The following is a 57671-nucleotide window of genomic DNA, read 5'->3' on the forward strand; positions in this document are numbered from 1 at the left end:
TTTTCTTTAAATGATTTTAATAATAATTGAAATATTATTACTCAATTGCTCTTCATAGAGTATTGTGTACAACGGTCTCGGCTATGAGTAGTTGCGTGGTTTAGCACTTAACTTTGCAAGTACACACCAAACTGAAAATCCCCAAGGATTTTCAGAAGTAGGCGAGAACAAGCAATTACTTATAGCCATTGTTGGCAACTGGCTTTTTTTTATTATGATTTTTTTTCTTTTAGTAAAGCATAAATTGCCATTGCGTGACCGTGTCCGAGTTCAAATTCTTGTTTTAACCAATCTGTTATTTGAGTTGCTTTTACTCCGTCTTTAATCTTACCGTTTTCAGTAAATCCTTTTTTTTCGGCTAGCTCTTTAAAATCAGAGGGTGATTTTCCTGTTTTTGCTTGAATATTATCAAGATATGCTTGAAATGACATTTTGTAATGATTTAAGTTTATATTGTAATCACGTATGATGTTATAAATTTTATTTTCACACCTTTTGCTCCTTTAAATTTGTAGAAGTCCGAGAACGCATATTTTTTTCCATTCTGCATTTTCATAATTCCATTTGTTGCTCCTTCTTTTCCGTGGGATAAGATTTGGTCAATTGTCAATTCGGTCGCCTTTTCGGATTTCATTTTTTCCAATTCCTTTCTAAATTTTTCTTTTCCCTCAATTTTTTTGTCGCCAATTATTTCCCAACAATTTCATCAGTCACACTTTCGATAATAAATTCAACGTTTCCTTTTGCAAATGCAATGTTGAATTCTTTTAGAAATTCCATTTTCGGTGAGTTTCCACAATTTGGACTTGAAATAATTTTTGTCATTTTACAGTATTAGTTTCAGCACGTTTTTTTTTTAGCTTGTTGCCAACGTTGTTGTATATGGTTTGTTGCGTGGTTTAGCACTAAATTTAGCAAATAAAAACCGAATAGAAAATCCGCGAGGATTTTCGTAAGTAGGCTAGAACTAGCAATAAATTATATACGGTGTTGGCAACAGTATTTTATTTCATTAATCTTTAATCTGTATATGCAATTATATTAAAATCAAGACTATGTTTTTTGCATTTCGGACAATAATTGTTTTTTGTGTTTAATTTTAAATCAAAATTATCCAAAGTGTAATTGTTCTCATTGTTTCCTTTCAATTCTTTATTTGAATAGAATTTATATTTAGAATTATTTTTCTCAATTTTATAGTTGATGATTTCAAATTGTCCTGTATTTATATTAATTGCGGGAACTGGACAATTAATTTGAAAATCTAATTTATTGCCACCGTAATTAAATTTTGTTTTAAAATCACAAAATTTACATTTTGCAGATATAATATTTCCCATTTTAAAAGAAATTATTTATTCCATTCAGGCGGAAATTGCTTGTAAAAAAAATTAAAATACATTTGAAATGTTTCTTTCTTTTTCTTTTCAAATGATTCCCCTAAAACCTGCTCATAATAAGCATCAAGAATAACGATTGATTCAGTTACATAAGTTCCCAAGTCTGATTGCAACATTCTTTTGTAATGTTTAATATGATTTTCAATTACTTTTTTAAGTTGCTCCATCATAGTCATAACGACGTGTTCGTTACCACCAAAAGGATTTTCTCCAAACTTATGAGGATTTAAATTTTCCAAATCCGCAGATAGTTCATCACTTAATATAGTTTGCCTAAAACCAGCTTGTAAAAAAGCCATATCCAATATTGGTTTTCCAGTTCCAATTTCAGTTTCTAAATTTATTTTGACCTTTCGGTCGTCAATTAATAATTCTTTTTGATACATATTCTATTGTTCCATTGTCATTATTGCCATTAATCTTTGAGGTGCTAATCTTTCTAACCATTGATGAGAGTTATTCGTTGGAAAAACTCCAGAAGGTTGTGAACGCAATTTAAAAGCAGAAATAGGATTTCCATCTAATTCCGTTTGTTGTAGTCTTGATATTGGCGAGAAAAAGTCCAAACCTTCTTTCTCTTTTGTAAATGTTTGCATTGTTCCGTCAAATGCTTTTACCATTTCAAAATCAATTCCGTTGGATTTGTACAAATCCACATCTTCGTTTCCAACTGCTTGTAAAAGACTATCCATTGAAAAAGCTCCAATCATTATATCAATTTCTCTTTTAAAGTTGAAAGTTTTGAAGTTTCCAAAATCAACTTGAGATTTTAAACTGCTAAATTCGTTAGGAATTATTATTTGGTCATTTTCGACAAGTCCAAGAGTTTTGTACATTAAACCAAATGGAGATTGAAGCATAATCTCAATATTTCGAGTGCTAACATCATTTAGTTTGTTACGAATAGGTAAGTCGGTTTCAATTGGTAGAATGTCGGTCTTTGATGTTCTATTTTCCCAAATATCATCAATGTTTGTTTTTGAAAACGCTTCTAAAAAGCATTCTTTCATAAAATCATCCATAAGCTTTTAAAATGGTAATGTATCGAGATATATATTTTCTTTCGTTTCTCTGACTTCGATTGATAAACGGGAATATTTATGAATTTTGTCGTAAAAATTTAAGTAATAATTTCTCTGGTTATCTATTATTTTTTCGTGTTCTATTTTGAAAGTTAGTTGTCCTTCTGAACATTGTTTTGTACAACTAACCATATATTTTAAAAATCTGTAAAATCTTGTTTTATTTGGCATTCCAGTCAGAACGTTTTTTGACATTAGAAAAGGAATGAATGATTTAGTGTTATAATTCAAACACGAATTAATCAATTCAGCTTTAATTTTTTCTATGTTGTTAGTTTCGTTCATATTGTTGCCAACGGTCTTGGCTATTGTTTCGTTGCGGAAAAATCCGCTGGGATTTTTCCGATGAACAACGAATATACTAAAAAGCGGTGAATTCCGACTTTGGAATTCAGCCGCAATGAACCATAGCCGTTGTTGCCTTATGTAGCACGCCCCGAACATTGGGCCGAGACAAGCGATGGTTTTCAGTTACATTCCATTCGGATAAGCCTCTCAGATGGTAAATTCCGATAAGTTCATAAGGAATTCTTTTCGTTCGTTGTTTAGCGACGGTGACCCAAACGGTTCAGGAAAAAATCAGCCGTAGGCGAATCCGTGCTATTGATGGCAACGGGTTTGGCTATGGTTTCGTTGCGGAAAAATCCGCCGGGATTTTTCCGATGAATAACGAATATACTAAAAAGCGGTGAATTCCGTACTCGGAATTCAGCCGCAATGAACTATAGCCGTTGTTACCTTTTGTAGCGCGACCAGAACATTGGGCCAGAACCGACGATGGTTTTCAGATTCGTTCCATTCGGATAAGCCTTTAAAATCAGTCAGATTCGGAAATTTTCAAAAGGAGAATTCCTTTCCTCGTTAACGAGCGACTGTGATCAAAATTCTGTCAGAAAAAAAATCAGCCGAAGGCGATTCCGCGCTATTAATGGTAACTTGTTATATCCCCACCAAATATACTGTTATTAAATTAATATCCTCCCGATAACAGAAGGTTTGGGGTGGGGCTATCAACTTCAGCAATCTGGAGTAACGCCGTATCTAACGGACTTCGTATTCCTTGTAGATCTCGAGTGGCCACATGCGTGTACACCATAGTAGTTTCCGGTTTGCTGTGCCCTAATAACACTTGTATATAACGTAAATCCACCCCGTCTTCTAATAAATGAGTAGCAAAACTATGTCGCAACGTATGCGGCGTCACCCGTTTTACAATGCCCGCCGCGCGACAACTTCGGCGCAACAGCTGCCGAACACTCGTATCAGCATAAGGGCCGGCCTGCTGGCCTTCAAAAAAATAATCCTTGGGACAATAACTCATCAAATAATTACGAAGCAAAGGCAACACGCTTTCCGCCAACGGAACGACCCGGTCTTTACCGCCCTTACTGTTCTCGATAAATAACTGGCGACGCTCCAGGTCAAAATGACGTAACCGCAACGCGATCAATTCCCCAATCCGAAGGCCCGAAGAATACAATAATGCCAGGGCAGCTCGATGCTTGAGATTTCGAGTCACCTGCAATAATCGCAGCATTTCTTGCCGACTCAATACCACGGGAAGTTTTCGCTGTGCTTTCGGGCGCTCTAACGTCTCTGCGTCAATGGCGCATTCCGGATAAAAGAACGCGAAATGTTTCAACGCGCTAATTACTTGTCGGTGTGTGCTTATCGAATAGCGCCGTTTTTTCACTCCAAATTCAATAAAGAGCCGCACATCCTCACCCGTTAATGAGTCTGCAGCTTTTTGGGCATGCTGAAGGAATTCTTTGACGAATTCCCCATACACCCTAATGGTGTTCTCACTATAGCGTTTGCCTTCCAAATAATTCAAATAACGTGTCCAAAGTTCTTTTTCTTCAGAAGATAAGGCGGGAAGCCTCGCTTTTTCGTGTTTCGGAGAAATGGTTACCGCATGGAGTGATGTGTCATTTCTCACCTCGCGATCATCTACGGTAACGCCTAAGTTGTTTAAAGCGGTATTCAGGTTCCGAAGCGAAAGCTGTTCTAAGGGGGCGTAAAACACCTTTTTGGTGGCACTGTAAGACACTTCAGGAATTCTTTTGATCATTTCCTTCAACGAGTAATCATAAGGAAAATAAAGGCCAATGCATCGCCGGTTGCGATGTAAGATCGGTCGTAAGGTAACCATCATAGCGTTGTAGGTATTTCCGAAAGAAATTCGGTACCGGGGAATTGGAGTTTCTAAGATAGCAATTTCCGAAGCAAAAAAGAAGCGTCAGTGGCAATTCATGAAAAGGAAACAATTGATTCTAGGGAATTTCCGAAGCAATACGTACCTTTGCACCTCATTTAAAAAACGACACATGCAAGACGGAATATACGCGAAGATCACGACCGAAAAAGGGACGATCCTCGCCAAATTAGCGCATCAGGAAACCCCCGGAACAGTAGGTAATTTTGTGGCACTGGCCGAAGGAAATTTAGAGAACGATGCCAAGCCGCAAGGCGAACCCTATTACGATGGGATTAAATTTCATAGAGTTATACCCGACTTTATGATTCAAGGGGGCGACCCGAATGGTACGGGAGCAGGCGGACCTGGATATCAGTTTGATGATGAGTTTCATCCAGAACTAACCCACGACGGACCGGGCGTATTGTCAATGGCCAATGCTGGACCGGGCACCAATGGGAGTCAGTTTTTCATCACGCACGTAGAAACGCCCTGGTTAGATAATAAACACACCGTCTTCGGAAAAGTGGTAGAAGGTCAGGATGTAGTAGATGCGGTGGCGCAGGGCGATACCATGCAAAAGGTGGAGATCCTTCGCGAAGGAGAAGAAGCCAAGCAATGGAATGCCGTGGAGGCGTTTCGTCAATTTAATGGCGCCAAGGCCGAACGTGAGGCAGCTGCAAAAAAAGAGCAGGAGCAGGTATTGGAAGAGTTAGCCGCCGGTTTTGAAAAGACCGATAGCGGATTGCGCTATAAGATCATTCAAAAAGGAGACGGTGCGAAAGCCGAAAAAGGACAAACCGTAGCCGTTCATTATAAAGGAATGTTCCCCGATGGAAAAGAGTTCGATAATTCCTTCAAACGAGGCAACCCAATTGAATTTCCAGTAGGAATGGGCAATGTCATCCCAGGTTGGGATGAGGGAATTCAACTCTTACAGGTGGGCGATAAAGCGCGCTTTGTGATTCCGTCTCAGCTAGCCTACGGAAGCCGTGGCGCAGGCGGAGTGATTCCACCTAATGCTACCTTGGTATTCGACGTAGAGTTGGTGAACGTCAAATAAGTGCTCCAAAACAAGCATCAGACCCTCTTACCGTTGGTAGGAGGGTTTTTTTATGCGGAATAGCTACTTCGGAAGGGGTGGACGGAAGGTTTTTATTATGCTGACTTCGGAAGGATTCGAGGAAAATTGAATATCTTCGAAATATGGATCTAGCACAGCAAAAATACCCGATCGGTAAGTTACAATTACCGGAAAAAGTGAGTGAAGCACAGCTTCAGGAAGCGCTACAAACCTTAGAAACCTTTCCGAAGCAATTACGAGAATTAACGCATCAGTTAACGGAAGCTCAATTACAGAAGCCGTACCGTGATGGGGAAGGGGTGTGGACCCTCCGGCAATTGATCCATCATATTTCAGACAGTCATCATCACGCCTACAACCGTATTCGTTGGACGCTTTCCGAAGAACAACCCACGGCCAAGGTATACGATCAGGATGCTTTTGCCAAAGCCTACGATTATTCGCATGCCCCAATTGAATGGTCGCTGCGTCATATCGAAGTGTTGCATCAAAAAATGGTCTATATTTTCAGAAATCTTTCCGAAGCCCAATGGCAACGTACCTACATTCACCCTGAAAATAATAAGATTTGGACCTTAGAAGAGGTGGCCTTGCAGTATGCCTGGCATAGCAAGCATCATTTTGCGCATCTTCAAAACGGAATAGCGCGCGCCTAATCTTTCCATTTAATATTACACCCCATACTGGGCTTTTGATCTTCGCGCTGCGGATTGTTATTAAGAACATTGTCTAGGGCTTCACGCAAATCCCGACCGTTTACGGGAATGCCGTTTCCGGGGCGAGAGTTGTCTAATTGGCCGCGGTAGATCAATTTTAGGTCACTGTCAAACAAAAAGATATCGGGAGTACAAGCTGCTTGATAGGCTTTGGCAACTTCTTGGGTTTCGTCGTACAGGTAGGGGAAGGGGTAATTCTCTTTGCGAGCCGTTTCCCACATTTTCTGCGGATTGTCTTGTGGGTAGGCTTCTGCATCATTACTGCTAATGGCAACAAAGCCAAATCCCGTCACCCTATAATCGTTACAAACCCTTACCAATTCAGCATTCACATGTTTTACATACGGACAGTGGTTGCATAGAAAAAACACAACCGTCCCCTTTTCTCCTTGAATTTGTTGTAAGCTCACCGGTTTGGAAGTAACCGTATCAAGCAGGGTAAAATCGGGTGCTTTGGTGCCAAGAGGCAGCATGGTAGAGGGAGTAAGTGCCATCGCCTTAATTTTTAATAAAATTAGTGTGTTTGGGTCGAGAAACGTTACAATTACTAAAGAATTTATAAATTCTTGGAAGACTGTCTAAGAACGGGTATCTTTAAGGAAAGCCAACAAAAAACATGGAAAATTCATATAGTTCGCTTTCAGTAGCGATTGAAGCCCTACAAAAGGAAGGATATACAATTGATTTTAACTTAGTAGAAGAGGGGGTCGAATCAAAATCTCTGAAGGCCACCTGGAAGGCCGGACAGCTTGAGGTGGTTCGTTTCTATCGTTTTGAAGGAATGACCAATCCCGGAGACAATACCATCTTGTATGTGATAAAAACCGACGATGGAAAAAAAGGTCTTTTGGTAGATGCGTATGGCGCAGATACCGGGCCTGTAAGTCAGGAGATGATCGATAAACTCAATATTCATAATGAGTAGCCCGTTGCAGTGGTCCGATTTTGAAAAAGTGCACATGCACGTGGGGACCATTCTGGAAGCTTCCGATTTTCCTGAAGCGAACAAACCTGCCTACCAATTGGTAATCGACTTTGGGCCCGATATTGGCATTCTTAAATCGTCTGCCCAGATTACGGTGTGTTACCAGAAAAGTGAATTGGTGGGCCGACAGATCATCGCCGTTATTAACTTTCCGAAGAAACAAATTGGTCCTTTTATGAGCGAATGCCTGGTGTTGGGTGCCGTAGATCAGGAAAAAGTGATCTTACTGGAGCCGGGGTTGCAGGTGCAAAACGGACTCAGAGTTTCGTAATCACTTACACTTCACTATCCATCATATCGGTAACCACATAATAACGTGGATCGTCGATCGCATCTTTAATGATGGTGGCAAACTCTGGATTCCATTTTAGGAGTAGGGCTTTGCAATCCGGACTCAAATGTGTTAGCGTTACCTCCTTACCACTGTCGATGTATTTATTCGCAAGATTCCGAAGCGCTTCTACACCACTATGATCTGAAACCTTTGATTCAATAAAATCAATTTCAACCCGCTCTGGGTCGGTGCTCACCTCAAATTTGCTATTAAAGGCAGAAACGGAACCGAAGAATAGCGGTCCCCAGATCTCGTACACTTTCGTACCATCATCTTTCAAACGTTTGCGCGCGCGGATCATGGTAGCGTTTTTCCAGGCAAACACCAACGCGCTCATAATAACTCCCGCAATAACAGCAATGGCAAGGTCTTGCCAGACTGTTATCGCCGAAACGGCAATTAAAACGATCGCATCGGCCAGGGGTATTTTATGTAGAATTCTGAAACTACTCCATGCAAAGGTGCCAATCACTACCATAAACATGACACCAACCAGTGCGGCAATGGGAATTTGTTCGATCAGCGGAGCCCCAAACAACACGAAACACAACAACGCAATGGCAGCGATCGTGCCCGATAGTCGTCCGCGACCACCCGAATTGATATTGATAATACTCTGCCCGATCATGGCACAACCGCCCATCCCGCCAAAAAAGCCATTGAGAATGTTAGCGCTTCCTTGCGCCACACATTCTCGGTTACCGCTTCCGCGGGTTTCGGTCATTTCATCGATGAGGTTGAGGGTCATTAAGGATTCAATTAATCCAACGGCAGCTAGAATAAAGGCGGTAGATAGGATCAAATCCCAATGGCCTTGCAAGGTGTTGAACAGACCAAAAATTTGGGCTTGAAATGCGGGTAAGGAACCTTGTAATCCTTCGCCACCTCCGTCACGAATAAAAGATCCAACCGTACTTACCTCTACCTTTCCAAAGATCACGATGGCCGCCACAACAATGATGGCTGTAAGGGCCGCCGGAATTTTTTTGGTGAGTCGTGGCAATAGGAACATGATGGCCATGGTTAATCCTACCAGCCCCAGCATAACGTACAACTCGGTACCGCTCAGCCAAACCCGTTCTCCGTTAACGGTTTCCTTAAACAAGCCCAATTGCGATAAGAAGATAACAATGGCAAGTCCGTTTACAAAGCCCATCATCACGGGGTGGGGAATGAGTCGAACAAATTTCCCTAATTTCAGGACACCGGCTAGAATTTGAATAAGACCTACGAACAATAAGGTAATAAAAAGCCATTGGAGTCCGAGATTCTCTATAGGCGTAGCTAATGCCATTCCTACCTCGTTCCCTTTTTGTATGAGATGTACCATCACCACGGCCATGGCTCCCGTGGCGCCGCTAATCATTCCGGGGCGTCCACCAAAAAGGGCGGTAACGATTCCCATCATGAAGGCTCCGTACAACCCCACCAGGGGATCGACGCCCGCCACAAAGGCAAAAGCTACGGCTTCAGGTACCAATGCCAGGGCAACGGTGAGTCCCGATAGGATATCATTCTTAGGGTTTTGAGTAAAGTTTTTCTGCGTACGTTGTAGTAGGTTCATAGCGGCCTTAAAAAAGCGGCAAAAGTAACGAATTGCTTCTAATTTTACGGTTATTGACAACGAGAAGCATCACTTTTCAGCGGTGTTAGTTCACAAAATGAGAAAAATAAGCTATATTTAACATTCATAAAGGAACCCCGAATTAATTTATGTGAATGTCTATGAAAAACACTACTACTCAAAAAGAGGATATCTTTCAATTGATATCCTATGAAGATGCCACTCCCGAAGTTCAAGAAATTTATGATGACACCAAGCGTACGTTTCAGTTACCGTTTGTGCTCAATTGGTTTCAATGTCAGGGGGCTAATGCCGATTTGCTACGCGGAAATTGGACGAAACTGAAATCAACCCTGGTACTCGGGCAGGTGCCCAATGTACTCAAGCAGTTGATTATCTATAATGTTTCAAAACTTCGGAATTGCGATTATTGTTCAATTGCCCATGGAATTTTTGCCAATAGCATGCGAGACCAACTAAGTGATGATCCGTCATTCGTGCCTACCGAGCACATTGATTCACCAAAGCTTCCGAAGAGTTACCGCACGGCGATCAAGATGGTAACCCATGCCGCCTTGCACCCTCAGGATTTCACGGCCGATCATTTAGAGCAGCTTTCCGAAGCCGGTTTTCATGCAAGTGAAATAAGAGAATTACTTTCCGTAGCCGATCTTGTCAATATGTTGAATACCATAGCTGATGTTGCCGGAATTAAAATCGATGAATCCTTGGTAGGGATAAAAACATAAAGGCGCTTGGGGTATGGGGCAAACAGCTACACTATTCCGTTATGAAGCCTTGAGCAAAGTAACGAGTAAGGTTTTCAACAGTACTTCGCTGGAAGAATTGAATGCGGTGCTACATCAGCATTTGAAATATATATTCGACTTTTCCTTTTTTAGAATAGCGGTAGACTTTAAGGAGCCGTTAAGTTTGAGTTATACTGGGGCGAACTCGTTTGTAGAGCGCGAGACCTTTCAATGGTTGGCACACGAGAACTCCCTTATTGCTACGCAAATTCCAATTTCGGAACCCTTTACTTCGGAAGGCTTTGAAGCCTATAAACTGACACCCACTAATGACGCGCACACCCTCTACGCATGGCATCATTTTTTTAAGGAGTGCCATATGTGCATCACGTTGGTACAACCCAAGGAAGCGACACTTTTTTGGTCTGAAACCGATGTGTTGCTGATGTTGTCTGAAATCGTGGTGGCGAAAGTTTCGAAATTGGCGTATCTTGATCTCATTGATCGAAAGAACAAAGAACTAGCGTTAGCTTTGACAGAGATTGAGCGACAGAATGAGGATATTCAAGCCATCGTGTCCAATCAGGAAAGTATTATAGAACAACGCACTAACGAACTGCGAGAAAAAAATAAAACATTGTTGGAAATAGCTACGATCAACGCGCACTCCCTACGCGAACCCCTGGCGCGAATCTTAGGTCTTATTCAAGTCGCCAAAGGATTAACCAATAAAGAAGAACGAGACCTCACCATTGAATATTTAAGTGCTTCCGCCGAAGAACTCGATCAACGGCTTCAGGACATCATTGCCAGAAGTACTCAACATTTTAAAGAGTCGCTTCAATGAAGAAGAAACAACCGCTATTATATCTGGTCGATGATCAGAAGATTGTCAATTTTGTAAATCAAAAAGTAATTGAAAACGCTGGAGTGGCTTGCGAAATGCTTGCGTTTGAAGACCCCAGAGAAGCATTAGTAAAATTGACCGATCTCGTACCCGATTACATTCTGCTCGACATTCAAATGCCCGAGGTAAACGGATGGCAGTTTCTTGAATCCTTACAACGTCAACAATGTCGATCGAAGGTGGTGATGGTCACATCCAGCACCAGTCCCTTAGATCGGAAGCGTGCCGCTAGCTTTGACGCTGTAGTCGATTACATTGTCAAGCCCCTATCGGTTGAAGAGGTACAAAAACTAAGTCAGCAACATTGTTCGCACTAAGGTACCTATTGCGTGTCGATCCAGCGATTGATTTTATCTTCTAGTAGCGCTAACGGAATGCATCCCGTTTCAAGCACTTGATTGTGAAACTGACCAATATCAAAAGCATCCCCTAATTGGGTTTCCGCTTTTTGTCGAAGCTCTCTAATCTTTAATTGTCCAATCTTATAGCTTAGTGCCTGTCCGGGATTGGCCATGTACCGTTCAATTTCAGAAGTAATGGCCGCTTCCGATTCGGCTTCATTTTCCAGAGAGTACTGAATGGCTTCTTCTCGCGTCCAACCCTTGCTATGCAATCCGGTATCCACCACCAATCGGATGGCACGGTGCATTTCGGCGCCCAGCATTCCGAAGTACTGATACGGGTCGGTATACAAGCCCAATTCTTTTCCTAAAGATTCAGAATACAGCGCCCAACCTTCACCGTACCCGCTGTACCACAACGTCTTTCGGAAGGTGGGTAAGTCCTCGTTTTCCTGGGTAAGCGAAATTTGGTAGTGGTGTCCGGGAATAGCCTCGTGAAGGAAAAGCGATTCATCGCTATACACATTGTAGGCCGTCGCCTCGGGAATGGGTACATAAAAGATTCCCGGACGTGTGCCGTCTAAGGATCCGGGATTGTATTCGGCACTGGCTGATTTTTCCCGGAAGGCTTCCGTGCGGCGCACCTCGAAAGGCGTTTTTGGCGTATTGTCGAAGAGTTTTTGCAATTGTGGCTTCATGCGTTCATGGATCGCGTTGAAGTTATCGATCACCTCTTCCGCAGAAGTATAGGGCATTAGGTCCTTGTTATTTCGCACATAATCAAAGAACGAGGTGAGGTCTCCTTCGTAGCCTACCTCTTTTTTTATCGCCTCCATTTCTGAACGGATGCGTGCCACTTCGCTGAGACCTAATTCGTGAATTTCTTCCGCAGACATGGTCGTGGTGGTGTACAGTTTAATTTGATAGTCGTAGTATGCTTTTCCATTCGGAATGTCGGTAATACCGCTCGTTTCTCTTGCGTTGTTCATATAGTCGTTTTCCATGAAGTCCGCCAGACTTTGATAGGTAGGAACGATCTTTTCTTCGATGAGCTGTTGGTAGGCTGCGGTTATTTCTTCCTTATCCGCTTCGGAAAGGGTTTCTGGAAAATTGTTCAACGGACTATAAAACAGGTGTTCTGCCGTGTTGGCATTGGTCAAGGATTTCAGCTGTGGAAGTACCTTAACCACCAAGGCTTTAGGAAGAACGTACCCTTGGGTCATGCCTTCTCGCATGTTCGCTTCAGCTGTCTCCAACCATTGAACAAAGCCGTCTACACGCTTCACCCATTGCATATAATCTTCTTTGGTTTCGAAGGGTTGGGCACTGGCACCGCTAGCGAGCTGTCCCATAACCAGATTTACAGACCACATTTGGTCGATGGGCATGTATTCACTTTTCTTAAATTTCATGCCTTCCAAGTTCATGTCGCATTCCCAGGCGAGAATCTCTTTTGTCAATTGTTCGGTTTCTGAAAGATCATCATCACTAAAAGATTCCAATTGGTTTTTATATTTTTCGTAATGCGCTTTCACTTGTTGCACGTAGCTGCTATCCAGGAAATTCGGAAACTGGTCGTCATAGCGATCGTCTCCCGCAAAGGTAGCTTGCACCGGATTCAGTTTTAGACCGTCTTCGTAATACGAATCCAGCATCGCGTTAAAGTCTGAAGAAATCATTTCAGGGGTTTGTTCATTTTCATTGGACTCCTCTTTGCAGGCGGTAAACGCGAGCAGCATGAGCAGCATCGATAACAGTGAATATTTCATGGTGTAAGAGTTGGCTACATTTCGTTTCCGAAGAAAATAGCATTCATTAAAAGTTTATTGGTTCCGTACCAAAAAGCCCGGAAGTTCGTATTGTCGGTAAAATAGACCACTTGCCCACGTCCAAGCCCTGAGGTTTTGAAAGCAGCTGTTCCTGCCAATTCTGTGAGGTTGGGTTTCGAGATATACCCACTCAGCAACGGCGATTCAGTATACTGAATGGGATTGTTGTAGCTGTTTTCATCAGCTTCCAGAAAGATAGTGCTGTTTCGAAAAACAGGTAGGGTTTCATTTTTGTAGCCGAAGGCGATCGGGTGGGTACGGTCTAAGGTAGTTTCAAAGATCGCGCCTCCAATCACCTGGGCACCAAAGTAATTGCCTCGATCTTCATACGAAATATTGGTCGCGGTATCTTGCGTACGCTTAAACTTCATTTTCATGATATCGTTACTGTCAAACCAACGTCCGGCGTTCTTGTATCCGATTAATGTTCCGCCGTTTCGCACCCAGGTTTTTAATTTTTCGGCATCGTCTTTATCCAAAGCATTGCCCCATGAGTTCGGCAGAATGATATCGGTATAACGGCTAAGGTCTGTTCTACTGAAATTTCTCGTATCGAGCTTGGTGAGTTTTATGTTATAGCGCGTATCGAACAAATGCCAGATTTCTCCGGCGTCGTAGGGATTGATCCCATCTCCAATCACCATTGCTACCTGTTGTGGTTCGATGGTTCGGAAGGCGCGACTTCCAAGATCGATTCCTTTTACAAGTCCTGTGCTCACAGAACGGATGGTTACATGAGATTCTTGAGCGATCTCTTTCATAAAGGCGCCTAGCTCTTGCGTATTGAGCGATTGACCCTGTACCGGAATCATGATCGTTCCATAGTCATAGTCGGTGTTTCCAACAGAAAAAGGTTTCATTCCCACTTTTACGAGTAGGTCTTTGTCGTGCATCATCTGCAGCGCTTTGGGCGTATAGTAATCGTGCCATTCCATTACATAGGCATAGTTGGAGGTAGCAGGAGCGGTCGGGTTTGGCATGCTGAGGTTCGTAACTTCAGGGCCGGCATTGTTTAGGGATACTTTTTCGTCGTAGTCAAGGTTGAACGCAAGCGGGAAGGTCCATGCGCTGATGTCGTAGAAAAGGGAGTCTTGAAAGCTAGTTCGCTTTTCGAACATCGCGTTTATAAGTCGGTGTTGCTTTTGGTTCTTCGGAACGATATACGCGTTCCCTTTTTTATAGGTCTTACCGTTTTGAGTGACGTCGTTCTTCAGTTCGTGGAATTTTATTTTGTGCCGCTGAAGGATTTCCGCCAGGTGATATGTTTTAGAGGCATCCTTGGCATCCCCAAAGATCAGAGCACCCCCCGAATTCGCCTCGTTACGAGCATTGGCGTAGAAGTCGCGCTGATACGCTAAGATGTCGGTACGCATGCCTACGGCCGCTTCTAAGGTAGAAAGGGCAGCGGTAAATTGGTTCCTAATTGTAAAGGGAAAGGTTAAGATTCCGTTGTCACTCTCTTGCGCGTGTCCGCGGGACGATCCTTGTTCAAAAAGGATCCCGATACCTCCGTTGATATCCGGAAAGGTAGAACCCTTTCCGTAGTAAAAATCATCATAATCCTCTTCGGTATAATAAAAGCTACCAATTTTATCCAGGGCTTTGGCGTGATAGGTTCCTATCTGTGCTGTGAGCTCCTGATTTTTTGTCGGAGTTAAGGGATGGGTTCTCGACTGGATCCCCGGTTGGAAGAAAAAGGTGCTATTGGTGCCCATTTCGTGGTGGTCTGTGAGAATGTTTGGGTACCATTTGTGGAAGGTTTCAATGCGGGCCCGACTTTCAGGAAGTTGTACCGGGAGCCAGTCGCGGTTCATATCGAACCAATAATGATTGGTTCTACCTCCGGGCCATACTTCGCTGTATTCACGATCGTTTGGATCGGGATTAATATTTTGTGCTTTGTGAATATTTGCCCAATAGGCAAAACGCTGAAGTCCGTCAGGATTGAAGGACGGGTCAAAAAGGATCACCGTATTGTTTAAAAGGTTATCGATTTTAGCCCCTTGGGCGGCTGCCAAATAATAAGCAACGGCAAGGCCGGCATTGGCGCCACTGGGTTCGTTTCCGTGAATGGAAAATCCTTGATAGACTACGATGGGCATCGACTCAATATTTTGGGAAGCTGCACCCGATTCTGTCAACGCAACATGGTTAGTGCGAATGCTTTCTATACGGTTGTGGTTTGCTGGCGAGGTAATCGTAAGAAGCCACAACGGGCGGCCTTCGAAGGTCGTACCGCGATTTTCTATCGTAATTCGATCGCTCACTTCCGCAAGGCGTTGCATATAGTACGAGAGCTTGTCGTGGGTCACGTGCCAGTCGCCCACCTGGTGGCCAATTACCTCTTCCGGGGTAGGAATGGCGTCGTTATAGTTTACATCATTGGGGAGGTAGTAGTCGAGATCAACTTGGTAATCTTGTGCTAATAAGGATAAAGAACATACAGTACATACTGCAAAGAGTAGTTTTTTCATGTGGTATCATCAATTTGGCTTAAAGATAAAAAAACCGCCCCAAAAAGTTGGGGCGGTCGAATCACTTTTTAAAAGGAAAGCGGTTTATATATCGTCAAAATCGATGTCGGTGAATTGCGTTGGCGGCGTTCGGTCGCTAGCGGCTCCAATTTCTTCCGCTTCGCCTTGCGCATCGTTTTCTTTATTGTAATCCTTTTGATGACGTTCGCTAATCACTTCTTCTCCTTTTTCGTCAAAGATGTAATCGATCATTTCGCTTAAATTATCTTTAAACTCAGAAAAATCCTCCTTGTACAGATAAATTTTATGCTTTTTGTAATGATACGAACCATCGTCGTTAGTAAATTTTTTACTCTCGGTAATGGTTAGATAGTAGTCTCCGGCTTTGGTAGACCGAACATCAAAAAAATAAGTGCGTCTTCCGGCACGCATAACCTTTGAATAAATTTCTTCTCGCTCCATCGTATGCTGATCGCTCATAGTATGATTTGTTAACACTTTGCCAAAAATCTAAAAAAAATGGAAATAACACAACTTCTGATTTACAAATCTTTTTCGGAAAGTTGTTTTTCGTACAGTTGTTGATAGTAGCCCTCGGTACTTACCAGTTGATTGTGAGTGCCTTGTTGAATGATTTTGCCTTCGTCCAGCACAATAATTTGGTCGGCATTTTTAGCAGAAGAGATTCTATGGCTTACAATGATAGTAGTTTTCTGCTGTGAAATTTCGTGGAGGTTTTGTAGGATTTCTTCTTCCGTTTCGGTGTCCACGGCTGAAAGGCAATCATCGAACAGAAGAATACGTGGATCTTTGATAATAGCTCGGGCGATGGAAACACGCTGTTTTTGGCCTCCGCTGAGCGTAATGCCACGTTCGCCTAAGATAGTATCGTATCCTTTAGAGAATCCCACGATATTTTTGTGTACCGCGGCATCTTTGGTGGCTTGAATAATTTCTGCTTCGGAAGCATCCTCCTTTCCAAATTTAATATTGTTTCGAATGGTATCGCTAAAGAGGAAGGCATCCTGAGGGACGTACCCAATATCCCCGCGAAGGTCGTCCAGGTTCAATGCTTTGATAGGGGTATCATCAATTAGCAGTTGGCCGTTGGGGACATCGTACAACCGACCGATCAATTCTAAGATGGTCGATTTCCCGCTTCCGGTATTTCCGATAATCGCCAGCGTTTCTCCCGGCTTCACGGTAAAACTCACCTCCTTGAGCGCCGTTATGTTGGTATCGGGATAGGTGAAGGAAAGCTTGTTGAAGGAAATCTTACCTCTGATAGGCGTGTGTTCTGTCACCTCATTGGTAATTTCCGGAGTAACGTCTAAAAATTCGTTGATGCGTTGTTGAGAGGCTTCCGCCTGTTGTACCATCGAGCTTACCCAACCCACGATAGCGACGGGCCAGGTGAGCATGTTCACGTAGATGAGGAATTCAACAATGGTTCCGAAGTCTATGGTGCCGGCAATAAATTGTTGTCCGCCTACATATACCACCAGTAAGTTGCTGGCTCCAATCAAGAGGACCATAAGGGGGAAGAATAAGGCCTGAACTTTCGCCAGATCGATGTTCTTCTCTTTGCTGCCTTCCGATAGTTCTACGAACTGTTCGTGGGTACGCGGCTCAATCCCGTAGGCTTTAATCACCGAGATTCCGCTAAAGCTTTCCTGAGTAAAGGTGGTAAGTTTTGATAGGTATTGTTGCACGATGGTACTTCGCTTGTGAATGGCGATACTCAATTGGTAGATACATATAGAGAGCACAGGTAGTGGCGCAATGGCGTAAAGGGTAAGGGTAGGAGCCACGTAGAACATGTAGGTGATCACTACAATAAACAACGTAATGGTGGTCGTACTGTACATGAGGGCTGGTCCGGCATACATGCGAACCTTTGACACGTCTTCGCTGATACGGTTCATCAGATCGCCAGTTCGGTTTTGTTTGTAGAAGCCTAGAGAAAGTTGTTCGTAATGTTGAAAGACCACATTTTTGAGATCGAATTCGATGCGTCGAGACACTACAATTATGGTTTGTCGCATGACGAAGGTGAAGATAGCCGACAATAAGGTGGCTCCCAGAAGCAGCAGGATGCTCGTCCATAATTCAGACTCCATGGTGGCCACGTCAATTTCCCCCAGCACTCGGCGTCGCACAGAGTCAACGATACTACCCACCTGTCTAGGAACAACGAGTTTAAACACGGCTGCGATGATGGTTACGAGAAGGCCAACCAGCAGTCGACCGCGGTATTTATGGAAGAAAGGATTTAGGGAGCGAAGCGCTTTCATGCTCAATATAATTGTTAATAATAAATTCTTGAATTAACGATGTAATTTTTGTGACATTATCAGTTTTAGCGTAATTTTGCACGTCCTTTTTAAGGGATTGTTAAAAATAGGAATTTGATGGAAACTGATGTAGTTCAATTGAGTGATTTAAAAAAGGTGGCGCCTGTCTTTGGGCAAACGTCTTTTGACGATCACGAGCAGGTCGTTTTTTGCAACGACAAAGATACAGGATTAAAGGCAATAATAGGAATCCACAATACGGTTTTAGGTCCGGCTCTAGGCGGTACACGTATGTGGCAATATACATCCGAGTGGGATGCGTTGAATGATGTACTCCGACTTTCACGGGGGATGACGTTCAAAAGCGCTATTACCGGTCTCAATCTGGGCGGGGGTAAAGCCGTTATCATAGGAGATGCCAAAACCCAGAAGACCCCCGAGTTGATGATTCGTTTTGGGGAATTCGTTCATTCTTTAGGCGGAAAATATATCACGGCGGAGGATGTTGGGATGAAGACCGAGGACATGGACTTGGTACGCACGGTGACACCCTACGTTACCGGTATTTCTGAAGAAAAAGGAGGCGCCGGAAATCCTTCACCCATCACTGCCTTTGGAGTGTTCATGGGTATGAAAGCTGCGGCGAAACACGCCTTTGGTACAGACGTTCTGGAAGATCGAGTAATTTATGTTCAGGGCATTGGAAATGTGGGAGAGGCGCTAGTAGAACATTTGAGCAACGAAGGAGCTCAGGTGTATGTAAGCGATATCAACCAAGACCGTTTGGAAGAAGTGCGCGATAAATATGGCGTCAATATCTACGGGGGAAACAATTTGTACGCCGAAGAAATGGATATCTACGCTCCTTGCGCGTTAGGCGCCACGGTAAATGATCTCACCATCGATCAATTGAAGGCGAAAGTAATTGCCGGAGCCGCTAACAACCAATTGGAAGAGGAGACCAGACATGGTGCCATTTTAAGAGAAAAAGGCATTGTGTATGCCCCCGACTTTCTAATTAACGCCGGAGGGATCATTAATGTGTACGCTGAGCTAGAAAATTACGGGCGTCAGGAAATTATTCGCAAGACTGAAAACATTTACAACACTACCTTGGAAATTTTAAGCAAAGCCGAGCGTAATGATATTACGACACATCAAGCGGCCCTTGCTATTGCCACTTCTCGTATTGAGGCGAGAAAAAAGGAAAAGTAGGAAATCCGAGAGATAAAATAGTATCTTTGTAGCGCACAGAAATATCTGTGCGCTTTTATTTGCAATCTGCCAAAAGTTCTTAGAAACGATGCTCACAAGACGACACATACGGGTAAAAGTACTACAGTCTATTTACGCCTTACGCCAAAACGAACACCCGGATCTTGAAAAGCAAGAGAAATTTTTGTTTTACAGCATCGATCAAATGCAGGATTTGTATGTGCTGATGCTTCAGTTGGTGGTTTCACTTCAGGCCTATGGCGAGCGCTACATGGAGCGCGTTCAGCAGAAACATTTAGCCACCAAGGAAGAGAAAAATCCAAGTCGGAATTTCATCAACAATCAGGTGATCACTTTGCTTTCCGAAAGTGAGTCCCTTCAGCAATATTTAAAGAATAAGAAATTAGATTATTGGAAGGAAGATGACGAATACTTGAGCATTCTCTTTTCAGAAATGAAGGAAACCGACTGGTATGCGGCCTATCTTTTGAAGACGGAGCCAACCTACGAAGACGACAAAGAATTTGTGGTGCAACTGTATAAAAAGGTCATCGCGCCCAACGACAAGTTGTACGATTATTTGGAAGACAAGCGCCTTACCTGGTTAGACGATTTTCCGTGGGTCAATACAGCCATAGTAAAAATGCTTTCCAAGATCACCCCTAAAAAGGCACGGCAACAGTTGCTGCCCGATTTGTACAAAAATGAAGACGACCGGGAGTTCGCGCGGCAATTGTTTCGAAAGACCGTGTTGAATGACGGTGTTCTTTCCGAAGCGATAGAAGGTAAAACGCCCAATTGGGATACCGACCGAATCGCAGATATTGATTTGATCATTCTGAAGCTGGGTATTGCTGAATTCCTGTACTTTCCGTCCATTCCGGTTCGCGCAAGTTTGAATGAATACCTGGAGATCTCAAAAGAGTATTCTACACCTAAAAGTAGCTTGTTTATCAATGGAATACTGGATAAGCTGGTGAAAGAATTTACCAAGAATGGCAAATTGAAGAAAATAGGAAGAGGGCTTCGATAATAATAAAAAAATTAAGTATTTTAGCCACTCTTAAAAATCTAATAATATTATTACTATGAAAAAATCCGTATTGATAATGGCATTGGCTTCAGTAGTAGCGTTTACTGCTTGTAAAGAAAATGCTTCAGACAAAGTAAGTGAAGAGAACGTTGCTGCCGCAGCCGATCGTGATGCGAATGCAGGGAAATTCCCAGAAATGACATTCGATGAGACAGAATTCGATTTCGGAACGATTGATCAAGGAACGAATGTAGAGCACACCTTTACGTTTACAAACACCGGAGAAGCTCCGTTGGTAATTGTAGACGCAAAAAGTAGCTGTGGTTGTACGGTTCCAGAATATACGAAAGAACCGGTTGCTCCTGGAGCTACAGGTGAAATGCTTGTAAAGTTTAACGGAAGCGGTAAAAATCAGGTAAGCAAAACGGTGACCATTACTGCCAACACACAACAAGGGAAAGAAACGATTAAGATCAAGGCGTTTGTAAACCCTAAGGAAGGTACTGGCGGAGCTCCTGTACAAACCAAATAAGACTAGCAGGATCCCCAATTTATGGAACAACTTCAAAGTTTTGCCCCGTTAATATTGATGTTTTTGGTGGTGTATCTGTTTATGATACGGCCTCAAATGAAAAAGTCGAAACAGGAAAAACAATTCGCAGCCGATCTAAAGCGTGGTGATCGTGTGATCACTAAAAGCGGACTCCACGGAAAAATACTTGATTTGAATGATGATGGTACTTGCGTGATCGAGACCGGCGCCGGAAAAATGAAATTTGAACGTTCTGCACTTTCGATGGATTTGAGCAAAAAGCTCAACGAACCCGAGAAAAAATAACGGATCCATAGCATATAGAAAACCCTCAGTGACTACTGAGGGTTTTTTTATGGGGTACTATTTTTTTTAAGAATTACGCGTTACCACTTCTTTAGCGATATTTACGATCACCTCGATCGCTTTCTGCATGCTTTCTACGGGAACATACTCATAACGGCCATGGAAATTATGTCCTCCCGCAAATATGTTGGGGCAGGGGAGTCCTTTAAAACTCAGTTGTGACCCATCGGTGCCACCTCGTATCGGCTTTATCAAAGGGGTGATTCCGGCGGCTTTCATAGCAGCTTCTGCAATGTCTACGATGTGCATTACCGGTTCGATCTTCTCACGCATATTGTAATACTGGTCGGAAATAGTTACCGTAATGGCTTCCCGTTCATATTGCGCGTTCAACTCTTCTGCCAGCTGTACCATCATCGCTTTTCGCGCTTCAAAATGATCTTTATCATGATCGCGGATAATATATTGAAGTTCGGTATGATCTACTTCGCCTTCCACACTGTACAAATGAAAAAATCCTTCTCTGTCTGAAGTATGTTCGGGGGTTTCCATACGCGGAAGCGAATTGATGTAATCAGTAGCAATGTACATGCTGTTGATCATCTTTCCTTTGGCATAGCCGGGATGAACGATCTTTCCCTTTATCGAAACAACCGCTCCGGCGGCATTGAAATTTTCGTATTCCAATTCGCCAATCTGACTCCCATCCATGGTATAGGCCCAATCCGCCCCAAATTTTTCCACATCAAATTTATGGGCTCCACGACCAATTTCTTCGTCTGGGGTAAAACCGACCCGAATTTTTCCATGCGGTATTTCCGGATGTTGGATTAGGTATTCCATAGCGGAGATGATCTCGGCAATTCCCGCTTTATCGTCGGCTCCTAAGAGCGTGGTGCCATCGGTGGTAATGAGGGTTTGCCCTTTGTATTGAAGCAAGTCGTCGAAATCGTTTGGAGAGAGGATTATATTCTCTTCGGAATTGAGCACGATATCGCCCCCGTCATAATCTTCAATCAGTTGTGGTTTGACGTTCGCTCCGGTAAAATCGGGTGTCGTATCAAAATGTGAGATAAACCCGATCACGGGCACCTCGGTATCGCTTGTCGCGGGCAGGGTGGCCATAATGTACGCGTTCTCATCGATAGTCACGTCCTGCATGCCTATGTCCTTAAGCTCCTGAACTAAGGCATTGGCTAAATCCCATTGCTTGGCCGTACTAGGTGTGGTGTTGCTTTTTGGGTCACTTTCGGTATCGACGGTAACATAACGTATAAATCGGTTGATGAGGTGTTGTTGGTCTATCATGTGCTTCATTTTACCTTACAAATTAACGGAATAAGCCGTAAACATTTTGGGCTTTTAGTAGTATTTTTGCGAGACATTTCCAGCCTATGTACAAACAGCTCATCCGCCCGATCCTCTTCTGTTTCAATCCTGAAAAAGTGCATCATATTACTTTTAAGGCCTTACGAGGGTTACACCGGTTGGGGTTGGGCAGCCTTTTTGCTGCCCGCCAAACCCGTCATGAGTCGTTGCAGCGAAAGGCATTCGGACTCACATTTCCGAATCCGGTGGGTTTGGCAGCGGGGTTCGATAAGGATGCAAAATTATACAAAGAACTCTCTGGGCTAGGATTTGGGTTTATTGAAATAGGAACGCTCACCCCGCGACCCCAACCGGGAAACCCGAAGAAGCGGTTATTCCGACTCAAACAAGACGGAGCGATCATCAATAGAATGGGGTTTAATAATGAAGGTGTTGATGCGGCTGTGGCACGACTCAAGAAGAATGGAAAGGTGGCAGAAGTACCACTGAATAAGCGGGTGCTTATTGGTGGGAATATTGGTAAGAATAAGACCACGCCCAACGATCAGGCTGTTTCCGATTACGAATATTGCTTTACTGCCTTGTTTGAATATGTAGATTACTTTGTGGTTAATGTGAGCTCTCCCAATACTCCGAACCTTCGTGAACTTCAGGATAAGGAACCATTAACGCAGTTGCTGAATACCTTACAGGTGCTCAATAAAAAGCATTCCGAAGCATTGAAACAGACGACCAAACCGATACTTTTAAAAATAGCTCCAGATCTATCCGAATCACAATTACGGGACATCATTGATATTGTTGCGGAAACTAAAATCAACGGACTCATTGCTACGAATACGTCGATTGGTCGCGACGGACTCACTTCAGAGAATAGAAATGAGGTAGGCGGACTCAGTGGTAAGCCGCTTACAAAACGAGCGACGGACGTCATTCGTTTCTTGACGAAAGAAAGTGACGGTACGATTCCAATTATTGGAGTAGGCGGAATTCATTCCGCGGCAGACGCCGAAGAAAAATTGGCGGCAGGCGCCTGTTTGGTGCAGTTGTACACGGGGTTTATTTATGAAGGTCCGAAATTGATAGAGGCTATTTGCAACACTCAGAGAACCGCAACCACATGATCGATAACGTACTATCTTTCTCCTTGGCAACCCTCTTATTAGCATTGTCTCCCGGGCCAGATAATATCTATGTGTTGAGTCAGTCGCTTGCCCACGGTATGAAAAGTGGTATAGCAACTACCGCCGGTCTTATCAGTGGCTGCATCGTGCACACCACCTTGCTTGCCTTTGGCGTGTCTGCCTTAATTACAGAATCCCCTCGCTTGTTTTACGGACTCAAAGTATTTGGTGCGCTATACCTATTGTTTCTGGCATTTAAAACATTTCAGAACAACGGGGCCGTCTCGATTGGAGCTGCTGTTCCTAAAAAGACCTCGATGCAACTGTTCTGGCAAGGGGTGGTCATGAATCTTCTCAACCCAAAAGTCATGATCTTCTTTTTGGCCTTTTTTCCGGCATTTCTATGGGAACCCAAAGCCGAAACGGTATTGCAGTTTTACATTCTTGGTGTAACTTTTATGATCGTTTCCTTCGCGGTGTTTAGTATTATCGCTATCCTATCCGGAAGTATTTCGCGCCTATTAAAACGGCAGCCGAAGATTCCTATCGTACTTAACTGGCTTCAAATAGTCGTATTTGTTGCTATTGCCATACTTATTTTACTCGCTTAAAAAAGCACGGTTGAATGTATTTTTGACCGCTTCGGAATTCATATCTTTATGCACATGCAAGCGGTGAAGATCATAGAATGTCCCAGAGACGCCATGCAAGGTATCAAAGATTGGATTCCTACGGAAAAGAAGGTGCAATACATTCAATCGCTGCTACGCTGTGGGTTCGATACGATAGACTTTGGAAGCTTTGTTTCCCCTAAGGCCATTCCGCAAATGGTAGATACCGCCGAGGTGTTATCGCAATTAGACTTATCTGAAACGAAGAGCAAATTGTTGGCTATCGTAGCCAATGTACGAGGGGCCGAAGCGGCCGTTCAGCATTCGGAAATTGCCTATTTAGGCTATCCGTTCTCTATTTCTGAAAACTTTCAGATGCGAAACACCCACAAGACCATTGATCAGTCCATCGGTATTTTGCAAGAGATTTTAGACCTGGCAGACGCCAACGATAAAGAAGTGGTAACCTACCTTTCCATGGGCTTCGGAAACCCCTATGGCGATCCTTGGAATGTAGAAATTGTAGGCGACTGGGCAGCGCGCCTTTCGGGCATGGGCGTGAAAATATTATCACTAAGCGATACTGTGGGTACGTCTGATCCGGAAACTATTGATTATTTGTTTTCGAATCTAATTCCGAAGTATCCACATATCGAATTTGGGGCACACCTTCATACGACGCCCACCTCATGGCACGAGAAGGTGGATAGTGCGTACCAGGCGGGTTGTCGGCGTTTTGATGGCGCAATACAAGGTTTTGGCGGCTGCCCCATGGCGAAGGATGAACTCACGGGCAATATGCCTACCGAAAAGTTAATTAGTTTCTTTACCTCAGAAAAAGTCGATCATCAAGTCGCGCCTATGTCATTTGAAAGTGCCCACAATGAAGCCACGAAAATATTTACTAAATATCATTAATATGCATCGAATGTTACGATCTCTTGCCATTCTTACAGCAACGCTTTGGCTGAGCGGATGTAAAAGCACCCAAGTCACAACGCCCGTGGTGACCGATGATGGAATCTTAGAGTGTACCCTCATACAACTTAATGACGTTTATGAAATCGCTCCCTTGAGCGGCGGAAAATATGGAGGCATGGCGCGTGTTTCGTATGTAGTCGATTCCATTCGTGTCCAACAACCTAATACACTCCTGTTCATGGCCGGTGATTTTTTAAATCCATCGCTGTTGGGAACGGTAAAATACGAGGGCGAGCGCATTGCTGGAAAGCAGATGATTGAGGTGATGAATGCAATGGACTTTGATCTTGTAACCTTCGGAAATCATGAATTCGATCTTTCGGCGGCGGATCTACAAAAACGACTGGACCTTTCTGAGTTTCAATGGATGTCTTCCAACACCTTTCTGAAGCAAGACGGAGAAGCCATACCGTTTCCTACGGGAAAAAGCACTGCAGCATTTACATACACTTTCGATCTGGAAGATGACGATGGTACCCGGTTGCCCTTAGGTTTTTTTGGAGTGACGTTGAACTCGAATCCGCAGCCCTACGTTTTTTACGGCGAACCGATGTCGTATGCGCAACAAGCCGTCAATCAATTGAAGGAACAGGGAGCTGTGCCTATCGGACTAACACATCTTGCGCTAGAACAGGATAAAGAGTTAGCCCGACTACTGGGCGATGTTCCACTAATCATGGGAGGGCATGAACATAACAATATGCTGGTAGAAGTTGGAAACACCAAGATCGCTAAAGCGGATGCCAACGCCAAAACGATTTACATTCATCACTTACAGTACAATGCCAAGCAAAAGCGTCTGGTAATCGATTCAGAATTGTTTCCAATTGATGAAACTACGCCCTCTGACCCGGAAGTGGAAGCCATAGTTGCGCGTTGGAATGAAGTGTTGAACGAAGAAATAAAAACCGTCATTGACAATCCCAACCAGGTTATTTACGAGGCCAATCCCCCCTTGGATGGCACCGACAGCGCTAGCCGAGGAGTTCAGACTAATTTAGGTAATATCATTACCGAAGCGATGGTACTCTCGTTTACACACAACGTCGACGGTGCCCTTGTGAATGGTGGTTCTATTCGTATTGATGATATGTTGGTCGGCCCTATAACAAGTATGGATGTGTTTCGAGTACTTCCCTTTGGTGGAGGAGTTTTAAAGGTCGAGATGAAAGGGAGTCTGTTGATCGAGACCTTAGACTATGGAGTGTCCAAACGCGGTACCGGAGCCTATTTGCAACGCGCTTATATCGATAAGAATGCGCAAGGAGAATGGACCCTGCGTGATGAAGTGATAGCAGCGCATAAGGTTTATACCATTGCCGTGAGTGATTTTTTGATGAAAGGGTACGACATTCCTTTCTTAACACCTGACCATCCCGGTGTTATTTCGGTATACGAGCCCGAACCTTCCGAAGTGGCATACGACATTCGAAAGGCCATCATTCAGTATCTTCAGAAATAAAAAAAATAGATACTAGAATAGGAGGAAATCTATTAAGGATAACATTCAAGAATTATAGTATGAAACGAATTGTAAAAAGTATTGCCATTATAGCCCTTATCGCACTTGTGGTGCTTCAGTTTTTTCGCCCTGAAAAAAACGATTCCGGCTATGCCTCTGTAGCCGATTTTGAAGCCGAAACTAAGGTCTCTTCGGAAGTTGCCACCCTCCTAAAAAACAATTGCTACGATTGTCATAGTAATCAGACACAATATCCGTGGTATGCTGAAATTGCTCCCATATCCCTATGGTTGGACGATCACGTTAAACATGGTAAAGGAGATTTCAATGTTTCCGAATGGGCTACCTATTCCCTCAAGAAAAAAGAACACAAACTCGAGGAACTAATCGAAGAGGTAAAGGAAGGGGAGATGCCATTGCCCTCCTATACCTGGATCCATGGCGACCTCACTTCGGAAGAAAAAAAATTATTGCTGCAATGGGCTACGCTAACGCACAATGACTTCCGTGCGGCGTTACAGGCGACACAATAGTAACCTTAATTTTATTTAAAATTAATCTAAATAGACTTGTGTAGGTATAAGTCATCTTATATTTTTGCACAAAATTTATTATCTGTTTGTATTTAATCTAAATAAAATTAAAATGAGAATCCCCTTCTACTACACCGTAATCTTCGCTCTATTCGGGCTCGTGTCTTGTGCAACGGACGATGACGCCGGAACCGTAAACGATCCTACTACAGTTGCGACTCCAGAAATGTACTCTTTTGTTCGCGATGGTGAAAGTACGGTGAGCTTTTCGGGCCAAACAACCCGAATTCAAATGGCGGAAGAAATGCTTAGTGTTTTTCTGGATTTCGATACCACCACAGAAGACCTTTTGTTAAACATGTTATCCAATGAGAACAGTCCTTTTAGTGACCCGTCTTTGAACGAATCCGATAAGAACATCCTCAGTAAAATAGCAGCTTCCGAAGATTACTTCAGCGGAAATACCGCCGGAAGTGCTACTGTACGTAACCAATTTGAAAGTTATATTACTAGCGTTATTTCGGAAGTATATCCTAATACCGAGCAGGCTGCTGCACCCGGTGTTCCCGGACAAATTTCCGATGGCAGTAGTACGCGTTTCGTCAATGGAAAGGGACTAGAATACAATCAAGCCTTTGGAAAATCAATGATCGGAGCCCTAATGCTTGATCAGGCCTTGAACAATTACCTGAGTAGCGCCGTTCTGGATGCGGGTAATAATCGTGAAAATAACACGGCTAAAATTACCGAAGCGGAAGCCTCATATACCACGATGGAGCATAAATGGGATGAAGCCTACGGCTATGTATACGGCAATGCCGCCATGCCGGAGAATCCCAATACAACCATTGGGGAAGATGATAGTTTCTTAAATAAATATGTGGGTAGGGTCAATAGTGACGACGACTACAATACGATCGCCCAGGAGATTTTTGATGCCTTCGCCCTGGGACGTGCAGCCATAGTGGCCAATGATTACGAACTACGGGATGCTCAAGCCGAGATTATTCGCAACCGACTTTCTTTGGTGATCGCCGTACGAAGTATTTATTACCTGCAACAAGCGAAGACCGCTATCATCGCTGAAAATTACGGTACCGCCTTTCACGATCTGTCAGAAGCCTATGGATTTATTTACAGCCTTCAATTTACCAGAAATACGGCAACAAACGCGCCATACTTTGACGCAGCAGAGGTGGATGTATTGCTCAATAACGTACAGCAAGCAGAAGGATTTTGGGAAGTAACTCCGGAAATTCTTGATGCGATGTCCGCAACCATTGCCGATCGCTTCGGAATAACGGTAGCCGAAGCTGGAAGCTAAAAGTCAACAGGTATCAGTACCCTAATCTATACATGAATATTATGTTACGATCAACACTTCTTTTTTTCTGTTTATTCGGACTCCTAAGCTGCGCTACGGATGAATCAAATACCACAACTGCAGATGATGATTCAAACCCAAGTGCGGTGGATTTTGATCGATCGGCCATGCTCGAACACTGGGCAGATGCACTTATTATTCCGGGATATGATCAATGGAATACGGAGTTAACGGCCTTACAAATGGCGGCTTCAGACTTCACTATGAATCCTACGGAAACAAGTTTACGAGTGGTACGGGAACAATGGATCACCGCTTACACGATGTGGCAGCGAGTGGCTATGTTTGAAATGGGTCCGGCGGAACGTTCCGATCTGCGACTAAGTGTAAATAGCTATCCAACCAATACCTCCCAAATAGAGAATCATATTCTCGAGGGCGGTTACGATCTCACCTTACCCGCTAATCGAACGGCCAAAGGGTTTCCGGCACTTGACTATCTGTTGAATGGAATTGGAACTACAGATGCGGAACGACTGGCGGTGTATACAGGGGCAAACGGCACGGCGTATCAACAGTATCTCAGCGATGTGATAACCGATCTGAATACTCTTTCTAACAGCGTGCTAACTGAATGGCAGAATGACTACCGAACCGAATTTATTTCGAATGACGGAGCTTCGGCCACCGCTTCAACCGATCGCCTGGTTAATGATTATATCTTTTATTATGAAAAATTTCTAAGAGCCGGAAAAATGGGGATTCCGCTGGGGGTCTTTACCGGAACTCCCGAACCCCAAACCTTGGAAGCGTTTTATTATCCCTCCTTGGGCAACGCGTTGTTTTTAGAAGCGCTGGATGCCACTCAGGATTTCTTCAACGGAACTCCTTTCAACGGTACTGGTACAGGCCCAAGTTTGGCTTCCTATTTAGATACGCTCAATACGGTTACTAACGGTGCCACGCTCTCCGAAAGCATCAATGAGCAATTCGTTACGGCTCGAAATGCGGTTATGGCCCTCGAGACGTTTAAGGTTGAAATTGAAGAAAATGACCCCCCAACCACTATGCTTAATGCTTATGATGAGGTACAAGCCCTTGTTCCCTTACTGAAGGTTGATATGGTTTCAGCCATGAGTATTCGTATTGACTATGTGGACGCAGACGGCGATTGATCGGGATGCAGCGCGCGTTAAAAAAATATCTTGCCACCTATCGAGAGGCCGCTCCATTAGCGGTCTTTCGAATTTTGTTCGGCTTACTCATGGCAGTAAGCCTCCTACGGTTCTGGAGTAATGGCTGGATTGAAAAACTGTACCTGGAACCCAACTTCTTTTTCTCTTACTATGGCTTCGAATGGGTAAAACCATTAGGCACAGCTACCTACCTACTCTTTGCCGTTTGCTTTTTAGCAGCGATCGCCGTGGCTCTCGGGTGGCGGTACCGCCTTTCGATGCTAGTCTTTTTTTTGAGCTTTACCTATATCGAGCTCATGGACAAAACTACCTATCTCAACCACTATTATTTTATAAGTATCCTGAGCTTTTTACTACTATGGCTACCCGCCGCCGCTACTTTTTCGGTAGATGCATGGCGCTCTCCGGCGCGACGCTTTCAACGGGTTCCTGCCTGGACGATCGATGCCCTCAAAGTATTGCTAACAATCGTCTATTTTTATGCGGGTCTGGCAAAACTCAATTCCGATTGGCTTCTGGAAGCCATGCCGCTCAAAATTTGGCTGCCTTCAAACTTCGATATTCCCCTGATAGGCTCCTGGATTGCTTCAGAAACAGCAGCCTACCTCTTTAGCTGGGGTGGGGCGCTCTACGATCTGAGCATACCGTTTTTGCTGTGGAATTCCCGCACCCGACTTCCGGCGTTTATAGCGGTGATCTTATTTCACGTCCTGACGCGGGTTCTTTTTCCCATCGGAATGTTTCCGTATATCATGATTGCGGTTACACTGATTTTCTTTTCCGAAGCCTGGCATCGGAAGCTATTGAAAAGAAGTTCGCAATTACTGAAGCTTCCGGCAAAAGATTTCGACAACAGGCGGCAATTCAATTTCAAGTCGCTTCGCATTCGCCGCCTAACCCTTAGTGTTATAGCCGTGTTTCTCATGCTTCAGCTCCTTATTCCCTTTCGTTATGTATTGTATCCCGGAGAACTGTTCTGGACTGAAGAAGGGTATCGGTTCTCATGGCGCGTGATGCTGATGGAAAAGGCCGGATATGCGCAATTTAAAATCGTCGACCAAAGCTCCGGCAAACGATTTTACGTTGACAATCGTGATTTTTTGACCGCTTTTCAGGAAAAACAAATGAGTACGCAAGCCGACTTCATCCTGGAATACGCGCATTATTTGGCGAATCACTTTTCGAGTCAGGGACACAAAAATATCGCCGTATTCGTAGACAGTCATGTGGTGCTCAACGGACGCCATGGTAAACCCCTTATCGCCAAAGATGTCAATCTATTGGAATACGAGAATTCATTTAAACACAAACCTTTTATACAACCCTTTCATGATACCATTCAAGGTTTTTAGTACCCTCATGTTTTTGTTTCTCGCAAGCACCGTTTTAAGTCAGGTGTCGCTAGGCGGAAAGGTAATATCTACAGTAGACGGTCAACCCATCGAGAATGTTGAGGTTTACAATCGTACTACCGAAGCGATGACCACAACCGATGCTTCGGGTGTTTTCAGTTTTTCAACCGTACCGTCGGGAACCTACGAGTTAACCTTCTTCTCTTTTGAATACCAACTGCTAGACCAAACGATCCAGCTTTCCGAAGAGAATGAAGTGATTATTCGCTTACAACCCTTGGCCGAAACCCTGTCGGAAGTGGTGTTGATAGAACGGAGGGAACGCGTCTTTGCCCTTCGGAAATTGAGGGCTGTAGAAGGAACCGCCATCTACTCCGGAAAGAAAAACGAAGTAGTAGTGTTGGAGAATGTAAATGGAAATATTGCTGCTAACAATGCGCGACAGATTTACAGTCAGGTAGCCGGTCTCAACATCTACGATAATGGAGATGCCGGCCTACAATTGAATATTGGAGGGCGCGGACTTGATCCAAATCGTACGGCTAATTTTAACACGCGTCAGAACGGCTACGATATTAGTGCCGACGTTTTAGGCTACCCTGAAAGCTACTATACGCCGCCACCGGAAGCCTTGAAGGAAATTCAGATTATCCGGGGGGCGGCCTCCTTGCAGTACGGAAGCCAATTTGGAGGCTTGATCAATTTCAAATTCAAAGAACCGAATAAAGCCAAACCCATTTCTTTGGTGTCACGACAGTTTGTGGGGTCAAACAATTTGTTCTCGAGCTTCAATAGCCTAAGCGGAACAGTGGATAAGTTTAGCTATTATGTGTATTTTCAAAACAAACAGGGCGATGGGTTTCGCCCAAACTCAGAGTTTAATGCGAAAAACGCTTTTGCGCATTTGGCCTATACCTTCAATGAACAAACCAAGCTGATTCTGGAGACGACCTATTTTCGCTATTTGGCACAACAGCCTGGCGGACTAACCGACGCGCAATTTCATGAAGACCCTACCGTGAGCAACAGAACACGGAACTTCTTTGAAGTCGACTGGCTCTTGTATGCCCTTCGTTTGGAGCATTCTTTTTCCGAAAAAACTACAGCAAGTCTTCAACTATTCGGACTGGATGCCTCGCGAAAGGCAGTTGGGTTTCGTACCAATCGAGTATCACAACCCGACGACCTGTCGGAACCTCGCGAATTACTAGTCGATAATTTCAGCAATTGGGGGGCGGAAGCACGCGTGTTGCATACCTATTCGTTGCTGGACGACGCCTCTGTGTTGCTTTTAGGAGCCAAATATTATCAGTCGGATAACCTACAGCAACAAGGTCCGGGTACGACCGGAAGTGACGCCAACTTCCAATTTGCGACAGAACAGTTTCCCAATTACGAACGACAGTCCCAATTCGCTTTTCCGAATAGAAACTTTGCGGTCTTTGGGGAAAACATTTTTCAGTTGAGAAATAAGTGGTCGGTTACACCCGGGTTTCGGATGGAGTACATCAAAACGCAGAGTGAAGGAACGTACAAAAATATCGTGCTCGATTTGGCGGGAAATGTATTGCTAAATGAAGAGATTCCCGACAATCGCACGTTCGACCGAACGTTCTTTTTATTTGGAGTTGGGACTAGTTTTAAACCGAACCGGGCGTTAGAAGTGTATGGAAATGTCTCGCAAAACTATCGCTCTGTCACGTTTAATGATATTCGCGTAGTCAATCCTTCGTTTCAGGTAGATGAGAACATTTCAGACGAAAAAGGATTCACCGCCGATCTGGGCGTTCGAGGTCGGTGGAAGCGGGCGCTGTCCTATGATGTAAGCGTTTTTAGTTTGCTATACGACGACCGTTTGGGAGAAGTACTACGCAGCGAGAACAATGCCGTGGTTCGTTTCCGCGGAAACATAGGAACGGCATTCATTCTTGGCGTTGAAACATTCTTCGATTGGAATATAAAGCAAACCTTTTTCGATGAAGCTTCTTCATGGCGTTTCAATCTTTTTTCAAATGTGGCATATACGACCTCTGAATATATTGAAAGTGAAGAGGTAGGGGTCGAAGGCAATGAGGTCGAATTTATTCCCAAACTAAATATTAAAACCGGTCTCAAAACAGGATATAAAAATGCCTTACTTGGCGTTCAATTTACCTATTTAAGTTCACAGTTTACGGACGCTACCAATGCCCCACAAGACGTTTCTGATAACCAACGCGGCATTGAAGGGAGCATTCCCGCCTACGACATTGTTGACGTCTTTGCATCCTATCGATGGAAAAACTTCAGTATTGAAACCGGAATCGACAATGCGCTCAATAAGAGTTATTTCACGCGAAGAGCTACCGGTTATCCGGGGCCCGGTATTATTCCGGCACCGCCACGAACTTGGTATGCGGGCCTACAGATTACATGGTAACAACGAGAAACTCAGTAGTCAGGTTTCAGTAATAATATGAAGTGCTGAATCCCTTCCATTTGTTGTGAGAGGGGATAAAAACGGCAGTGGTTATTTGTCGATGCCGCGGCCTTCTTTCTCATTAATTTATAGTATATTTGCATGCAATTAAATACGAACATTTTTCGAGACTTCGGAAATAAATTTTAATTGCAATGACTGCACACGACAACAAAATTCTAGGGGAAGGCTTAACGTATGATGATGTATTGCTGGTTCCCGCGTATTCAGAGGTACTGCCTCGTGAAGTTTCGATAAAAACACAATTTTCTAAAAACATAACGCTCAATGTTCCTATCGTTTCTGCCGCGATGGATACGGTGACCGAAAGCGCCATGGCCATCGCCATTGCACGGGAAGGCGGTATCGGTGTGCTACATAAAAACATGACCATCGAACAGCAAGCGGCTGAGGTGCGAAAAGTAAAACGCGCCGAAAGTGGGATGATACAGGATCCGGTGACCTTGTCTCCCGATGCCACGGTAGGCGATGCTCAAAAAACCATGAGCGAGTACAGCATCGGAGGAATTCCGATTACAGATGATGCTGGAAAACTTATCGGAATCGTAACCAACCGCGATCTTCGTTTTGAAAAAAATTACAGTCGGTTGCTACGTGAAGTAATGACTTCAGAAAACTTAGTAACCGTGGGTAAAGGCACTTCCTTAAAAGATGCCGAGATCATTCTTCAGGAGAATAAAATTGAAAAGTTGCCGGTCGTTTCAGACGATGGCATGCTCTTAGGACTGATCACTTTCCGCGACATCACGAAGCTTACCCAAAAGCCCATGGCCAATAAGGATGAATACGGTCGCTTGCGGGTAGCTGCTGCCCTGGGCGTAACAGCCGATGCCGTGGAGCGAGCCGAAGCATTAGTACAGGCGCAGGTGGACGCGGTGATTATAGATACGGCGCACGGACATACCAAAGGCGTGGTGTCGGTGCTTAAAGAAGTAAAATCCAAGTTTCCCTCCTTAGATGTGGTAGTTGGTAATATTGCCACGGCAGACGCCGCGCATTATTTGGCAAAGGCAGGTGCCGATGCGGTGAAAGTAGGCATTGGTCCCGGTTCTATTTGTACCACCCGTGTGGTCGCCGGAGTAGGATTTCCACAATTCTCAGCGGTTTTAGAAGTAGCCGCTGCCTTAAAAGATACCGGAGTGCCGGTGATCGCTGATGGCGGAATTCGATATACAGGTGATATTCCGAAGGCGCTAGCCGCCGGAGCCGACTGTGTTATGTTGGGGTCACTCTTGGCCGGAACCAAAGAGTCTCCCGGCGAGACGATCATTTACGAAGGACGAAAATTTAAATCCTACCGAGGGATGGGGTCTGTAGAGGCCATGAAAAAAGGCTCTAAAGACCGGTATTTCCAAGATGTAGAAGACGACATAAAGAAGCTGGTGCCCGAAGGAATTGTAGGGCGCGTTCCTTACAAAGGCGAATTGGTAGAAAGTATGACGCAATTTATTGGCGGATTACGGGCCGGAATGGGCTATTGTGGCGCCAAGGACATTGCATCCCTTAAAGAGCACGGACGCTTCGTTAAGATCACGAGCAGTGGAATTCATGAAAGTCACCCGCATGATGTAACCATTACCAAGGAAGCTCCTAATTATTCACGATAACAAAAAAAAGGCTCGGAATTCCGAGCCTTTTTTCTATTCAGTTTAGAACGATATTATTCTCCTTCTTTCAATTCGATTCCCAAGGCGGCGATCACTGCCAAGGTAACATCATAGCGATTGTCAATGTAAATTAGGTTCCCATTGCGCTGAATGATCTGCGTGTAGCCTTCCGCTTCCGCAATCTTTTCAAGTTCATCTCCAATTTTATTATACAAAGGTTGAAGAAACTCCTCCCGCTTTAATGCCAACATCTGGTTTGCGGTTTGTTGGTATTGATTGATATCAGTTTCCATTGCGATGATAGAATCCTGAGCCGTTTTACGCTGATTAAGCGTCATCGTATTTTGATTCTCTTTGAAGTTGTTGATCTCTGCGGTATAGGCGTCTAATTTCTTCTTCAAATCGGCGTCCAATTCTTTTCCATAGGCGTCCACTTGTTGTTGTACGCCTTCTAATTCGGGCATTTTCGATAAGATAAAATCTACATCAATGGTTCCTACCTTTGAATTCTGTGCGAATGCCGTAACCGACACTAAAAAGATAGCAATCTTTAAAAATTTCATACTACATAAATTTTGAAGCGCAATATTACGCAATTTTGAGAAAGACGACAAGTTGGACTCCTCGTTACAGCGGGGAGTTATTCTTTATTCGTTGTTGGGAGTATACCATCTACCGCGATGCGGTTTTAGTTGTGTTCTTAGTTGTTGCGTATACAATTCGGGTACTACGAGATACGCTCTACAACAATGTGGTGACACGACTTCGGTACCATGTAGAAAGGGCGCTATTTTTTCTTGGAGTGCAAATTCTTCCAAATGAAGGGCGTGATGCTCGGCGGTTTTCGCGGCATTCGGACCCCGAAACTCCCAGATCAATTGTACCTGTTTCATGAGTCGGCTACAGAAGTACCTTGTTCTACAAATGCCTTAAAGTCTTCCATGTATTTTTTAGATTGCTTTTTGAAGACACCGGGCATAAGAAATCCCATGGCTTTCATCATAAAACTTTGAAACTTAAACTCGCTTTCCGAAATCCAACGCGTTTGTCCGTTCGCTTCCTCGTGAAAAAAATTCTGCTGTATATTTTCAACGCCCTTAGTGTCGTAGCGAGCATGGAATTCAACCGGAAACTTGTTTTTGAGGATCGTTTCGGTCATAACCATTTCTCGCTTACCCATCTTATAATGCAATTCCATGGTGGCGCCTTTCTCTCCTGGGGTTCCCTCCAATAAGCGGTACTGCATGAGTCCGCGCTGCCAATGTTTCATGTTTTCGGGATCGTCCATTTTTTTGATTACCTCCTCACGTGGCGCGTCTATGAGAACTTCCGTAGTGTACTTCATGCGTCTTGGATTAAGAATAGCAAGGTACATTTTTCTCTTCAGAAATAAAATCGAGATAAAAACGTTGTTGGTTTCCGAAGGGGAAGGGGTTGTTGCAACCCTGGGATTTTCCTATTTTTGCGCAGCCTAAAAAGAAATTATATGAAAAATTGTTTTTGTTGGGTGTGCCTGCTGTTTTTTATCACCGTAGGAAGTACGGCACAACAGAAGGATGCGGTGCTTATGACTATTGGCGATACGCCAATAAGTAGCGCCGAATTCAAGCGTGTTTTCAAGAAAAACCTGGATTTGGTGCAAGACGAATCTCAGAAAACAGTGGAAGGGTATTTAGACCTATTTGTAGATTATAAGCTGAAGGTCATCGAGGCCCGAGCACAAGGCTTAGATACTGAAAAGGCTTATTTACAAGAATTTTCGCGCTATCAAGATCAACTTTCCCGCAGTTATATTTACGAAGATAAAATTACCGAAGATCTCGCCAAAGAGGCCTACGAGCGCAGTCTTGAAGAGGTGGACGCCAATCACATATTGATTCAGGTAAATTACAACGACCTACCTCAGGACACCTTGGCGGCCTACCAGAAAATAGTTTCTATTCGTGAGAAAGCGGTTGCAGGAGAAGATTTTGAAACCTTGGCAAAGACCTACTCCGAAGAACCCGGTGCCAAAGAACGCGCAGGCGCCTTAGGGTATTTCTCGGTATTTCAAATGGTATATCCTTTTGAAGATGCAGCCTATGCGACTCCCGTTGGTGAAATTTCAGAAATCATTCGAACCAGTTTCGGATATCACATTTTAAAGGTAAATGACCGTCGTGCACGTCCGCCGCAAATTGTGGTATCGCATATTATGATCTCAGACAATTCAGGAACACGTACTTTCGATCCTAAGGAGCGTATCAATGAATTAAATACGTTGCTGCAGCAAGGAGAAGATTTTGAAGCGTTGGCGAAGCAGTATTCAGAAGACAGGGCCTCGGCCAAAAACGGCGGGCGATTGCGTCCCTTCAGTCGAGGAGACCTTCGTGCCGAAGCTTTTGAAGAAGCGGCCTACGCCCTAGAAAATCCGGGAGACCTCACCGGACCGGTTCGCTCGAGAGTGGGATGGCATATCATTCGTCTTGAAGAACGATTAGATCGGGTGCCGTTTGAAACACAGAAGGAAGATCTTGAAAAGCGCGTGTCGCAAGGAGATCGCGCAAAGCGTGTTACAGCAACGATCACAAACAATATTAAAGATAAATATGGGTTTGCGAAAGGCGAGCAATACATCCCATTCTTTACGGAATTAGTAAACGATTCTCTGCAAAAGCGAAAATGGACGTTTGAGGGTATAGACGCTTCCGAAGATGCCTTGCTATTTACCATCGGTAAAAAACAGTATCGCTATAGTGATTTCGCAAGGTTTATTGAAGATAAGCAGCGAAGTTTGCGATTGCCAAGAGAAAAAGGGGCAGCGCTGGTCACCTTGTACGATACCTTTGAACACGATATGGTGATGGATTATTACAAAAATCAATTGGAGCTGGAAAATGATCAGTATGCGGCTGTGATCAATGAATATCGCGACGGACTCCTCATTTTTGATGTGATGAACCAGAATGTTTGGAATAAGGCTAAGACCGATAGCATCGGTTTAGAAAGATATTTCGAACAGCACCGCAACGCCTATCAATGGAAGAAGCGCGTAAAGGCGCGCATCGTTTCTGCTACGAACCAAGCGAAAGCGGAGGAAGCTGCTGCATGGCTAAAGGATACCTTGAATGCAGAGGCGCTAAAGGAAAAACTTAATACGGAAGAAACCGTTTCTGCCCTGGTTTCTGAAGGAACGTTTGAATTGGGACACCAAGCCTTGCCGTCAGATTTCAAACCGCAATTAGGAATTTCTAAGATCTATAACGAGAATGGTTCGTTTATTGTGGTAGCTGTCTCAGAAATTCTGGCGCCCGGTCCGAAGCAATTAGAAGAAGTGAAAGGACGGGTGTTAAGTGATTATCAACAAGAATTAGAGCGCGCGTGGATGGAATCACTGCGGAAAAAATATCCGGTAAAGATGAACCAAAAAGTGCTTAAAAAAGTAAAGAAAGAACTACAATCGTAATGCGGTACGGCATTTTGCTTATAGGATTATGTGTTTGTTTTTCGTGTGATTATTTTAAACAAGAATCACAAGAAACTCCTGTAGCTCGTGTCAACGATACCTATCTGTACGAATCGGATATCAGAGCATTGGTACCTGTTGACGCTACTCCTGAAGATAGTACGATGCTTGTGAATACCTACATCAATCGTTGGGCTACCCAACAACTGTTGATCGATCAGGCGAAGATTAACCTACCGGAAGACGATCAGGAAACCTACGATAAGCTGGTGGACGAATACAAGACCGATTTGTACACCGAAGCCTATAAAAATGCAATCGTTGCCAAACAGTTGGACAGTGCCATCTCTGAAGGAGAGTATCTGCGTTTTTATGAAGAGAACAAAGAAACCTTTACCCTGAATGAACCGTTGGTGAAAGTGCGATATGTGCAAGTAGGAGAGGGTTTTAACCGCCTGAATGAAACGGGTACGTGGCTGTCGCGTTTTAATGAAGAAGATCAACAGCGTTTAGACGAGCTGAGCATTCAATTTAAGTCGTATAACCTCAACGACTCGACCTGGGTGAAGTTCAAATCGTTGCGAACGGCGATTCCACCTTTAGCGACCTATCCTTCTAATGATCTAAAAAATTCCAATTTGAGGCAACTACAAGATTCATTAGGAGTATATTTGGTGAAAATTACGGAGGTGCTCATGCCTACTGATACCGCACCGATTGAATTTGTTCGTCCTACGATCGAACAGATCATTCTGAACAAGCGAAAACTAGAATTGATTAGAAAACTGGAAAAAAATATAACGAAAGATGCGATTAATAACAAGAAATATGAAACCTATACACTCAATTAGCCTGCTGTTAGGCCTCCTGCTGTGTGTTCCGGGAATGACGTTGGCACAAGTAACGACGACCATCGATAGTACGCTAACGGTTCGTTCGGATGACGCGATCACAGAAGAACCTGTTTCCCTACCTACGAAAGACAGCATTCAGCCTTTTAAACGTTTTAAAGCGGAAGGGGTAACGGCGGTAGTTGGAGATTACGTAGTGCTCGACAGCGATATTGACAAAAGTTATGTAGAATTACAAGCGCAAGGCATTCCAACAGAAGATATCTCGCGATGTGAATTGTTAGGAAAACTGCTCGAGGATAAACTATACGCGCACCACGCCAAGATCGATAGTATTTTGATTCCTGATGCGCAAATCAATGGCCGTATCGATCAGCAGATCCAATATATGGTAAGTGAGCTGGGAAGTGAAGAAAAAGTAGCCGCTTATTACAAGAAAAGCAGTATCGCCGAACTTCGTTCGGAGCTGTTTGAGGTGAACAAAACCCTGCAGTTGGCGGGGGAAATGCAACGAAAAGTGGTGGAGAATGTAGAAATTACCCCAGAAGAGATCCGTGAGTTCTTCTACGCCATTCCCGAAAGTGAACGTCCTACCTTCAGTGCCGAGGTGGAAGTGGCTCAGATTGTTATTGAACCTGAAGTAACGGAAGCGGCCAAACAACGTGTAATCGATCGTTTGAATGAATTCCGAAGAGATATAGTGGAAAATGGTTCCAGCTTTGCTTCTAAGGCGGTGCTGTATTCCAAGGATGGAAGTGCCTCGAAGGGTGGATTGCTTCCGGGTATCAAAAAGAGCTCTCCTTACGACAAAAAGTTTAAGGATGTCGCCTTTTCCCTACGTGAAGGGGAAGTGAGCGAGCCATTTGAAACCGAGTTCGGTTTTCACATTCTGAAGGTCGATAAGGTACGCGGACAAGAAATTGACGTGCGTCATATTATTCTCTTTCCGGAAGTGTCTCAAGAGATCATCGACAAAGCACGTGTGGAAATTGATTCGATTCGTGCAAAAATTGTAGCGGGTGAACTGGAATTCGCGGAAGCAGCTAAGATGTACTCCGACGAAGAAGAAACTCGAAACGATGGCGGGCAGCTTTCGAACCCTGTTACTTTCGACACACGATTTGACCTTACAAAAATGGACCCTACCTTGAGTGCGCAAGTGTATAATCTAAAAGAGGGTGAGATTTCTAAGGTCTACACCGATCGCGATTACACGGGGAAAAGCAGCTTTAAAATTCTAACCATTACCGGTCGCTACGACGAGCATACGGCAGATTTCGTAAAGGATTACGAAAAGGTCAAGGAATTGGCGTTGAAAGAAAAACAGATTCGAGCCATCGAAAAATGGCAAGAGAAAAAAATTCAGGAAACCTATATTAACGTAAATGAAGATTATCACGATTGCCAGTTTTCTAGCAATTGGTTAAAAACACAATCTTAAACAAACTATATGTCAGACGTAGCCGCTGTAGAACAACTGGTAAAACGATATAACGCCTTACGCCAAGAAATTAAAAAGGTCATTGTGGGCCAGGATGAGGTGATCGAACAGGTGTTATTATCCATCTTTTCGGGAGGTCATGCCCTGTTAATAGGAGTACCCGGACTTGCAAAAACATTGATGGTGAATACAGTGGCGCAAACGCTAGGTCTTCAATTTAAACGGATTCAGTTCACACCCGACCTGATGCCGAGTGATATTCTGGGTTCTGAAATCTTAGACAAGAATCGTGAGTTTAAATTTATCAAAGGACCGGTTTTCGCGAATATTATTCTGGCGGATGAGATTAACCGGACGCCTCCTAAAACACAGGCCGCCTTACTCGAGGCGATGCAGGAACGTGCCGTTACAGTAGCCGGCAATCACTATAAATTAGCCTTGCCGTATTTCGTATTGGCGACCCAAAACCCTATCGAACAAGAAGGTACCTACCCATTACCCGAAGCGCAATTAGACCGCTTTATGTTTGCTATCAACTTAGAGTATCCCACCTTCGACGAAGAGGTAGAAGTGGTAAAAACAACAACTACCGACCAAACAGAAACCGTTCAGGCATTGTTCAATGCCGAGGAGATTTTGAAGTACCAGCAATTGATTCGAAAGATTCCGGTAGCCGACAACGTAGTAGAATACGCGGTTACACTGGTGAGCAAGACGCGTCCAAAAGGTTCCGCAGCTACGGAGACCGTTAGGAATTACATTGACTGGGGTGCCGGACCGAGGGCTTCTCAAAACCTTATTTTAGCGGCTAAGGCGAATGCCGCTTTACATGGTAAATTCTCTCCCGATATAGAAGACGTTCAGAAGGTAGCCACTGGAATCCTACGCCATCGTATGATCAAGAATTACAAGGCGGAAGCAGAAGGCTTATCCATAGAGGAGATCATTCGCGGCTTGTTTTAGGAAGTCGTATTCTGCCAATTTGCGTACCTTCGTTTTACAGTAGTATCGAAGGTGATTTCATCTCCCGTAAAAAATAGAATATTTGGATTAGACGTAATGCGCGCCGCAGCGATTTTGTTTGTGGTAGGCGCTCATTCGTTTTGGGTCTTTCCGGAGGCCTCGGGGTCTTGGGTGACCCTTATTACCTTCTCTGGCGTGCTAGGGGTAGAACTCTTCTTTGTGCTAAGTGGCTTTTTGATCGGCCGCATCTTGTACCGGATCGTTACCGATTCACAGTTTCATAGAAAGCAACTCTTTTATTTTCTGATTCGTCGCTGGTTCAGAACCCTTCCAAACTACTATTTAGTCCTGCTGCTGAATATTCTGTTGGTATTGATTATAGGAAGAAACCTGCCGGAGAGCCTTCCGAAGTACTTTTTCTTTCTTCAGAACATTACTTCCGGTATGGATATTTTCTTCACAGAATCCTGGAGCTTGCCGGTGGAAGAGGTTGCGTATATCATAGGACCTTTGCTGTTATGGCTCGCCGTGCTCTTCGGAACCAAACTAAAGAGAGAACGACAGTTTTTGCTGGTAACTGTCTTCTTATTGCTACTTTTCTTGTGTACAAAGATTGTCTTTACAAGCACCCATACCTTAACTACCTTAGAACAATGGAATATTGAATTACGGGCGGTAGTGTTGTACAGAATCGACTCCATTTTTTATGGGGTTCTTTTTGCGTATCTATCAAAGGTCGCTTCGAAACAATGGTATCAGTGGCGTTTCCATGGAGTATTCATCGGTTTGTTGTTGTTCTTCGGATTACATGCCTATATAGCCTCACATACTATCACGGAAGCGCCCTGGCTCTATAACGTGCTGTACTTCCCGCTGTGTTCTTTGGCCATCGCATTGTGGCTCCCTTGGTTATCCTCTTTGAGGAAGGCTCCCGTTTGGCTGTCTCGACCCATTACCTTTATCAGTATTATTTCGTATTCTATGTATCTACTGCACTATTCCATCCTGTTGCAGTTGCTCAACACCTATGTTCCCATCGCCGCGTTACCCGATGGATGGCTTCCTGTTTTTTCGCTCGCGTACATAGCGCTTACCATTGGGTGTGCCTACCTCCTTTACCGATATTATGAAAAACCGATGATGGATCTTCGAGAGGCTCCGGCAATAACGAAAAAATTCCAACCACACAATTAACAAAATGATAATTTTATGTACTAAAAATTCAAATACACGTATTATATTTCAGTATAAATTACGTTTTATTGAAATATTCTTCGGTTTATAGCTATTTTGTTACTTATTTTTAAAGACGTTTTATATTTTGTATTTTTGCAACACTTCAAAAACCAAAAAAAGAATTTATGGCCTTCGATACTGAGATGATAAAAAAGGTGTACGCGCAGATGCCGGAACGCATCAATAAAGCCCGCGAAATTATTGGGAAACCGCTTACCCTTTCAGAAAAAATATTATACAGCCATCTATGGGATGGAACTCCTGATAAAGCATTCGTGCGCGGGAAAGATTACGTAGAATTTTCACCTGATCGAATTGCATGTCAGGATGCTACCGCGCAAATGGCGTTGCTTCAATTCATGCAAGCCGGAAAGAACAAAGTAGCGGTACCTACCACGGTTCATTGTGACCACCTTATTCAGGCCAAAGAAGGAGCGGCGAAAGATTTGAAGCGAGCCAATGAGACCAGTAATGAAGTGTTCGACTTTTTAGAGTCTGTTTCCAATAAATACGGCATTGGTTTCTGGAAACCAGGAGCCGGGATTATTCACCAGGTAGTACTTGAAAATTATGCTTATCCGGGTGGAATGATGATCGGTACTGATTCGCATACCGTAAACGCTGGTGGATTAGGAATGGTGGCCGTTGGAGTAGGAGGAGCCGATGCGGTAGACGTAATGGCCGGAATGCCATGGGAGCTGAAGTTCCCAAAACTGATTGGTGTAAAGTTGACCGGAGAATTAAGTGGTTGGACCGCTTCTAAAGATGTAATTCTGAAAGTGGCGGGTATTCTTACCGTAAAAGGAGGAACCGGTTGTATTGTAGAATACTTTGGGCCGGGTGCGAAAAATCTTTCGGCTACCGGTAAAGGAACCATTTGTAATATGGGGGCCGAAATTGGAGCGACCACCTCTACTTTTGGGTACGACGATGCCATGGAACGTTTTCTTCGGGCTACCGAACGTGCTGAAATCGCTGATGAGGCCAATAAAATTAGAGAACACCTTACCGGTGATCCGGAAGTTTATGAAAATCCTGAAAAGTACTTCGATCAAGTGATCGAGATCAATCTTTCAGAATTACGCCCACACTTAAATGGACCTTTTACACCCGACCTGGCGACGCCGGTAGGAGAACTAGGACCCAAGGCGAAAGAAAACGATTGGCCCATTAATGTGATGTGGGGATTAATAGGTTCGTGTACAAACTCTTCGTATGAAGATCTTACTCGTGCTGCTTCTATTGCGCAACAGGCTATCGATAAAAAACTAAAGCCGAAAAGTGATTTCGGGATTAACCCCGGAAGTGAGCAAATTCGATTCACGGCAGAGCGCGACGGACTCCTACAGGTTTTTGAAAATTTAGGAGCTACCGTATTTACCAACGCTTGTGGTCCGTGTATAGGCCAATGGGATCGTAGTGATTTGATGGGAGAAGAAAAGAATACTATCGTACATTCCTTTAACCGAAACTTCTCGAAGCGTGCCGATGGAAACCCTAATACCCACGCCTTTGTAGGGTCGCCCGAAATGGTGGCGGCTATTGCTATCTCGGGTAGATTAGATTTTGATCCTGCAAATGATACCCTAATCAATGAGGAGGGTCAAGAAGTAAAATTAGATGAACCTGCCGGGATTGAACTTCCCCCTAAAGGATTTGACGTAGAAGATAATGGGTATTTAGAGCCTCAAGCGGACGGAAGCAGTGTGGAAGTGAAAGTGGCTACCGACAGTGAACGTCTGGAATTGCTAACTCCCTTTAAGCCTATTCAGGATAGTGAATTACAAGGGGTGAAATTGTTGATTAAGGCCTTCGGAAAATGTACTACCGACCATATTTCAATGGCAGGTCCCTGGTTACGTTATCGCGGACATCTAGATAATATTTCCAACAACACCCTAATTGGCGCTGTGAATGCCTTTAACAAGAAGACCAATTTTGTGAAGAATCAATTGGATGGTGAGTACAATGGAGTGCCGGATGTTCAACGCGAATACAAGAAGGCGGGTATTAAAACCATTGTTGTGGGAGATCACAACTACGGAGAAGGTTCGTCGAGAGAGCATGCGGCTATGCAGCCACGTCATTTGGGAGTTGCCGCTGTTTTAGTGAAGTCCTTTGCGAGAATTCACGAAACCAACCTGAAGAAACAGGGAATGCTGGCGCTTACCTTTGTCAATGAAAAGGATTACGATTTGATCCAGGAAGATGATACCTTCAATTTTGTGGACATTGCGGAGTTTGCACCCGACACGCCACTAACGATTGAAGTGGTGCACAGCGACGGAAGCAAAGACACTATCAAAGCGAATCACACCTATAACCATACGCAGATTAAGTGGTATCGTGAAGGTTCTGCCTTGAACCTGATCAAAATACAGAATCAGTAATTTGATTTTTAGAAGTAAGGAAGTCCGCTGAAAAGCGGACTTTTTTTATCGTACCTGATGAATAGTAAAATAACTTTCAGTGGTGGTTCCGAAGAGGTCTATCGTGCCTAGCGCGATATCGCCCAATACTTCAAAATGAATAGTATCGCCAGCCGACAGTGCTACCAAGTTGGTAGATTGCCGCAGGGGTGGCGTCGCGTTGATTCCTAAAATTCCCACGTTCGCGAAGCTATTCTGTGAAATGATACTACCATTCCGAAGAATGGAGACCCCAAAATTCGTAGCTACCCCAAGACTGGCTGTCGCTTTAATTTGCACGCTTATGGCGTAAATACCGTCCTGACCGGCTGTATAGGTATAGGTACTCGTGTCAAATTCATCATTGGCATCAAAATCTTCAGCGTCAAATGGTAGTATCGCACTTCCAGAAGCGAGCGAAATTGAGAATACTGTACTACTACTAAAACTACCTTTTAAAACGGTAGGCAAGGCTTTGTCAACTATTTCGATGGCTTCAATTTTTTTGACCGTTCCATCACGCGATAATACAAGTACCGAGTCTTTGGCAACGTCCTTGTTCATTTCCTCATTCACCACCCGGATCCGCAAATCCCCATCGATGTCTAAACTGGCTGTTGGACTTACCGTTCCAATACCTACTTGGGCAAATATGGGAACGCTACACAGAAGCGCTATGCAAAGTATTTTCATGTGAAAAATATTAGCTACAAAAATATTGGGGGCTAGCGAAACGCTATGAAAACACAAATAAGTCGTTAAAAAGCATTATACAAAATAATAAAAGCTAAAAAAATGTTAAAAGTTCTCAAAATATGAACACTTGATAAAGTTGGTTCACATAGGGAACTTCACTAAATGTAGTATTTTTATGGAATGGAATTTCTGAAGAAAAATATATCTAATATACTGTTGATCGCCTTTGTGGTGCTGCTGTTGATTCCTCAAACACGTATGCCGTTGCAGGTAGGGTTACAACGGTTGTTTTCGTGGAGTCCGTCTGAAATAGAAGCCGAAAACCAAACATCCTTAAGCGATTACCACTGGAAGCTTACCCGCGATTCTGAAACCTATACATTGAAGCAATCTGAAGGTCGTGTAACCATCATTAACGTATGGGCTACCTGGTGTCCACCCTGCGTTGCCGAAATGCCTTCCTTGCAGAATTTATATGATGCTTACGGAGATATTGTTGATTTTTACTTTGTCTCTTCGGAAGAGGAAGCGGTCATCCAACGCTTTATGGAGGCTAAAGAGTATCGATTTCCGGTGTATAGACCGCTTGAAAGTCCGCCTACGGCCTTGGCTTCACAAAGCATTCCTAAAACCTGGGTGCTCAGTAAGAGCGGTGCGATTGTGATCGAGAAGACCGGAGCGGCGCAGTGGGATTCTGAATCGGTTTTTCGCCTGCTGGATCGCTTGCTGGCGGAAGAATAGCTACGAGCGCTTCCGTTCATAACGAGCTTCCAGAAAGGACATTCCGGCAAATACCGTAAGCAACATGCCCAAATTGTAAATGGTGTCTTCCACGGGAATCGTTCCAAAGCGTACACCAAAATTCTCCTCGTTGTTGTACCAAACCACCATTTCGTCTATCCAACTTCCGGTGAGTAATCCGTTAACCAGAAAAAAGGGAATCAAGATAAAGAGATAGGTAGGAAAAAACTCAGACAACCAACGAGGGCGGGTATTATAGACAATCCCTAGTAAGAGCAACGCATAGAGGAAGCATAGCGATGTATACCATTGCAGGTATCCATACCACAGTGCGATGATTAAGACACTTACAAGTACCACGTAAATATACCCTGTCACTCTTTTAGGAAGTACCAGCTTTGGGAGTAAGGTGAGGAGGGCGTAATGACTAAAGATACAAGCGTAGGGAATACACAGGAAAAAGAGCCATTCTTCAATCGGTAAATTTAATAGGTAGATCCCGGATAGATAGTCCTCATTAAAGCCCCAAAAACCGTGGTGGGTAAAGGCGATATCCCAGGGGAGGAAGATAAGCATCATAAAGAGTACCGCAGGGAAGAAGAAGCGCCACTTTTTATAGAAGGCCAATCGCGGGTGAAAGCTGAAAAGCAAGGGAACCGCTAAAGACCCCAGGTCTAACCACAGATAGAGGTATTGCATTTATCGTTTAAAGTATTTCAAAGGAGGGAACAACATTCCGAAACATTCTCCATCCTTCTTTCCGAGGTGCTTGTGATGCATTTTATGAGCTCTTCGAATTCCTCTGGCATACCAATTATTAGCATTGCGAAACATTTTAAAACGCTGATGAATAAAGATATCATGCACGAAGAAATAGGTGAGTCCGTATCCAAAAATACCCAAGCCGATGGGCAATCCTGCCCAAAAACCATAATAGTTCCATCCGATAAAACAACCAATACTTACGGCCGCATAAAAGATGAAGAACAGGTCATTGCGCTCCCACCAGCTACCGTGATCTTTTTTATGATGGTCTTTGTGAAGCGACCATAAGAAGCCATGCATTACATACTTATGCGTAAACCACGCCATAAACTCCATTATGCAAAAGGTTCCTAAAAAAATGGCGATCCAGAGCAATACATCTATCATCGAACGAGCTTTAATTGGTATTTAACATAGCTACGCGTTAAAATGCCAAACTTCTCGTAATTCGGCACTCGTATACGCGTTTTTCTTATTTCTATGGCCGGGGTTTTACTGAGTTTTTTGAGCAGCCTGCGATAGTAGCGATAGGCCATAAAAACTCCAAATTTAGCTTCGGCCGGAAGCTGTAAAATTCCTTTGTATCCTAAGTGAAAATCGTTTTCAATATCTGCGATTATTTGTTGTTTTGACGCTTCATCTAAGGCTTCCAGATTGGTATTTGGAAAATAGGTGCGATCCAATCCTTCGTAATCGGCTTTCAAATCTCGTAAGAAATTAACCTTCTGAAAAGCTGAGCCCAGGTGCATCGCAGCTTCTTTCAACGCTTCGTACTTTTCAGCATCTCCTTTTACAAACACTTTGAGGCACATCAATCCCACGACATCTGCCGAACCGTAAATATATTCGTGATATTCTTCTTCAGACAGATACACTTTTTTAGTGAGATCCATGCGCATGCTCTTCATAAAGGCCGCGATTAACGCTCTATCGATATCATACGCATGTACCGTTTCCTGAAATGAATTTAGAATAGGGTTTAGACTAATGCGTTCTGCCAGGGCTTGTTCGAGACTTTGTTCAAACCGGTTGAATAACGATTCTTTCTCATAATCGTGAAAGCTGTCTACAATCTCATCTGCAAGCCTTACAAAACCATAAATATTGTAAATGTCCTGCCGAATGGTTGGGGACAGCATCTTGGTCGCTAGCGAGAAAGAGGTGCTGTACGATTGGGTCACCGTCTTACTGCAACGATGGGAAACGGAATCAAAGAGTATTTTCATGTGGCAACCGACTTAGATTTTTGATGTTTTTTCTGAAGTGAATTTTCTACCAAACCAGCCACGAGTTTTCCGGAAATCAGGGCCGGTGGCACACCGGGTCCTGGAACTGTGAGTTGGCCGGTAAAGAATAATTGTTTCACTTTATTACTTTTTAAATTGGGTCGCAAGAACGCTGTCTGCAGTAAGGTATTGGCCAATCCATAGGCATTGCCTTTATACGAATTATATTCCTTCACAAAATCTTCGATGCAGAAGGATTCCTTAAATATAATAGAATTTTTTACGTCCTGTTGGGTCAATGATTCAAAACGACTGATAATTTTTTCAAAGTATTCCTCACGCAAGGCTGACGTATCGTCAAGTCCCGGCGCAAGGGGAATGAGAAAAATCCCGGCCTCCTTTCCTTCGGGCGCCATATAAGTATCTGTTTTTGAAGGGAAACTAGCGTAAAACAATGGCTCCTTAGGCCAATTGGGAAGATCATAAATGTCCACGGCATGCGCTTCAAAGGGTACGTCAAAGAATAAGGTGTGATGCTCTACATTTTTAAGAGGTTTCTCAAAACCAACGTAAAATAACAAGGCCGAGGGGGCAAAGGTGCGTTTGTTCCAGTAGGCTTCCGAATATTGTCGCAAGGGTTTAGGTAATAATTGCTCGGTATGATGATAATCGGCACCACTTACAACAACATCCGCGTCAATATCCATACCCTTGGCGCGTATGCCTGTGACTGTGCGATTATCAATAAGTACTTCGGAAACAGGATGGTTGGTTTTAATTGTAACTCCCAGAGAACGCGCCAGCGTCTCCATGCCCTGTATCACGGCATGCATTCCTTTTTTAGGATGAAAGGTACCCAAACCGAAATCGGCATAATTCATGAAACTGTAGAAAGCAGGGGTGTCCGAAGGCTTTGCGCCGAGAAATAATACCGGGAACTCCAGAATCGCAATGAGCTTCGGATTGGTAAATTCTTTACGGACCTCCTTACTGATCGTGCTGAAGAATTGCCCTATCTTCTTCATAGTTACGGGGGTTACCAATTCTAACGGACTCACACCCGGGCGATAAACGAGATCTTTAATGGCAATGTTATAGTTGTCTAAGGCCATGTCCATAAAATGCCTTAATTTTTTCGAGCTGCCCTCTTCCTCTCGTTCAAAGGCCATGCAAATTTTTTCGAGTGTATCCTCTATGGTGATGGTGTCTTCTTTTCCGAAGTAAACCGTATAGGCAGGATTTAATTTTTCCAGTTCATAATAGTCTGATGGGTGTTTTCCAAAATCCTGAAAGAATCGCTCAAACACATCGGGCATCCAATACCAGGTGGGGCCCATATCGAAGGTAAAGCCTTCTTTCTGAAACTGTCGTGCACGTCCTCCAATGGTTTCGTTTTTCTCGTAGATGGTAACCCAATGACCCGCTTGCGCCAGATAAGAGGCTGCTGCAAGGCTGGAAAAGCCGGATCCGATAATAGCGATGGATGCTTTCATTTTGTTTAACGAATGTACATTATATTTAAACAATAAAGAACTATCAATTGAATTTTATCATTTCTTTAATGTTTCCAGCTTCTTTTCGAGCTCCGCTACATTGTGGATAAGGCTTAGGTGCTTCGGAAAATCGCGTTTGGAGAGCCCGCGTATCTTGCCGCCCATCAGCCATAGTTTGCGGTGGGAGCCTAAGGCAATTTCATTATTGAAGTCGGATACATAGTCTTCAATGCGCTGTTCCTGAGGTTGTACGGTGAGATACGAGACAAACACTAAGGAATCGTAATGTTTTACCACATGCGGCAGGCTTTGTGTTGGAATGTTGGCACCTAAATACACTACTGAAAACCCTTGATTCAACAGTTCGTAATAGGTGTACAGGAGGCCGATTTCATGTATTTCGCCATAGGGAAGGTAGAGGCAGAACACGGGTTTATCTACCATCTTTGGGAGTTGTTGCTGTGCCTCTATTTGAAGAATTACTTTTTGTTTTATCAATTCGGAAATAAAGCGTTCATGGGCCGGGTCAATCGCTCCGGTCTGCCAAAGCACGCCAATATCGTGTAGCAGCGGAAGAAAGACATGCTCAAACACCGCCCGAAACGACCGTTCTTTGACAAGCTGTTGGTAGGTGTTTGAAAAGGCCCGCACATCAAATTCAAACATAGCCGTTTTAAAAGCATTGATGGCATGACTCTCGGTGCGGTTCTCTGCAAACTGATCGATAGTTTCTTTTAACTGAGTACTATCATAGCCAGCAATTTTTGAGATCTTTATACCTTCGTGATATAAAAAGGTAATGTTGAGCAGGCGTTTTAGGTTTTCAACATCGTAATAGCGAATATTGGTTTCGGTGCGATGCGGCTGTAGTAGATTGTAGCGCTTTTCCCAAATTCGAATAGTGTGTGCTTTCACACCACTAAGATGTTCCAGGTCTTTAATACTGAATTTCGTCTTAACGTGCATAGGTCTTGGTTGGTGATGCCAAGGTACAAAAATGTTTAAAACTTAGGTTGATTCAGTAAACAAATAAAAAAGGCTATCATTACGATAGCCTTTGTACCGAGGATGGGAGTCGAACCCACACGCCCTAATGGACACATGGCCCTCAACCATGCCTGTCTACCAATTCCAGCACCTCGGTATGTGCGTAGAAAGAAAAAGTCGAACGTGTGATAGCGTCGACTTTTTGTAGTTGTGACCTGGCTGGGGCTCGAACCCAGGACCCTCTCCTTAAAAGGGAGATGCTCTGCCAACTGAGCTACCAGGTCTTTCCTTGAATGCGGGTGCAAATATACTATCATTAAATTTATAATTCAAACCTATTCTTGAATAATTTTTTGAATTTGTAGGGGAGTGGTATGGGTGTGCTGTAGTTTGTACCTTTGACCATATGAAAGTACTTTTAATAGGGTATATGGGTAGCGGGAAAACGGCGGTAGGAAAGAAGCTATCGGAAGCGCTGTCATTTCCGTTTGTTGACCTAGATCATTATTTAGAACAAACGGAAGGAAGGAGCATCACCCAGTTGTTTCAGGACAAAGGTGAAGTGTATTTCCGAAAGAAAGAAGCAGCAGCCGTTGCGCACTGGTTAGATGATAAAGAACAGCAAGTAATCGCCCTCGGGGGAGGAACGCCTTGTTACGGAACAGTAATGGAAACGATCAGGAAAAGCGACGCTGTGCAGACCGTCTATTTGAAAGCTTCGATTCAAACCTTGACAGCGCGTTTGTTTCCAGAGCGAAACAAACGTCCAGTAATTTCCCACCTAGAAACCGAGGAATTGTTGGAAGAGTTTATTCGGAAACATCTCTTTGAAAGAGGGTTTTATTACAATCAAGCCTCGATCACGGTAGCAGTGGATGATCGTTCCCTTCGAGACATTGTGGAAGATATCCTCTTGCGATTATTCTAAGAGGGCCCGATCGTTGGTTCCGTCTAAATAAACTTTGATGTTTTCATTCAGGGAAGTCGATAACGAGATTCCTTTAAAATCGGCTTTGATTGGATATTTCTTATGATTTCGGTCTACCAATACGGCCGTTTTAAATTGCGTTAACGGTTCCGATAAAAAATGGCGTACTCCATAGATGAGGGTAGTACCGGAATGCAACACATCATCTACCAATACTACCGATTTTTCGGCATATTCTGAAGCTGATAAGCTCGTTTTAATCGGGGCTCTGGGATGCTCCTTATCAATAGTAACTTCGCATAGATGAACGGTAATGGGCGCAATTTTTTCGACCCATGTTTTGAGACGTTTTGCCAGGATAAACCCATTGTCCGCGATGCCGGCAATAACAATTTCTTTTTCGGAAGCATTAGTCTCATAAATTTGAAAAGCCATGCGACGAATCTTGTAGACGATTTCAGTTTGCGTAAGAATAACGGTAGCGGTCACAGATATGATATTTTTTCAAAGATATAAATTCCTTAGTCCTCATCCGATTGCGAGTCGGCAAAATCTTCCAGATCCCTCCGGTCTTTCTTGGTAGGTCGCCCGGTGCCTTTCTTCCGATAGTAATCTTGAGCTTCCTTGAGCAATTCCTGTTGTTCAAACGCTTCGTCAGGTGTATTATCCTTGCGATAGCGATCGACCCATTTGGCGCCCACCCGACTGGGAGGGAGGTCTAAAATCTCAATTTGATAGTTGATTTGGTTCTTTCGGACCTCCACAGTATCTCCGGGAAAGACATCACGAGAGGGCTTTACCGAAGCCTCCAATACTTTCACATGCCCTTTCTTACAAGCCCGTGTCGCCTGACTACGTGTTTTGAAAAGCCGAATGCACCATAAATATTTGTCAACCCGCATACAACCTGCTAAATTTGGACGTTATAATAAGTGACAAAAATACTAGAAAATTGTATCTTGCGCCCTCAAAAAAAGATGATGAATAGAAATGTTTCCTTACTCCTTGTAATGCTTGCTATGGCGTCCGTTTTTGTGTCTTGCCGAAAGGATGACGACATCGGTGGAGCCGACGGTATTCCGTTACGGGACCGCGCGGAAGAAGCCGCAGAATCACAAGCAGAAATTGAAGAATTTTTACAGTCTCACTTCTATAATTACGAAGAATTTGAGAATCCAACGGCAGGTTTCGACTTTCGAATCAGAATTGATACGCTGGCCGGCGACAATGCCGAGAAGGTTCCGTTGATTGAACAAGTGCGTTCCAAAGAAGTGAACGACCCACGGGAATCGGGAGTTACCTATACACTATACTACTTGGTGGTCAATGAAGGCGGCGGTAACGAAATCCAATTTGCCGATATCGCCACCTTGCGCTTTGAAGGTCGGTATTTCACGGAAGAATTTGATAACATTCCCTATAATGAACTGTTCAGTAGTTCAGCCACTCCTTTGAACTTTGATCTTACCGGCGTGGTAAATGGATTTCAGGATGCGCTGGTAGAATTTAGGGGAGCGGCCTCTCAAGAAACAAATCCCGATGGTACGCTTCGCTTTGAAGACTTCGGAATTGGAGCTGTCTTTGTGCCTTCTGGCTTGGGCTATTATGCCGATGCGCCGCCCAACTCAGGAATACCTTTGTATTCTCAATTGATTTTCACCTTCAATACCTACGCGCGTCAAATCGGCGATCAGGATATGGATGGTATACCTTCGGTATTTGAAGATCTAAACAACAATCAAACGGAAGAAGACGACGATACGGATGGCGATGGGAATTTCAATATTTTTGATGCCGACGATGATGGCGATGGACGTCCTACGAGAGATGAGATTGTCATCAACACCTATACCTTCGCAGAAGGTGATGAGCCGGTGTTAAACGCTGCTAAGAATGAAGTAGAGGTAAAGCGGGAGGTAAATACTTCTAGCAATATGATTACCATCACCACCATTATTTTCGATGAGGATGAGAACGGAATCGACGATCATTTAGATGCTGAGAATTAAGAACGCATCCAACAACCCATAAAAAAGCCCGGTAGCTACCGGGCTTTTTTTATTCTTAAAACCTGAATATATAAGGATTGCGTTTTATTTCCGAGACATAGCTTTGTGAGCTGCTTTGGTTATGGCAGCCGCGTTTAATCCATACTTTTCCATGAGTTGTTCTGGAGTACCTGATTCACCAAAAGTATCTTGGGTAGCTACAAATTCTTGCGGGGCAGGCAATTGTTGTGTGAGCACGCGCGCCACACTTTCTCCAAGTCCGCCAAGATAGTTATGTTCTTCCGCGGAAACCACACAGCCGGTTTTTCGCACGCTGCTTAGAATGGCTTCGTCGTCAAGTGGTTTTATGGTATGAATGTTAATGACTTCTGCTGAAACGCCTGCTTCGTGAAGTGTCTTAGCGGCCTCTAGTGCTTCCCATACCAAGTGTCCAGTGGCAATGATGGTGACGTCAGTCCCTTCCTGTAGCGTGATAGCCTTGCCAATTTCGAAGGTTTGATTTTCAGGTGTGAAATTAGGTACTTTAGGGCGGCCAAATCGCAAATATACTGGTCCGTTATGATCGGCGATCGCGATCGTTGCCGCTTTCGTTTGATTGAAATCACAGGTGTTGATTACCGTCATACCGGGTAACATCTTCATGAGTCCGAGGTCCTCTAAAATCTGGTGTGTCGCTCCGTCTTCCCCCAGTGTAAGTCCGGCATGAGAGGCACATATTTTTACATTTTTCCCACTGTAGGCGATGCTTTGACGAATTTGATCGTACACACGCCCGGTCGAAAAATTGGCAAAGGTTCCTGTAAATGGAATTTTTCCACCAATGGTCATACCGGCGGCAATTCCCATCATATTGGCTTCGGCAATTCCTACCTGAAAAAAACGTTCTGGATGATTTTCTTTGAATTCATCCATCTTCAAGGATCCGGTAAGATCGGCACAGAGGGCTACAACGTTTGGGTTTGATAATCCCAATTCGGTGAGTCCGGCGCCAAAACCTGAACGCGTATCTTTTTTTCCGCTATCTGTATATGTTTTCATTGCTCTATGTTGAAGGTGTGTGAAATATTGATTTTGGTTGTAACATCCGCAATTTGAATTGCGTTTAATAGGGTAGTACCTGATACGGCTACCGAAACGATCAATCCCTGAGGAATATCGAATGATATATCATCAGCAGTGCTATTCGTTTTCGATAACATCAACCTGAAGAACTCGCCAATGATGGCATTATTGTTTACGGGTCTAGTGGGGTCTACCGTGAGGGTAATGATGTTTTCCGGCTCCTCCGCTGTATATAATGCATAAGTTTCATACTTCTTATCTGAAGCGTTTGGTGCATCCGTTATTTTTTCAGAAATAATGGAAAGCTTTTTCCCTAGTGGTTCATTGGTAACTGGAATAATATCTTCCATATTCATGACGAAGTAGACCGTACTTCTACCCAGTGTGTAATTAAAAAAGAGCTGCAACACTTCTGTATCAAGCAGAATCGAGGTGGTAGCACTTGAAAAATCAATGGCTCGATTTTCAAAAATTTCTTTACTAAATTCCGTTCCGATGGTATTTGAATCGGTGAATAGAAATTTTCCGCTTTTCGCAAAATGAACCCCAATGGTGTCTACTGTATTTCTTTTTGGACTAGGAATAGCATAGGTTACCTCATAATCCAATTGTACAGATTTGTTTTGTGCCTTTCCGTTTACGAGACAGCATAGGGCAAGAAAGGAAATTAGAAGGTATTTCATATTAATAATCTCCTAGGGTTTCAGGGTTCTGTGCCAAGGCCGTTTCTAGCTGTTCGTCATTTGGCGCTTTCCCATGCCAGGCATGCGTATGCATCATGAAATCTACCCCATTGCCCATCACCGTATGCAGTAAGACACACACTGGTTTTCCATTTCCGGTTGCTTCTTTGGCCTTGCGCATTCCTGTGAGGATCGCTTCCAGGTCGTTTCCTTTTTCGATGTCCAGTACATGCCAGCCAAAGGAGGTAAACTTCTCCTTCAGATTTCCAAGCGGAAGCACATTTTGAGTGGCTCCATCAATTTGTTGACCGTTCAGGTCAACAGTAACGATCAAGTTGTCAACTGCATTTCCGGCTGCGTACATGATCGCTTCCCAATTTTGGCCTTCCTGCAATTCTCCGTCACCACAAAGCGTGTATACCAGATGGCTGTCATTATTTAATTTCTTGGCTTCGGCTGCGCCAATAGCTACCGAAATACCTTGCCCTAAACTTCCGCTAGCAATGCGTATTCCCGGAAGTCCTTCATGCGTTGTGGGATGTCCTTGTAAGCGAGAGTCGATATGTCTGAAGGTGCGTAGTTCTTCCACCGGAAAATAACCCGAACGCGCCAATACGCTGTAAAATACGGGAGAGATGTGCCCATTAGATAAAAAGAAAAGATCTTCATTCTTTCCATCCATCGAAAAGCTAGGATCGTGTTCCATTAATTCTTGATAGAGGGCGACAAAAAATTCGGTACATCCTAAGGATCCACCCGGATGTCCTGAGTTCACCTTGTGAACCTGTCTGAGAATATCTCTACGAACCTGAGTAACTAAGTCGTTGAGGGCTGCGATTTCTGGCATATCATCGTAATTTTGATGCTTCAAAAGTACTACTTTAGGGAGGGGTAACAAAGGGAGCGGTTCAGCATTTATTAACGAATTGTCGTTAATTACTCGTTGGGTTCCAATTGGGGTTCATATTTCCGAAGAAACTCATAAATCATTCTATCTTTGCAGTCCGAGTAACGAAACGCACGCTACATGCAATTTTCACTAGAAGCCACAGATCCCAACAGCCGCGCCCGTGCCGGAACCATACAATTGGCACATGGCCCGGTAGAGACGCCGATCTTCATGCCGGTAGGGACCGTTGCGACGGTGAAAGGGGTGCATCAACGCGAATTAGAGGAAGAGATCAATCCCGATATCATTTTGGGAAACACCTACCATTTGTACCTTCGTCCGCAGACCGATATCATTCAAAAGGCGGGCGGACTTCATAAGTTTATGAACTGGGGACGTAATATTCTTACCGACAGTGGCGGGTATCAGGTGTATTCGCTTTCAGCGAACCGAAAGATTAAAGAGGAGGGCGTGAAGTTTAAATCACATATTGATGGCAGTTATCACTTTTTCACCCCAGAACGTGTGATGGAAATTCAACGTCTGATCGGCGCTGATGTTATTATGGCGTTCGACGAATGTACTCCGTATCCTTGCGATTACAACTATGCCAAACGATCGATGCACATGACGCATCGATGGTTGGATCGGTGCCTTGCCCATTTAGACAACACTCCTTTGGCATACGACTATGATCAAACCTTCTTTCCGATTGTGCAGGGGAGTACCTATAAGGACCTTCGGAAACAGTCGGCAGAATACATCGCTTCCGTAGGCGCTGCGGGAAATGCGATAGGCGGACTCTCAG

General features: G+C 43.9%; 57 protein-coding genes and 2 tRNA genes (1 of these 59 running past the window's edge). 31 read left to right on the plus strand and 28 right to left on the minus strand.

What is annotated here, in order from left to right; all coding sequences use genetic code 11:
- Positions 1-212 precede the first annotated feature (212 nt).
- The 5 genes from PO830_RS14050 to xerA all read right to left on the minus strand — a co-directional run bounded on the left by PO830_RS14050 (position 213) and on the right by xerA (position 4637).
- A complete protein-coding gene (locus PO830_RS14050) occupies positions 213-431 on the minus strand; it encodes a DUF4287 domain-containing protein (protein WP_272854210.1) in 219 nt (72 codons plus the stop codon).
- 588 nt (positions 432-1019) lie between these two features.
- Positions 1020-1340 carry a hypothetical protein gene (locus PO830_RS14055; RefSeq protein ID WP_272854211.1) on the minus strand — a complete coding sequence of 107 codons (321 nt, stop codon included), beginning with the start codon at positions 1338-1340 and terminating at the stop codon, positions 1020-1022.
- Between the two features lie 11 nt (positions 1341-1351).
- Complete coding sequence (locus PO830_RS14060; protein WP_272854212.1) at positions 1352-1786, minus strand: hypothetical protein; 435 nt, start codon at positions 1784-1786, stop codon at positions 1352-1354.
- A gap of 3 nt (positions 1787-1789) precedes the next feature.
- The gene (locus PO830_RS14065) at positions 1790-2422 is read right to left on the minus strand and encodes a hypothetical protein (RefSeq protein WP_272854213.1); all 633 of its coding nucleotides are present in this window, start codon (positions 2420-2422) and stop codon (positions 1790-1792) included.
- 1030 nt (positions 2423-3452) lie between these two features.
- Positions 3453-4637, minus strand: a complete 1185-nt coding sequence (gene xerA, locus PO830_RS14070; protein WP_272854214.1) for a site-specific tyrosine recombinase/integron integrase — start codon at positions 4635-4637, stop codon at positions 3453-3455.
- 172 nt (positions 4638-4809) lie between these two features.
- On the opposite strand from xerA, the gene PO830_RS14075 reads away from it, so the two are divergent.
- Positions 4810-5742, plus strand: coding sequence for a peptidylprolyl isomerase (locus tag PO830_RS14075; protein ID WP_272854215.1), 933 nt, complete (start codon positions 4810-4812; stop codon positions 5740-5742).
- 143 nt (positions 5743-5885) lie between these two features.
- Complete coding sequence (locus tag PO830_RS14080; RefSeq protein WP_272854216.1) at positions 5886-6419, plus strand: YfiT family bacillithiol transferase; 534 nt, start codon at positions 5886-5888, stop codon at positions 6417-6419.
- Here the strand turns inward: PO830_RS14080 and PO830_RS14085 are convergent.
- A complete protein-coding gene (locus tag PO830_RS14085) occupies positions 6416-6973 on the minus strand; it encodes a thioredoxin family protein (protein WP_272854217.1) in 558 nt (185 codons plus the stop codon). The genes PO830_RS14080 and PO830_RS14085 overlap by 4 nt on opposite strands.
- A gap of 122 nt (positions 6974-7095) precedes the next feature.
- Between PO830_RS14085 and PO830_RS14090 the strand changes: the two genes are divergently transcribed.
- Positions 7096-7404: a phosphoribosylpyrophosphate synthetase gene (locus PO830_RS14090; protein ID WP_272854218.1), complete on the plus strand. Its 309-nt coding sequence runs from the start codon at positions 7096-7098 to the stop codon at positions 7402-7404.
- Entirely contained in the window at positions 7397-7735 is a 339-nt protein-coding gene (locus tag PO830_RS14095; protein WP_272854219.1) for a tRNA-binding protein, read from the plus strand. The genes PO830_RS14090 and PO830_RS14095 overlap by 8 nt, the downstream gene beginning before the upstream one ends.
- A gap of 4 nt (positions 7736-7739) precedes the next feature.
- Here PO830_RS14095 and PO830_RS14100 read toward each other — a convergent pair whose 3' ends face one another.
- Positions 7740-9362, minus strand: a complete 1623-nt coding sequence (locus PO830_RS14100; protein ID WP_272854220.1) for a SulP family inorganic anion transporter — start codon at positions 9360-9362, stop codon at positions 7740-7742.
- A 161-nt stretch (positions 9363-9523) separates the two neighbouring features.
- Between PO830_RS14100 and PO830_RS14105 the strand changes: the two genes are divergently transcribed.
- Genes PO830_RS14105 through PO830_RS14115 form a run of 3 tightly spaced genes read left to right on the plus strand, consistent with a single transcriptional unit; the run spans position 9524 to position 11335 of the window.
- Positions 9524-10111 carry a carboxymuconolactone decarboxylase family protein gene (locus PO830_RS14105; protein WP_272854221.1) on the plus strand — a complete coding sequence of 196 codons (588 nt, stop codon included), beginning with the start codon at positions 9524-9526 and terminating at the stop codon, positions 10109-10111.
- 13 nt (positions 10112-10124) lie between these two features.
- A complete protein-coding gene (locus PO830_RS14110) occupies positions 10125-10958 on the plus strand; it encodes a hypothetical protein (RefSeq protein ID WP_272854222.1) in 834 nt (277 codons plus the stop codon).
- Positions 10955-11335 carry a response regulator gene (locus tag PO830_RS14115; RefSeq protein ID WP_272854223.1) on the plus strand — a complete coding sequence of 127 codons (381 nt, stop codon included), beginning with the start codon at positions 10955-10957 and terminating at the stop codon, positions 11333-11335. The genes PO830_RS14110 and PO830_RS14115 overlap by 4 nt, the downstream gene beginning before the upstream one ends.
- Positions 11336-11340: 5 nt before the next feature.
- Here PO830_RS14115 and PO830_RS14120 read toward each other — a convergent pair whose 3' ends face one another.
- From PO830_RS14120 to PO830_RS14135, 4 genes are all read right to left on the minus strand, one after another.
- Complete coding sequence (locus tag PO830_RS14120) at positions 11341-13128, minus strand: DUF885 domain-containing protein (protein WP_272854224.1); 1788 nt, start codon at positions 13126-13128, stop codon at positions 11341-11343.
- 14 nt (positions 13129-13142) lie between these two features.
- Positions 13143-15662 carry a M14 family metallopeptidase gene (locus PO830_RS14125; RefSeq protein WP_272854225.1) on the minus strand — a complete coding sequence of 840 codons (2520 nt, stop codon included), beginning with the start codon at positions 15660-15662 and terminating at the stop codon, positions 13143-13145.
- Positions 15663-15746: 84 nt separating this feature from the next.
- Positions 15747-16142, minus strand: coding sequence for a PUR family DNA/RNA-binding protein (locus PO830_RS14130; protein ID WP_272854226.1), 396 nt, complete (start codon positions 16140-16142; stop codon positions 15747-15749).
- Between the two features lie 62 nt (positions 16143-16204).
- Positions 16205-17956 (minus strand): ABC transporter ATP-binding protein, encoded by a 1752-nt coding sequence (locus PO830_RS14135; RefSeq protein WP_272854227.1) that lies wholly within the window; start codon positions 17954-17956, stop codon positions 16205-16207.
- Positions 17957-18073: 117 nt separating this feature from the next.
- On the opposite strand from PO830_RS14135, the gene PO830_RS14140 reads away from it, so the two are divergent.
- The 4 genes from PO830_RS14140 to yajC all read left to right on the plus strand — a co-directional run bounded on the left by PO830_RS14140 (position 18074) and on the right by yajC (position 21042).
- The gene (locus PO830_RS14140) at positions 18074-19171 is read left to right on the plus strand and encodes a Glu/Leu/Phe/Val family dehydrogenase (protein WP_272854228.1); all 1098 of its coding nucleotides are present in this window, start codon (positions 18074-18076) and stop codon (positions 19169-19171) included.
- A gap of 88 nt (positions 19172-19259) precedes the next feature.
- Positions 19260-20204, plus strand: a complete 945-nt coding sequence (gene nusB / locus PO830_RS14145; protein WP_272854229.1) for a transcription antitermination factor NusB — start codon at positions 19260-19262, stop codon at positions 20202-20204.
- A 55-nt stretch (positions 20205-20259) separates the two neighbouring features.
- The gene (locus tag PO830_RS14150; RefSeq protein WP_272854230.1) at positions 20260-20736 is read left to right on the plus strand and encodes a DUF1573 domain-containing protein; all 477 of its coding nucleotides are present in this window, start codon (positions 20260-20262) and stop codon (positions 20734-20736) included.
- Positions 20737-20757: 21 nt separating this feature from the next.
- A complete protein-coding gene (yajC, locus tag PO830_RS14155) occupies positions 20758-21042 on the plus strand; it encodes a preprotein translocase subunit YajC (RefSeq protein WP_272854231.1) in 285 nt (94 codons plus the stop codon).
- 66 nt (positions 21043-21108) lie between these two features.
- Here the strand turns inward: yajC and pepT are convergent, their stop codons facing one another.
- On the minus strand, positions 21109-22350 hold the full coding sequence (gene pepT / locus PO830_RS14160) for a peptidase T (RefSeq protein WP_272854232.1): 1242 nt from the start codon (positions 22348-22350) through the stop codon (positions 21109-21111).
- Between the two features lie 86 nt (positions 22351-22436).
- On the opposite strand from pepT, the gene PO830_RS14165 reads away from it, so the two are divergent.
- The 10 genes from PO830_RS14165 (at position 22437) to guaB (ending at position 35040) form a co-directional block, all read left to right on the plus strand.
- A complete protein-coding gene (locus tag PO830_RS14165; protein ID WP_272854233.1) occupies positions 22437-23495 on the plus strand; it encodes a quinone-dependent dihydroorotate dehydrogenase in 1059 nt (352 codons plus the stop codon).
- A complete protein-coding gene (locus PO830_RS14170) occupies positions 23492-24106 on the plus strand; it encodes a LysE family translocator (protein WP_272854234.1) in 615 nt (204 codons plus the stop codon). The genes PO830_RS14165 and PO830_RS14170 overlap by 4 nt, the downstream gene beginning before the upstream one ends.
- 54 nt (positions 24107-24160) lie before the next feature.
- Positions 24161-25024, plus strand: a complete 864-nt coding sequence (locus PO830_RS14175; RefSeq protein ID WP_272854274.1) for a hydroxymethylglutaryl-CoA lyase — start codon at positions 24161-24163, stop codon at positions 25022-25024.
- Between the two features lie 10 nt (positions 25025-25034).
- A complete protein-coding gene (locus PO830_RS14180) occupies positions 25035-26549 on the plus strand; it encodes a bifunctional metallophosphatase/5'-nucleotidase (RefSeq protein ID WP_272854235.1) in 1515 nt (504 codons plus the stop codon).
- 59 nt (positions 26550-26608) lie between these two features.
- A complete protein-coding gene (locus PO830_RS14185) occupies positions 26609-27082 on the plus strand; it encodes a heme-binding domain-containing protein (protein WP_272854236.1) in 474 nt (157 codons plus the stop codon).
- A 112-nt stretch (positions 27083-27194) separates the two neighbouring features.
- Positions 27195-28406 carry a DUF4856 domain-containing protein gene (locus PO830_RS14190; RefSeq protein WP_272854237.1) on the plus strand — a complete coding sequence of 404 codons (1212 nt, stop codon included), beginning with the start codon at positions 27195-27197 and terminating at the stop codon, positions 28404-28406.
- 41 nt (positions 28407-28447) lie between these two features.
- Positions 28448-29581 (plus strand): imelysin family protein, encoded by a 1134-nt coding sequence (locus tag PO830_RS14195; protein WP_272854238.1) that lies wholly within the window; start codon positions 28448-28450, stop codon positions 29579-29581.
- Between the two features lie 5 nt (positions 29582-29586).
- Complete coding sequence (locus PO830_RS14200) at positions 29587-30954, plus strand: HTTM domain-containing protein (RefSeq protein ID WP_272854239.1); 1368 nt, start codon at positions 29587-29589, stop codon at positions 30952-30954.
- The gene (locus PO830_RS14205) at positions 30932-33373 is read left to right on the plus strand and encodes a TonB-dependent receptor domain-containing protein (protein WP_272854240.1); all 2442 of its coding nucleotides are present in this window, start codon (positions 30932-30934) and stop codon (positions 33371-33373) included. Before PO830_RS14200 ends, PO830_RS14205 begins: the two co-directional genes overlap by 23 nt.
- A 194-nt stretch (positions 33374-33567) precedes the next feature.
- Complete coding sequence (guaB, locus tag PO830_RS14210) at positions 33568-35040, plus strand: IMP dehydrogenase (RefSeq protein ID WP_272854241.1); 1473 nt, start codon at positions 33568-33570, stop codon at positions 35038-35040.
- A gap of 53 nt (positions 35041-35093) precedes the next feature.
- On the opposite strand, the gene PO830_RS14215 is transcribed toward guaB, so the two are convergent.
- The 3 genes from PO830_RS14215 to PO830_RS14225 form a co-directional block, all read right to left on the minus strand.
- On the minus strand, positions 35094-35603 hold the full coding sequence (locus PO830_RS14215; RefSeq protein ID WP_272854242.1) for an OmpH family outer membrane protein: 510 nt from the start codon (positions 35601-35603) through the stop codon (positions 35094-35096).
- An 84-nt stretch (positions 35604-35687) separates the two neighbouring features.
- Positions 35688-35933: a hypothetical protein gene (locus tag PO830_RS14220; protein ID WP_272854243.1), complete on the minus strand. Its 246-nt coding sequence runs from the start codon at positions 35931-35933 to the stop codon at positions 35688-35690.
- On the minus strand, positions 35930-36385 hold the full coding sequence (locus PO830_RS14225) for an SRPBCC family protein (RefSeq protein WP_272854244.1): 456 nt from the start codon (positions 36383-36385) through the stop codon (positions 35930-35932). Before PO830_RS14225 ends, PO830_RS14220 begins: the two co-directional genes overlap by 4 nt.
- A 141-nt stretch (positions 36386-36526) precedes the next feature.
- Here PO830_RS14225 and PO830_RS14230 point away from each other — a divergent pair, with 141 nt between their 5' ends.
- The 6 genes from PO830_RS14230 to PO830_RS14255 all read left to right on the plus strand — a co-directional run bounded on the left by PO830_RS14230 (position 36527) and on the right by PO830_RS14255 (position 45366).
- Positions 36527-38485 carry a peptidylprolyl isomerase gene (locus PO830_RS14230; protein WP_272854245.1) on the plus strand — a complete coding sequence of 653 codons (1959 nt, stop codon included), beginning with the start codon at positions 36527-36529 and terminating at the stop codon, positions 38483-38485.
- Positions 38485-39336, plus strand: a complete 852-nt coding sequence (locus PO830_RS14235; RefSeq protein ID WP_272854246.1) for a peptidyl-prolyl cis-trans isomerase — start codon at positions 38485-38487, stop codon at positions 39334-39336. The genes PO830_RS14230 and PO830_RS14235 overlap by 1 nt, the downstream gene beginning before the upstream one ends.
- A complete protein-coding gene (locus PO830_RS14240) occupies positions 39314-40777 on the plus strand; it encodes a peptidylprolyl isomerase (RefSeq protein ID WP_272854247.1) in 1464 nt (487 codons plus the stop codon). Before PO830_RS14235 ends, PO830_RS14240 begins: the two co-directional genes overlap by 23 nt.
- 9 nt (positions 40778-40786) lie before the next feature.
- On the plus strand, positions 40787-41740 hold the full coding sequence (locus PO830_RS14245) for an AAA family ATPase (protein WP_272854248.1): 954 nt from the start codon (positions 40787-40789) through the stop codon (positions 41738-41740).
- A 96-nt stretch (positions 41741-41836) separates the two neighbouring features.
- Entirely contained in the window at positions 41837-42934 is a 1098-nt protein-coding gene (locus PO830_RS14250; protein ID WP_272854249.1) for an acyltransferase family protein, read from the plus strand.
- A 167-nt stretch (positions 42935-43101) separates the two neighbouring features.
- The gene (locus PO830_RS14255; protein WP_272854250.1) at positions 43102-45366 is read left to right on the plus strand and encodes an aconitate hydratase; all 2265 of its coding nucleotides are present in this window, start codon (positions 43102-43104) and stop codon (positions 45364-45366) included.
- Between the two features lie 45 nt (positions 45367-45411).
- Here the strand turns inward: PO830_RS14255 and PO830_RS14260 are convergent, their stop codons facing one another.
- Positions 45412-46077: a hypothetical protein gene (locus PO830_RS14260; protein ID WP_272854251.1), complete on the minus strand. Its 666-nt coding sequence runs from the start codon at positions 46075-46077 to the stop codon at positions 45412-45414.
- Positions 46078-46260: 183 nt separating this feature from the next.
- Here PO830_RS14260 and PO830_RS14265 point away from each other — a divergent pair, with 183 nt between their 5' ends.
- Positions 46261-46821: a TlpA family protein disulfide reductase gene (locus tag PO830_RS14265; RefSeq protein ID WP_272854252.1), complete on the plus strand. Its 561-nt coding sequence runs from the start codon at positions 46261-46263 to the stop codon at positions 46819-46821.
- Here PO830_RS14265 and PO830_RS14270 read toward each other — a convergent pair whose 3' ends face one another.
- From PO830_RS14270 to PO830_RS14300, 7 genes are all read right to left on the minus strand, one after another.
- Positions 46822-47520 carry a lycopene cyclase domain-containing protein gene (locus PO830_RS14270; RefSeq protein WP_272854253.1) on the minus strand — a complete coding sequence of 233 codons (699 nt, stop codon included), beginning with the start codon at positions 47518-47520 and terminating at the stop codon, positions 46822-46824.
- Entirely contained in the window at positions 47521-47970 is a 450-nt protein-coding gene (locus tag PO830_RS14275) for a sterol desaturase family protein (protein ID WP_272854275.1), read from the minus strand.
- Positions 47970-48812 (minus strand): phytoene/squalene synthase family protein, encoded by an 843-nt coding sequence (locus tag PO830_RS14280; RefSeq protein ID WP_272854254.1) that lies wholly within the window; start codon positions 48810-48812, stop codon positions 47970-47972. The genes PO830_RS14275 and PO830_RS14280 overlap by 1 nt, the downstream gene beginning before the upstream one ends.
- Positions 48809-50305: a phytoene desaturase family protein gene (locus PO830_RS14285; protein WP_272854255.1), complete on the minus strand. Its 1497-nt coding sequence runs from the start codon at positions 50303-50305 to the stop codon at positions 48809-48811. The genes PO830_RS14280 and PO830_RS14285 overlap by 4 nt, the downstream gene beginning before the upstream one ends.
- Positions 50306-50362: 57 nt before the next feature.
- On the minus strand, positions 50363-51271 hold the full coding sequence (locus tag PO830_RS14290) for a MerR family transcriptional regulator (RefSeq protein WP_272854256.1): 909 nt from the start codon (positions 51269-51271) through the stop codon (positions 50363-50365).
- A gap of 94 nt (positions 51272-51365) precedes the next feature.
- A tRNA-Leu gene (locus tag PO830_RS14295) sits at positions 51366-51449 on the minus strand.
- A 54-nt stretch (positions 51450-51503) separates the two neighbouring features.
- Positions 51504-51576, minus strand: a tRNA-Lys gene (locus PO830_RS14300).
- A gap of 122 nt (positions 51577-51698) precedes the next feature.
- Between PO830_RS14300 and PO830_RS14305 the strand changes: the two genes are divergently transcribed.
- Positions 51699-52220, plus strand: coding sequence for a shikimate kinase (locus tag PO830_RS14305; RefSeq protein WP_272854257.1), 522 nt, complete (start codon positions 51699-51701; stop codon positions 52218-52220).
- Here PO830_RS14305 and PO830_RS14310 read toward each other — a convergent pair.
- Entirely contained in the window at positions 52212-52715 is a 504-nt protein-coding gene (locus tag PO830_RS14310) for a phosphoribosyltransferase family protein (protein ID WP_442870121.1), read from the minus strand. The two genes, PO830_RS14305 and PO830_RS14310, sit on opposite strands and share 9 nt — an antisense overlap.
- 26 nt (positions 52716-52741) lie before the next feature.
- The gene (locus PO830_RS14315) at positions 52742-53122 is read right to left on the minus strand and encodes an RNA-binding S4 domain-containing protein (protein WP_272854259.1); all 381 of its coding nucleotides are present in this window, start codon (positions 53120-53122) and stop codon (positions 52742-52744) included.
- Between the two features lie 75 nt (positions 53123-53197).
- Here PO830_RS14315 and PO830_RS14320 point away from each other — a divergent pair, with 75 nt between their 5' ends.
- On the plus strand, positions 53198-54229 hold the full coding sequence (locus PO830_RS14320; RefSeq protein ID WP_272854260.1) for an FKBP-type peptidyl-prolyl cis-trans isomerase: 1032 nt from the start codon (positions 53198-53200) through the stop codon (positions 54227-54229).
- Between the two features lie 84 nt (positions 54230-54313).
- Here PO830_RS14320 and PO830_RS14325 read toward each other — a convergent pair whose 3' ends face one another.
- The 3 genes from PO830_RS14325 to PO830_RS14335 are packed head-to-tail and all read right to left on the minus strand — an operon-like array spanning position 54314 to position 56821.
- The gene (locus PO830_RS14325) at positions 54314-55267 is read right to left on the minus strand and encodes a transketolase family protein (protein WP_272854261.1); all 954 of its coding nucleotides are present in this window, start codon (positions 55265-55267) and stop codon (positions 54314-54316) included.
- Positions 55264-55974 (minus strand): hypothetical protein, encoded by a 711-nt coding sequence (locus tag PO830_RS14330; protein WP_272854262.1) that lies wholly within the window; start codon positions 55972-55974, stop codon positions 55264-55266. The genes PO830_RS14325 and PO830_RS14330 overlap by 4 nt, the downstream gene beginning before the upstream one ends.
- 1 nt (position 55975) lies before the next feature.
- Positions 55976-56821, minus strand: a complete 846-nt coding sequence (locus PO830_RS14335; protein ID WP_272854276.1) for a transketolase — start codon at positions 56819-56821, stop codon at positions 55976-55978.
- A 180-nt stretch (positions 56822-57001) separates the two neighbouring features.
- On the opposite strand from PO830_RS14335, the gene tgt reads away from it, so the two are divergent.
- Positions 57002-57671 carry the 5' portion of a tRNA guanosine(34) transglycosylase Tgt gene (gene tgt / locus PO830_RS14340; RefSeq protein WP_272854263.1) on the plus strand. 461 nt of this gene lie beyond the right edge of the window, so the window shows 670 of its 1131 coding nt (coding positions 1-670); its start codon is at positions 57002-57004; its stop codon lies beyond the right edge, outside the window.

The sequence above is a fragment of the Altibacter sp. HG106 genome, assembly GCF_028561755.1.
Taxonomy (GTDB): domain Bacteria; phylum Bacteroidota; class Bacteroidia; order Flavobacteriales; family Flavobacteriaceae; genus DFVG01.

Coding starts and splice junctions, on each gene's coding strand:
- PO830_RS14050 (WP_272854210.1), bottom strand. CDS start 431: ATGTCATTTCAAGCATATCTTGATAATATTCAAGCAAAAACAGGAAAA.
- PO830_RS14055 (WP_272854211.1), bottom strand. CDS start 1,340: ATGGGAAATATTATATCTGCAAAATGTAAATTTTGTGATTTTAAAACA.
- PO830_RS14060 (WP_272854212.1), bottom strand. CDS start 1,786: ATGTATCAAAAAGAATTATTAATTGACGACCGAAAGGTCAAAATAAAT.
- PO830_RS14065 (WP_272854213.1), bottom strand. CDS start 2,422: ATGGATGATTTTATGAAAGAATGCTTTTTAGAAGCGTTTTCAAAAACA.
- xerA (WP_272854214.1), bottom strand. CDS start 4,637: ATGATGGTTACCTTACGACCGATCTTACATCGCAACCGGCGATGCATT.
- PO830_RS14075 (WP_272854215.1), top strand. CDS start 4,810: ATGCAAGACGGAATATACGCGAAGATCACGACCGAAAAAGGGACGATC.
- PO830_RS14080 (WP_272854216.1), top strand. CDS start 5,886: ATGGATCTAGCACAGCAAAAATACCCGATCGGTAAGTTACAATTACCG.
- PO830_RS14085 (WP_272854217.1), bottom strand. CDS start 6,973: ATGGCACTTACTCCCTCTACCATGCTGCCTCTTGGCACCAAAGCACCC.
- PO830_RS14090 (WP_272854218.1), top strand. CDS start 7,096: ATGGAAAATTCATATAGTTCGCTTTCAGTAGCGATTGAAGCCCTACAA.
- PO830_RS14095 (WP_272854219.1), top strand. CDS start 7,397: ATGAGTAGCCCGTTGCAGTGGTCCGATTTTGAAAAAGTGCACATGCAC.
- PO830_RS14100 (WP_272854220.1), bottom strand. CDS start 9,362: ATGAACCTACTACAACGTACGCAGAAAAACTTTACTCAAAACCCTAAG.
- PO830_RS14105 (WP_272854221.1), top strand. CDS start 9,524: ATGAAAAACACTACTACTCAAAAAGAGGATATCTTTCAATTGATATCC.
- PO830_RS14110 (WP_272854222.1), top strand. CDS start 10,125: ATGGGGCAAACAGCTACACTATTCCGTTATGAAGCCTTGAGCAAAGTA.
- PO830_RS14115 (WP_272854223.1), top strand. CDS start 10,955: ATGAAGAAGAAACAACCGCTATTATATCTGGTCGATGATCAGAAGATT.
- PO830_RS14120 (WP_272854224.1), bottom strand. CDS start 13,128: ATGAAATATTCACTGTTATCGATGCTGCTCATGCTGCTCGCGTTTACC.
- PO830_RS14125 (WP_272854225.1), bottom strand. CDS start 15,662: ATGAAAAAACTACTCTTTGCAGTATGTACTGTATGTTCTTTATCCTTA.
- PO830_RS14130 (WP_272854226.1), bottom strand. CDS start 16,142: ATGAGCGATCAGCATACGATGGAGCGAGAAGAAATTTATTCAAAGGTT.
- PO830_RS14135 (WP_272854227.1), bottom strand. CDS start 17,956: ATGAAAGCGCTTCGCTCCCTAAATCCTTTCTTCCATAAATACCGCGGT.
- PO830_RS14140 (WP_272854228.1), top strand. CDS start 18,074: ATGGAAACTGATGTAGTTCAATTGAGTGATTTAAAAAAGGTGGCGCCT.
- nusB (WP_272854229.1), top strand. CDS start 19,260: ATGCTCACAAGACGACACATACGGGTAAAAGTACTACAGTCTATTTAC.
- PO830_RS14150 (WP_272854230.1), top strand. CDS start 20,260: ATGAAAAAATCCGTATTGATAATGGCATTGGCTTCAGTAGTAGCGTTT.
- yajC (WP_272854231.1), top strand. CDS start 20,758: ATGGAACAACTTCAAAGTTTTGCCCCGTTAATATTGATGTTTTTGGTG.
- pepT (WP_272854232.1), bottom strand. CDS start 22,350: ATGATAGACCAACAACACCTCATCAACCGATTTATACGTTATGTTACC.
- PO830_RS14165 (WP_272854233.1), top strand. CDS start 22,437: ATGTACAAACAGCTCATCCGCCCGATCCTCTTCTGTTTCAATCCTGAA.
- PO830_RS14170 (WP_272854234.1), top strand. CDS start 23,492: ATGATCGATAACGTACTATCTTTCTCCTTGGCAACCCTCTTATTAGCA.
- PO830_RS14175 (WP_272854274.1), top strand. CDS start 24,161: ATGCAAGCGGTGAAGATCATAGAATGTCCCAGAGACGCCATGCAAGGT.
- PO830_RS14180 (WP_272854235.1), top strand. CDS start 25,035: ATGTTACGATCTCTTGCCATTCTTACAGCAACGCTTTGGCTGAGCGGA.
- PO830_RS14185 (WP_272854236.1), top strand. CDS start 26,609: ATGAAACGAATTGTAAAAAGTATTGCCATTATAGCCCTTATCGCACTT.
- PO830_RS14190 (WP_272854237.1), top strand. CDS start 27,195: ATGAGAATCCCCTTCTACTACACCGTAATCTTCGCTCTATTCGGGCTC.
- PO830_RS14195 (WP_272854238.1), top strand. CDS start 28,448: ATGTTACGATCAACACTTCTTTTTTTCTGTTTATTCGGACTCCTAAGC.
- PO830_RS14200 (WP_272854239.1), top strand. CDS start 29,587: ATGCAGCGCGCGTTAAAAAAATATCTTGCCACCTATCGAGAGGCCGCT.
- PO830_RS14205 (WP_272854240.1), top strand. CDS start 30,932: ATGATACCATTCAAGGTTTTTAGTACCCTCATGTTTTTGTTTCTCGCA.
- guaB (WP_272854241.1), top strand. CDS start 33,568: ATGACTGCACACGACAACAAAATTCTAGGGGAAGGCTTAACGTATGAT.
- PO830_RS14215 (WP_272854242.1), bottom strand. CDS start 35,603: ATGAAATTTTTAAAGATTGCTATCTTTTTAGTGTCGGTTACGGCATTC.
- PO830_RS14220 (WP_272854243.1), bottom strand. CDS start 35,933: ATGAAACAGGTACAATTGATCTGGGAGTTTCGGGGTCCGAATGCCGCG.
- PO830_RS14225 (WP_272854244.1), bottom strand. CDS start 36,385: ATGAAGTACACTACGGAAGTTCTCATAGACGCGCCACGTGAGGAGGTA.
- PO830_RS14230 (WP_272854245.1), top strand. CDS start 36,527: ATGAAAAATTGTTTTTGTTGGGTGTGCCTGCTGTTTTTTATCACCGTA.
- PO830_RS14235 (WP_272854246.1), top strand. CDS start 38,485: ATGCGGTACGGCATTTTGCTTATAGGATTATGTGTTTGTTTTTCGTGT.
- PO830_RS14240 (WP_272854247.1), top strand. CDS start 39,314: ATGAAACCTATACACTCAATTAGCCTGCTGTTAGGCCTCCTGCTGTGT.
- PO830_RS14245 (WP_272854248.1), top strand. CDS start 40,787: ATGTCAGACGTAGCCGCTGTAGAACAACTGGTAAAACGATATAACGCC.
- PO830_RS14250 (WP_272854249.1), top strand. CDS start 41,837: ATGCGCGCCGCAGCGATTTTGTTTGTGGTAGGCGCTCATTCGTTTTGG.
- PO830_RS14255 (WP_272854250.1), top strand. CDS start 43,102: ATGGCCTTCGATACTGAGATGATAAAAAAGGTGTACGCGCAGATGCCG.
- PO830_RS14260 (WP_272854251.1), bottom strand. CDS start 46,077: ATGAAAATACTTTGCATAGCGCTTCTGTGTAGCGTTCCCATATTTGCC.
- PO830_RS14265 (WP_272854252.1), top strand. CDS start 46,261: ATGGAATTTCTGAAGAAAAATATATCTAATATACTGTTGATCGCCTTT.
- PO830_RS14270 (WP_272854253.1), bottom strand. CDS start 47,520: ATGCAATACCTCTATCTGTGGTTAGACCTGGGGTCTTTAGCGGTTCCC.
- PO830_RS14280 (WP_272854254.1), bottom strand. CDS start 48,812: ATGAAAATACTCTTTGATTCCGTTTCCCATCGTTGCAGTAAGACGGTG.
- PO830_RS14285 (WP_272854255.1), bottom strand. CDS start 50,305: ATGAAAGCATCCATCGCTATTATCGGATCCGGCTTTTCCAGCCTTGCA.
- PO830_RS14290 (WP_272854256.1), bottom strand. CDS start 51,271: ATGCACGTTAAGACGAAATTCAGTATTAAAGACCTGGAACATCTTAGT.
- PO830_RS14305 (WP_272854257.1), top strand. CDS start 51,699: ATGAAAGTACTTTTAATAGGGTATATGGGTAGCGGGAAAACGGCGGTA.
- PO830_RS14315 (WP_272854259.1), bottom strand. CDS start 53,122: ATGCGGGTTGACAAATATTTATGGTGCATTCGGCTTTTCAAAACACGT.
- PO830_RS14320 (WP_272854260.1), top strand. CDS start 53,198: ATGATGAATAGAAATGTTTCCTTACTCCTTGTAATGCTTGCTATGGCG.
- PO830_RS14325 (WP_272854261.1), bottom strand. CDS start 55,267: ATGAAAACATATACAGATAGCGGAAAAAAAGATACGCGTTCAGGTTTT.
- PO830_RS14330 (WP_272854262.1), bottom strand. CDS start 55,974: ATGAAATACCTTCTAATTTCCTTTCTTGCCCTATGCTGTCTCGTAAAC.
- PO830_RS14335 (WP_272854276.1), bottom strand. CDS start 56,821: ATGCCAGAAATCGCAGCCCTCAACGACTTAGTTACTCAGGTTCGTAGA.